Genomic DNA, 56,152 nt, shown 5'->3' on the forward strand with positions numbered 1-56,152 from the left:
CCGCTCCCCATTGGTGGTGACGCCCATAACGACGTAGAACGGGGTGTTGCGCACCTGCCCGTCACGGACCTTGACCACGACCGCATCAACGAACAGCACCGGATAGATCGGATCCAAAGGCCGGGCCGACCATTCGGCCAGTTCTCCGGCGACTTTCTCCGTGATGCGGCTGATGGTGTCTTTAGAGACTCTGGCCCCGTAGACCTCCTCGAAGTGGGCGGCGATTTCCCCGGTCGTCAGCCCCCGGGCAGAGAGGGAGAGCACGATCTGGTCGATCCCGTCCAGACGCCGTTTCCGCTTGGGCACGATCACCGGTTCGAACGACCCGTCTCGATCCCGGGGCACCTCAATCTCGACCGGACCGATCTCGGTCAACACGGTCTTTGACCTGGTGCCGTTGCGCATGTTGGCTGCGATCGGTGTCTGGCCGTGCTCGTGGCCGAGGTGCTCTGTCAGCTCGGCTTCCAGAGCGGTCTCCAGCACATTTCTCGTGAGTTGGTTCAGCAGCCCGCCCGGGCCTACCAGGCTCACGCCCTGTTCCTTGGCCTGCGCGAGCAACCGCTCCGCAAGCTCCTTCTGATCGATGATCTCTCCCGTCACAGGATCGATCATCACCCCTGCCATCTCGGACGTGGACTCTGACACGGCCGTCTCCTTTCGGATCAGGCCGGACTCCACACACCGTTATTCAGACAGTCCCTCCTTCGGCTGGCCGCATCGATCAAGACCGGCACCGTGACGGCCTCCTTGATGATGCGCAAGCTCGGTGCCTACCCGCGCCAAAACGGGCTCGCCACCGCGCTGCGGGAACTGGGCAGACTGGAACGGACCCTTTTCCTGCTGGATTGGCTCCAAGATCCCGGCTTGCGTCCCAAGGTGACTGCCGGGCTGAACAAGGGCGAGGCCCGGAACACCCTGGCCCGGGCAGTGTTCTTCAACCGCCTCGGAGAGATCCGCGACCGGTCCTTCGAGCAGCAGCGCTACCGGGCTTCAGGGCTGAATCTTCTCACCGCAGCCATCGTTCTCTGGAACACCGTCTACCTCGACCGGTCCATCACTACCCTGAACAGCGACGGCAAGGCCACTGACCCGGAGCTGCTGCGGTTCCTCTCGCCCCTGGGGTGGGAACACATCAACCTGACCGGCGACTACACCTGGCCCCGCGCCAACCACATCAAACCCGGCAAATACAGGCCGCTACGACGCTCGGCAAAACCTTAGCGTCGGATATTTCACTTTTTCACAAGCCGCCCCTAGTCCCGGGGAGGTCGGTGACCGCCACGGCGGTGCCTGACCCCAAGCGCGCTGCGAGGTGGTCGAACATCGCCTTCCCCGGCGATACGCAAGTTTCTGGTCGCTCTGGATTTGGGTGCAGGAGTCATTACCCACGGGGATGCGTGGGGCCGCCGTTTAGTTTTTGGCGTCATCCGCGGTCAGGAGTTGCGCGATGCGGTAGGTGACGAGTTCACGCATGACAAGTCCGGTATTTGTGCGTTTGACGCCGTCAGTGCCGAGGATTCGCCCGGCGATGCGGTACAGATCGTCCGCGTCGCGGGCGACCACGTGGACCAGCAGATCGCTGACTCCGCTCAATCCCTGTACTTCCAGGACCTCTGGTATCTCGCCAAGGGCCTTGCCTACAGAGGCCAGTTTGCGTTGCGTGACCTTGGTAACGACGTAAGCACTCAGTGGGTAACCGAGGAATGCGGGGTCGATTCTGCGCTCGAAGGAGCGCAGCGCTGCTTCTTCCGCATATCGGGCGAGCCGGGAACGGACGGTATTGCGGGCGAGTCCCGTGGACTCGGCAACGGCGATGTTTGTGGCGTCAGGGTCGGCGATGAGCGCTTTTAGCAAAGCCGCATCGATGGGGTCAGCCTTCCGGTGTGTGGTCATTTTGCTTAGTCTCCTGAAACGGTTCGGGTGATCAAATGCGCATTTTGCTCATTTTACACAACACAGCTTGCGCAGAGTGTTTATGCATGGTGGACTTATGAGCAATCCCCGCCGCGGTATGAGCGATCACTGGCTATCTGCCACCGGTCAGCTGGGGGCAGCTTCACGAGAGCTGCCCCTCCCCGTCCACCCCCTGACGGGTCTTTTAAACCCCTCCTCGATTTCCCCCGAAAATTATTAGTTGAAGGCACTCTTATGAACCTGAGCCCTGTCAGTGAGGATGTGGCGGCGGATGCTGCTTCGTTCTACGGCGATCCGCGTTTGGATGCCTTGGCCGCGATCGAGCGTCGTGTGTTGTGGCTTTCGACCTCGATCATTCACCACGCGAATCGGGTGCGCCCGAACGTGTCCGGGATCAAGGTCGGCGGGCATCAGGCTTCGAGTGCCTCGATCGCCACGATCATGACCTCGCTCTGGTTCGGCCAGCTCCGTCCGGAGGACCGGGTGTCTGTGAAGCCGCATGCCTCCCCGGTGCTGCATGGGATCAATTATCTGCTGGGCAGCCTGGAGGAGAAGTACCTCACGACGCTGCGGGAGTTCGGCGGGCTTCAGAGTTACCCGAGCCGGTCCAAGGACCCGGACCCGGTGGACTACTCCACCGGTTCGGTCGGTATCGGTGCGACGGCGCCGATCTGGGGGGCGATCTCGCGGCGTTACACCGAGACGGTGAGCGGGGTCCCGAGCCGGGGGCGCCAGTATTCGCTCGTCGGTGACGCCGAGCTGGACGAGGGGGCTGTCTGGGAGACTGTCCTGGATTCCAATGTTGCCGATCTTGGTGAGATCGTGTGGATTGTTGATCTGAACCGGCAGTCCCTGGACCGGGTCGTGCCCAACATCGCCGCGGGCAAGTTCGAGCGTCTGTTCGCGGCTGCCGGCTGGCAGGTCATTACCGTGCGCTTCGGGCACCTCCTGGAAAGCCTCATGGCCCGCACCGGAGGCGATGCCCTGCGGGAACGCATTGTTGAGATGTCCAACCCGGAGTACCAGCGGCTCCTGCGTTGCTCCGCCGAAGAGCTGCGCCGCCGCCTCCCGGGTGAGGGCGCAGGGAGTGAGGCCATCGCCGGCCTCATCGCGGGCGTCGAAGATGAGGTGTTGATCCGGGCGATCAGGAACCTGGGCGGCCACGACCTGGCCGCGCTGCGCGAGGCCTACTCGCAGATCGATGACACCAAACCGACCGTCATCATCGCCTACACCGTCAAGGGCAACGGCCTGCCCACCGAGGGCCACCCGCAGAACCACTCCTCGCTGCTCACGGTCGAGCAATACCGGCAGCTCGCAGACCGGATGGGTGAGAACCCTGATGCCCCCTGGACGCGTTTTGACCCCTCAAGCCCCGAGGGGCAGCTGGTCCGGACAACGGCTGAAACCCTCCATCGCGACACCCAACCGGTCGTGGCGCCGCCGACAGTTCCGACTGATTTCGGCCGGACCCCCTCGGGCACGGCAACCACGCAGGCCGCACTCGGGCGGGCGCTGCTTGACCTCAAGCGGGCCGCGCCCGAGGTCGCCCGGCGCGTCGTGACCGTCAGTCCCGACGTGAGCTCCAGTACCAACCTCGCCGGCTGGGTGAACAAGGTCGGCGTGTGGTCCGTTGAAGAGCGCCAGAACTGGTTCAGTGACGACGCCGAGACCGTGATGCACTGGCGGGAAAATCCCACCGGACAACACATCGAACTCGGCATCGCCGAAGTCAACCTGGTAAGCCTCCTGGGCGAGCTCGGCGCGACCTGGAGCCGCTGGGGCCAGCCGCTTTTCCCGATCGGTGTGCTCTATGACCCGTTCGTCGAACGCGCCCTCGAACCCTGGTCCTACGGTATCTACGCCGGCGGGCAATCCATCCTCGTCGGGACACCGTCCGGTGTCACGCTAGCCCCCGAAGGCGGGGCACACCAGTCCATCAAGACCCCCTCCATCGGGTTGGAACAGCCCGGGTGCACCAGCTACGAACCGGCATTCGCCATCGACGCCGAATGGACGCTGCTCGCCTCCATGTCCCAACTCGGCCGACCCGAGGGCAAATCCGCATATCTGCGGCTCTCCACCAAACCGGTCGACCAGCAGCTGGCCGCCGTGCCCGAGGACCCGGCCGCCCGTGAGCGTCGCCGCCGCCAGGTGGTTGCCGGCGGTTACGTGCTGCGCGCGGCCACCGACCCGTCCGCGACGATCGTCACCATGGGAGCCCTGGTCCCCGAAGCACTGGCAGCCTCCGAACGCCTCGCGGCCCACGGCACCCCGGTCGACGTCGTATGTATCACCAGCCCGGGCCTGCTCTACGAAGCACTCCAGGGCCGCAACGGACAGAACCAGGACGCACCCTCCTGGATCCTGGACCAGATCCTGCCACCAGAACGTGCCGTTCCCATGGTCACCGTACTCGACGGACACCCCCACACACTCGCGTTCCTCGCCGGCGTGCACCAGGTCAAAAGCCGCAACCTCGGCGTAGACAGCTTCGGCCAGGCCGGTGACATCGACGACGTCTACCGCTACCACGGCATCGACGTCGACAGCATCGTCCGCGCCACCCTGGACCTCACCCAATGACAGACACGACGACAACGACGTTCACTCTGCCAGCGATGGGAGCGGGCGGAACGGTCGCGCCCCTTTCGCGCTGGCTGAAAAAACCAGGAGATCCGGTCACCGACGGCGAGCCGTTACTCGAGGTGGCGACGGACAAGGTCGATACCGAGATATCTGTTCCCTTCTCAGGCACGCTGGTCCGTATCCTCGTCCACGAGGAGGACGCCGTCGAAGAGGGAACCGAACTAGCCGTCATCGAACACCTGACGATCGCGCAGCCGGCTTCTGTTCCCCAGCCGCCGCCCGTGGCCGGCCCCTCCCAGGACAACCCGTCGGCCACCGCCAGGGCGTTTTCCCCGGAAGCCGGCCCCGGAGCTGGTGGTTCTGTCACCGGCCCCTCCCAGGGCATACCGGTTCCGTCCTCACTCGCGCCTGCGGTATCTTCCGTTTCTGTCGCCGTCCGGGCCGGGGAGCGCCGGGAGAAGCTCACGCCGATCCGGCGCGTGATCGCGGACAGGATGATGGAGTCAACAGCGCAGCTGACCACTGTCGTGGAGGTCGACGCGTCACCGCGGTTTCCAGGATGAGAAAGAGCTACAAGGCCGAGGGTCGCAAGATCTCCTACCTTCCGTTCTTTATCAGGCCGCCGTCGAGGCTCAGCAGGTCTATCCGGTGTTCAACACCACGACCGCGAACAGTGGCACGGAGCTCGTTTACTATGACTCGGTCAACCTGGGCATCGCAGTTGATTCGCGCAAAGGACTGATGGTTCCTGTGGTGCGCAATGCCCAGACGAAGGGCGTTGACGAGATCGCCGCGGCTGTGGACGATCTCGCCGGCCGGTGCGTACCGGCAGCATAACTCCCGGTGACATGGAGGGCAGAACTTTCACGATCACCAACACCGGCAGTAGGGGCTCGCTGTTCGATACCCCCAACCTTAACTACCCGCAGACAGCAATCCTCGGCACCGGGGCCGTTGTGGAACGCGTCGTGCCTCTCCCCTCAGAGGATGTCTGTATCGGGCATCAGATCCTTTGTCTACCTGGTCCTGACCCACGACCACCGGATCGTCGACGGAGCAGACGCCGCCCGCTTCCTCTCACAAATCAAGACACACATCGAAACAGGCGCGGCCGACGGAATCTCTAAGCCGTGGATCCGGTGTGGGCCAACGAGAGGCTATGGATTAAGCCAGCCGCCAGAGCGAAAGGAGCACCGGCATGAGCCTGCACCAACAGTCCAGGGACAGCGTCCTCCTCAACGGGCGGGGCTACAACCGCGTCGGCGAGGCCGCGAAGGAAACGTTGTTAGCCCTGACCATCCAGAATCCTACGGCTACCGGGGCCAGCCAAACGCTCCTCATGAAGCAGTGGAAGCGCCTCTGGCCGCAGGAATTTGTCGAGCTTCGCCGCGGTCTCCAGGTAGTTGGCACCGGATGGGTTGATGAAGTCACCCGGGACGGCAGTATCATCTGGATCCATCTGAGCGGCGGATGGGGTCGGGTGATGATCCACGAGGGCGGCGACGGGATCGACATGCCAAGATTTGAGATGGTAAATGTTCCTGCTGAAATGTCGGCCATGCCCAGCTTCCTGACACGGGCCTTCTCGACAGCTTCCTGCAGGAGCAGTCCGGCACCTAGCGTGGTCGGCACCGGAACCCCTAAACTCTGGGGACTGCATTGATGAATCCGGGCCCAACCGGGCGATGTTCGTGCGGGGTTGGAGGCCTTATCTCGGCAGCACAATTCCGAGCCGGGCCATCCGTCTGTAGATGGTGGCCCGGCTCAATCCAAGCTCGTCGGCCGCCATCCCGACGGTGATTCCCGGTCGGGAAAGGCACCGGACAATTTCGTCGCGTTCAAAGGACTCGATTCGCGTGAGATGAGGGCCGGGTGGCCCGGCTAGCGCGGGTGGCAGGTGCTGGACATCGATTGTCTCGGTGCGCAAGGACGCGGCATGAATCACACGGAAAAGCTCGTCGATGTTCCCCGGCCAGTCGTAGCCGGTCAGTACCCGTTCCGCTGCGGAGCTAACGTCCACCTCACGCAGACGGGTCTGGCGGGCGGCGTATCGGGCCAGTGGCATAATGTCGCCGCTGCGCTCCCGCAGTGACGGGACCGATACGACCGTGTCGACCATGGCGCCGAGTGGTTGCGGGATCGCGGCCAGGTCATCGGAAGTGACTGCCCAAACCAAGGCAGGAGGGCTGCCGTCGGAAGCCGGCCGCAGTGACCGCAGCGCAGCGGTGGCACGCTCGTGCAGAGCCTGGGCGCCCCACGCGGGGAGAGCATCGACGTTCTCTACGATGACAGCGGTTTCGGGTTTGGCCAGTTCGGGGGTCCAGAGGGACAGCCACGCTTCGACGTCCTCGGGAGCGGGCGCCGCGGCGCACAGGATGCGGCTGCGCGGGTGCGCTTGGCGCAGTGCCTGGCCCAGGAGGGTGGCACGTCCTGTGCCTGGCTCACCGACCGCTGCCACCACTCGGCCCGCTGCCAGGGCCCGTGTCGCCTGATCGAGTGCGTCGGTCCACACTGATGACATTGCTCGCAAAGTTCCCGAGCCGGGTTCGAACCGGCCCCGCTGAACCCGGAAGACCCCGCCGCGCGGTGCGGGTTTTCTTGATCGTCCCTGGGACCTGGCAAGCATAAGCGTGGACGTGTTGCTTGCCGCGGACTGTGCCAGGGCAAGCAGGAGTTCCGGTGAAGACTTGGACCAGGTGGTGATGTTGACGCTGCCTTCCAGGCGGCCGGTGACGGGATCCAGCACGGGAACTGCGGCGCACGTGTAGGTTCGTAGGCTGGCGCTGTAGTGTTCCTCGGCCCGCACGAGTGTGGGCGTGCGGTCGGCTAGGGCAAGCCCCAACCCGTTCGTTCCGGCGTCCCGTTCCGAGAACGCGAAGCCTGGTGCCAGGTACACCTTGTCCAGTGCCCGCAAAAGCGAGGTGTCGCCGCTGAACCGGTTGAGGACGAGCCCGTCTGCGTCGGTGAGCATGAGGCTGAGAGGTTCGTTAGCCAACGTGCTGTGCAGCCCGGTGAGGACTTCGCGCCCGCACTGGAAGAACAGCGAATCGCTCTCGATGTTACCGGCCCACGCCGGTTCTGCGGTTTCGGCCGAGACCCCATATTCTTCACTGCGCTGCCATGACGCGAGGAGTCGCTTGGCGGCAGTCATGATCTGGCCAGGTTGGGCCTCGCGGGCCAGCCTGGCGAGTCGTTCATCTTGGTTCGGCGCCATTGCCGCCTCCTTGGTTCTGTCACTCGAGAATACTGCGAGCCGGGAGTCCCGGCCGCATGGCGTGTCTCAAATTGAGACACCAGTCACACGCCTGGAGCCGTTGACCGGGCCTAACGTCATGGGGGACGCGACTATGGCAGTCGCGGAAGGAGAGACCAGACATGTACAGCAAAGACGGCGAAAACTACTTCATTGTGGACGCCCACATCGCCTTATGGGACGCCCGGCCGGAGAACCAGCGCAACATTCACGGCAAGCAGTTCATCGACTGCTTCTACGACTATCACCGCAATCTCTCCCCGGAGGCGGAGCAGTGGTCCTACGAGGAGTACCTCTACCAAGGCGGCGAACGCCTCATGAAAGACCTGTTCGACGACGGTTACGTGGATCACGCGATCTTCCAGCCGGCCTACCTCGGAGAGTTCTACAAGAACGGTTTCGCGCAGGTCCAGGAGGCCTACGGCCTCGCGGCCGCCAACCCGGACAAGCTCACCTACAACCACTGCTACGATCCCCGGCACGGGGAGGCCGGCCTCGACCGGCTGCGGGCCGACCACGAAAAAATGAACTTCACCGGCGTCAAGCTCTACACCGCCGAATGGCATGGGGAATCGCGGGGCTACAAGCTCTCGGACCCATGGTCGTACCGGTACTTCGAGGAGTGCCGCAAGCTCGGCATCAAGAACATCCACATCCACAAGGGGCCCACCATCCGCCCGCTGGACCGGGACGCCTTCGACGTCGCGGACGTCGACCACGCCGCCTCGGATTTCACTGACCTCAACTTCATCGTCGAACACGTTGGCCTGCCCCGGCTCGAAGACTTCTGCTGGATCGCCACCCAGGAGCCCAACGTCCACGGCGGGTTGGCCGTCGCGATGCCGTTCATGCACACCCGACCCCGATACTTCGCCCAGATCATCGGCGAGCTCATCTACTGGATCGGGGAGGACCGGATCCAGTTCTCCAGTGACTACGCACTCTGGACGCCACGCTGGCTGATCGAGCGGTTCGTCGATTTCCAGATCCCGGAGGACATGACGGAGTACGCGCCGCTCACGACAGTTCAGAAGAAGAAGATCCTCGGGCTCAACGCAGCCAAGATGTACAACATCCCCGTCCCCGCAGAGCTCCAACTACCGAACGCAGAAGAGACCGCAACCGGACCCCGCCAGCCGGAACGGGCCGACCTGGCCGGCGTCCGATGACTGCCGTCCACGCGGAACCTTGCGCGGCCCGGGCGACCAGCAGGGTCACCAAAGAAGACGTTCGCGTTGCGCTGGGCGCCGTTCTCGATCCAGAACTCGACGAGCCGATCACGGACCTTGGATTCGTCCGCTCGTTGGAGGTCGCGGCCGGCAGTGACGGTGCCGTTGTGAGGCTTCATCTGCGCCTGCCCACCTCGTTCTGCTCACCGAATTTTGCCTACCTCATGGCCTCCGACAGCAAGGACGTCATCACGGCACTCAAAGGAGTGGCGAGCGTTACCGTCGAACTCGACGACCACCACGACTCCGACCTCATCAATGCCGGCTTAGCCGCCGACGCCGGCTACCGCGGCACGTTCAAGCACGAGGCGGAAGACAGCCTGGAGGAACTGCGATGGACATTCCGCCGGAAGGCACACACGGCCGCCATGGAACGATGCCTCACCGAACTCCTGCGGTCCGACCCCGACCTTTTGGAAACGGACATGGGGAACGTGCGTCTCTGGGACCTTCCGGAGGGGAGGAACAAAGAGGCACTGCTGCGCAGACGCACCGCCCTCGGCCTGCCGGGAGGAACGAACTCGATTGTCCTGGTCAACCACGAAGGCCACCCCTACCCCGCCGAGGCGGTGCCCATGGCATTGCGCCGTGCCCGCTCGACACGCATTTCCATTGACGGAAACGCCCACTTTTGCCGCGGCCTGCTCCGCACCCGCTATGACGGATCCGGCGCAGACCAGACCGCCCGGCCCGAAGGCGCCGAAGCCACCCCCAACCACGAACAACTTCCCTTTACAGTCAAGGAGACCCACCAATGAACACCATGCGAGCCGTCCAAGTGGTCGGCTACCACCAGGAACTCAAGATGGCCGAAGTGCCGGTCCCCAGCGTCACCGGCCCCCTGGACGTCGTGGTCAAAATCGGCGGGGCCGGAGTGTGCCGAACGGATCTGCACATCCTGGAGGGCCAGTGGGCTGACAAGTCCCACGTCCACCTGCCGTACACGATCGGCCACGAAAACGCCGGCTGGGTCCATGCAGTCGGGAGCGCCGTCACCAACGTGAAGGAAGGGGACAAAGTCATCCTTCACCCGCTCATCACCTGCGGCCTGTGCCGAGCCTGCCGCTCGGGCGACGATGTGCACTGCGAGGAGAGCAAATTCCCCGGCATCGACACCGGCGGAGGGTACGCCGAGTACGTCCTGACGTCCGCGCGCTCCGTCGTCAAAATCGACGATGCCCTGGAACCGGCCGACGTCGCCGCCCTGGCCGACGCCGGCCTGACGGCCTATCACGCGGCCGCTAAAGCAGCCAAGCGGCTGACAGCCCGGGACACCTGCGTGGTCATCGGAGCCGGGGGCCTGGGACACATCGGAATCCAGGTCCTCAAAGCACTCACCCCCGCCCGAATCGTGGTCGTCGACCGCAGCGCCGCCGCCCTGGACCTGGCAAGAGAGATCGGCGCGGACGCCGGCGTCCTCGCCGACGGGTCGCAGATCGACCAAGTCCTCGCACTCACCGGCGGAAAGGGCGCCCAGGCGCTGATCGACTTCGTCGGAGAAGGCGGCGCAACCGCTCAAGGGCTTGCAATGCTGCGCCAGGCAGGGGACTACTACGTCGTGGGCTACGGCGAGAACATCAACGTCCCCACCATCGACATCGTCTCAGCCGAGATTAACATCATCGGCAACCTCGTCGGCTCCTACAACGATCTGCAGGACCTCATGGCCCTCGCCGCACGCGGGGCCGTCACCCTCCATACCCAGAAATACACCCTGGACGACTTCCAGGACGCGATCAGCGACCTCGAAGCAGGCCTGGTGCGCGGCCGGGCCATTCTCGTGCCCTGAAAAGCTCACCCGGACTTCAACACATCACAAGGAGCATGAAATGAAACCGTACATAGGCGTGGGGTTATCTGTCGGCATACTGGCCGGCATCTGGACACAAGTAAGCATCGAACTGGGCCTCATCACCTGGGTGGCCTTCATAGCCTGGGCATGCTTCTTCGCCGCAGGCGGAGGAGCCCACGGATTCAGAAACGGCCTGGCGGCCAATCTGTCAGGAGTCGTCTACGGCTGGCTTGTCGCGCTGCTGACCACCGTGGCGGACTTCCCGGGCGTCCTGGCCGTCGGCGTGGGCGTTGCAGCCCTGGCCATGTGTCTGCAGGCAGGATGGGCCCCGCTGTCATTCATTCCAGGAGCTTTCGCCGGCACTGCTGCGTTTTTCGGCACAGCGCTCTCATTCTGGCCCACCGTAGCGGCGCTCGTGATCGGCGCAGGCCTGGGTTGGGCCTCGGCACTCATCGGCGACCGGCTGCAGCGACTCCTCATCAAACCAGAGGCTGCCGCAGGAGCCCGCGATCCTAACCATCCAGTGCAGACAGCCTGACCGTCATCTCGGCCGACCGGGCCGTCTCGATCCGGGCGGCCCACGAAGGACCCGAAATTGATCTTCATCACCGCAAAATCCCAGGTCAAACCGGAGCACGCGGAGGCCTGGCCCGAAATCGCCAAGGACTTCACCGATGCAACCAACGCAGAATGCCCGTTCGGGTGACGGCCTGGCGGTCCCGGTAAGATCTCTCAACAAAAACAGCCATTGAAATGGTGCCGGTTCCTGTGAAAACCATGCGCCACCCCAACGGCCGACAGCTGCTATGTCAGTCGTTTCACCCCGGCCGCGGGGCTGAACGTAGTTCTGTTGCGAAGGAGAGCCACCCTCACTGGTGATCCGCGACGTGCAGCGGGTCTTAGGGCTGCTCTCCCACGGGCCCTCGCCCCTGGGGTAGCAGAACGATGCCTCCGGTGAATAGAAGCCCCATGTCACCTGAAGTGGGTCCGCAGGACGCAGCGCATAGACGGGATGGGTGGTGGGGTCAAGGAACTCGAAGCTGGTCACCCCCCAGCCTTCGGCCAGCGGAGCCTGGAAGGGATATATGCCGGTGGTCAATGTTTCTTCGACGCTGGCCAGGTAGCGGAGCTGGCCACGGCGGACGGCGGAGATGCCACCGCCCACAGCAACGGTCGTCCGAATGATCGGGGCACCGTTGGCTTCCTTTGTGGCAGTGAATGGTCTCGATCACCGATCCGTGCAGTCCGTCGAGAACGTCCTGGAAACTCTCGCCGGGTACGACGTGCACCCTCTTGACTCCGTGGGCGAGCAGGCTGTCGACAATGACATGTGCAGCAGTTTTGGACCAGGATGCTGATCGAAGTGGCCTGGTACTGCGTTCGACCGTCGTTTGGGTCATCGTCTGGTGGTGCTTTCTGTCGTTGGTGTCAGGGGCATCGCAGCGGACGTCGTTCTCTTGTCTTGCCAAGCGGAGTTCGGACGCCTCGCCCCATGCATTGTTCCGTGGTGGAGAGGCTGACGGAAAGGCTCCGGGCTTCACAGTGATTGAAGCCCGGAGCCTTAGATATCCGGTTGCTACTTTTCGTTCAGTGGGAGGGGATCGTTCTCAGAATCCACGTGCTCTTGCGTCATCGGTGACCGCAATCGCTACATTCAGTGTTGTCGGTGCAGCAGAGTGGGCATAGGTGTGACGAACCATAATTGTGGGCACTCCTATGTGTGGCTGCACAGGTTAATGTCCGAGTGCTTCAGAGTCCTGCCGCCGTGGGGGCTCTCTTGCCGGGCTGGTTCCTCGTAGAGAAGACCTGGCCCGGGCTCGCTCGCAGGAACGGAATCCAGGCATGCTGTTCTCTACGCTAAGTGGGGAATAGAGCGTCGGTGACATGTTAGCGGGATGCAATGCCTTAGCGGGATGCATTGCCGGTGGTTTTCAGGTGCCAGATCCTGAGGGTCAGATGGTTGTCGAGTTGACGTGTGGCGTCGAGCCAGTCTTCGCCGAGCAGGAGAGCGATGCGTTCGAGGCGCTGTTTGACGGTGTTGCGGTGGATGAAGAGGCTTTCAGCAGTTCGTGCCAGGTTGTGGTGTGCTTCCAGGAACGTCCAGGCTGTCCGGGTCAGTTTGGTGTTGTGTTCACTGTCGTGGTCGATGAGCGGCTGGATCTGTGAGTAGAGGCTCTCTTGGGCTCCGGTGGAGTGGACGGCGGCGAGCAGCAGTCCCAAATGCCCGAGCTGGTCTCCGTCCAGGAGCTCGCCGCGTCGTTCCAGGACCAGCAGGCTGGACAAGGCTAGTTCAGCCTGATGGTTCGCCCTTTTTACACCGGCCAGTCCGTCGGTAGTGCTGGCGTGTCCGGCGGTGGCGGGAATTCCACTTTCCTTCAGTTTGGCCATCACCGCTTCGGTGAGGGTTTTGCTGCCGGAGACCAGGACACATATGCGGGATCCTCGGCGGGCGATAAGTGCCTTTGCCGGGCCAAGGCCCTCACGGATGGTTTTCTCGACGCGGGCGTAGTCTGCGCCGGCGGAATCGAAGACGGCGACCGTCATTTCTCCGTTGGGCCGTACTCCAAAGCGTGCAGTCCTTTGCTGGATGAGGTCCAGTGGGACGTCTCGGTCAGAGAGGAGGTCATCGAGGACTTCGAACTGAAGCCGTTGCGCCGAATCGTGTGTGGCCTGGTCAAAGAGCCGTAGGACTGTGAGGAAGACTGCCAGTCTTTCGGCGATGGAGCGTTGGCTTCCGTTCAGCGGGCCGCGGGCGACGAGGGTGGCCAAATGCTTCGGGCCTGCTTGGGCTGGGACCAGGACCAGTTCTTCATTATTGGTGACGAAGATGTGTGGGCGCCCGGTGGCCACCGCTTGGGCAACAGTCGATTCGAACGTCGCTTGCTCACCCGCGCCTCTGAGCAGTGCACCAAGCGGGGCGGTACCCGGATGCAGCGATTCCAGGGGCTCTTCCTGCAGGATGCCGTTAGCAGGATCGAGTACCAGTATGTCTGTGCCCAGGATCTGCCGGGAGAGGGCGGCAAATCCTTCAAGGCCGCTCCCGCGGACCACGACCTCAATGAATCGTTCGTCGAGGTCGATGAGTCTCTGAAGGCCGCCCATCTCTTCGAGCCGGGTGCGGTTTTCGTTTCCCAGCCGTTGCAGGGCGGAGGTGGCTTCCGCGAAGCGCTGCGCATTGTCGATCGCGACGGCGGCATGCTTGCCGATCGCATCCACCAGGTCAACGAGCTCCGGCCCGTATACCCGGGGCATCCTGTCCGCGATAAGAAGTGCGCCGATGACCTTGCCGTAAAGGTGCAACGGAACCCCGAGTATCGCGCGCACTCCCTCTTTGCCGACGATGTTGTCGATATGCGGCAGATGCGAGATGGCGAGGTCGGTGAGGTAGTCCTCGGTCTGATACGGCGAGAGCCCGGCTGCGGCTTTCCCCAACACGCCGGTTCCAATCGGCATCCGGATGGTTCGGTAATCCTCTGTGGCAACGCCATCGGATTTCCTGATGTACGTCTCGTGTCGTTCGTAGTCGTTAAGACTGATGTACGCCATGTCGCTTCCGGCGAGGATGCGGGTGCGCTTCACGATCGCCAGCAAAACCGCCTCAACGTCCCTGATTCCCGTCAGATCCGTCGCGGTGTCATGGAGCGCCCGGAGCAGGTCCTCGCGTTGTCGCCGCTCACGGAGCCGGGCATTGATGCTCAGGGCAGCCCGTGCTGCGCTGTCGGTTACTTCATGCCTGTCGAGCGCCTCTTGCAACGCCTTCGCCAGGCTTTCATCAGTAATCCCTGCTTCGATGCGCTCCAGCCATATACCCATGGTCTTCATACTTGTGGGCCTCGTCCCTATCTTCCGATCACGGTACAAGATGCATGTGCACCAAGCACAACTTTCTCTTCGAACAATAGTCATAAGCGATATAGGTAGCGTGTGGCGCAGCCCATAGTCTCGATGAAACGGATTCCCTACAGAAAGGATCGTCATGGGCGACGATATGAAACTGCATGTACTCTCCAGCGGGGTGATGGAGACCGATCACACCTGGCTGTTGCTCAAAGGCGGGACAACAATCATGGACCGCAACCACAAGAGCGCACCTCCGGCCTGGGGTGATTGCCCCACCCACGCGGTGCTCATCGAGCATCCCGAAGGTCGGGTGCTCTGGGACACGGGAGTGCCCCGCGATTGGGAGACGCGCTGGGCGCCAACAGGGTTCCAGGACTTCTTTCCTGTCAAGGAAGACCCCTCCGGTCCGGGCTACCTTGATTCGGCACTGGCCGAGCTGGAACTGGAACCGAGCGACATCGATATCCTGGTCCTTTCGCATCTTCATTTCGACCACGCGGCGAACGCGAAAATGTTCGACAACGGCAAGACCCGGATTATCGCCAGCATCGATGAAATCGAGGGCGTCAAGGGCATCTCCGGCGCCTTCCAGGGCGCTCACCTGGTTTCGGACTTCGATGGTCTTAACCTGGAACCGGTTGCCGGCGACGCAGAGATCCTTCCGGGTGTGAGTGTGATCGCCACCCCTGGCCACACCTGGGGCACCATGTCGCTGCAGGTCGATCTTCCCAACGATGGCACCAAGATCTTCACCTCCGACGCCGTCTATCTCGGAGCCAGCTGGGGTCCGCCCGCTGTCGGCGCCGCGATCGTATGGGACAACCTTAAGTGGCTCGAATCCGTGGAAAAGCTGCGCGGCATTGCCGAACGCACCAACGCGGATGTCATTTTCGGCCATGATCCGGAGCAGCGAAAAACGCTCAAGTTCGCGCCCGACGGTTATTACTCCTAAGCGGCGGGCCATGATCCTTTACGACGTGAAATGCGCCGACGGCCACCGCTTCGAAGCCGCCCTGCAGTCGATGTTCGACGACACACCGCCCTGTCGTGAATGCGGCGCTGCGACAGGCAGGGTTCCGGCGGCCGTGAGGCTGTCCGGCACCGCAGACCCTGGTCCCTCCCGCGAACAGATGCCCAACACGTGGCACGGAATCCGGCGGGGAGACCCGGAGACGGTTCGCGGATGGCATGGGTTGATGTCCAAACGGGAAAAGCTCGAAGAAAAATACCCGGAACTGGCCGGGGACCGCAGACCCGTCCTCGCCCACGAAGGAGTATTCGCGAACGCCCCCTTGAGAGCTGGAGACCCTCTGGCAAGTCAAGTTGCGGAAGCAACCTTCAAACCCGCGGCGCCTCCGCGGAATGGGGCTGGACAAAGTAAACAGACAGACCGAAAAGAAGCGGACAAATGAAGATCACCGGCGCAGTTCTTGAAGAAATCGGCCGTCCCCGCCCCTTCAGCGAATCCCGGCCTATCACCATCTCCGAGCTGGAGCTCGGAGACCCCGGGCCCACCGAAATCCTCGTGCGGCTCGAAGCCGCAGGGATCTGTCACTCGGATTTGAGCGTTGTCGACGGTAACCGGGTTCGCCCAGTCCCCATGCTGCTCGGACACGAAGCGGCAGGACGTGTTGTGGAGGTCGGCTCGGAAGTCGACGACTTGCGGCCGGGCCAACGTGTGGTCATGTCTTTCCTCCCCAGGTGCGAGCAGTGCGCCAACTGTGCCGAAGATGGCCGGTTGCCCTGCAGCGAAGGCTCCAAAGCCAACGGTGAAGGTGTCTTGCTGCATGGATCCATGCACCTCACCCGGGACGGCGAGAGAATCTTCCATCACCTCGGCGTTTCAGGCTTCGCCACCCATGCCGTCGTGGACAGGGCCTCCGCCGTACCCGTCGCGGATGACGTTCCCCCGGATATTGCCGCCGTTCTTGGGTGCGCCGTCCTTACCGGCGGCGGCGCCGTGCTGAACGCAGCGCGCCCCAAACCTGAAGACAGCATCATGATCGTCGGCCTTGGTGGCGTCGGCATGGCCGCGCTGATCACGGCTGTCTCCCAAAGCGTCTCGCGCATCGTCGCCGTGGACACGCTCGAAGAGAAACTAGAGCACGCCCGCCGCCTCGGCGCCCACGAAACCTACACCCCACAGCAGGTGCTCGAGCAGGGAATAAAGGCCAAATACGTCATCGAATGCGCGGGTAATCCGAAGGCCTTCGAAACTGCATTTGCCGCAACCGCGGTAGGCGGAACGACCATCACTGCTGGACTGCCCTCACCGGACGCCCGCGCGCAGATCCCGCCCATGACCATCACCGCCGAAGCCCGGACGATCATCGGCAGCTATCTCGGATCCGCCGTACCGTCGCGAGACATCCCGAAATATGCCCAGCTCTGGCGGGAGGGAAAGCTACCCGTCGAAGAACTCATCACCACCCGCATCGCCCTGGCCGATATCAACCAGGCCATGGACCAGTTGGCTGACGGGAAAGCAGTCCGACAGGTCATCATGTTCAACACCGATCACGACCACGCCAGCTAGAGGGCTCAGTCCCGGCAAAAACGACACCGGTCACCGGCAGGTCCCCCCTCCTGCCGGTGGCCGGTATTGGGATGCCACCAGTCCTCTGCGGCCATCAACGACAGGAAACCGACCGTGACATTCGAGCTCCGGACCTACAACGCCGCGGCGGGAAAGATGGGAGCGCTTCTGGAGCGCTTCCGCACCCACACGACCAGGCTTTTCCCCGACCACGGCATCCAAGCTATCGGCTACTGGATATCCGACGAAGACCCGGACACCCTGATTTATCTGGTGCGACATGAGGGCGACCCCGAATCAAACTGGGAAGGGTTTAAAACCGATCCCAGGTGGGTGGCTGCGCGCGCAGCATCCGTCGCGAATGGCGAACTCACCGACAACATCTCATCCCTGTACCTGACCGCCACGGATTTTTCGCCGCTTGGCCCCGCACAGTAGAACAGGGCTCACCGCCGACGACCCACTCCGGTGTCAAGATCTTAGGAGACAACAATGACAACAACTCCCCAGCGTGAGGCCGAGCTGCTGGCCTCGGTGCCGACGGGTCTGCTGATTGATGGCCGGTGGCGTCCGGCCGTGTCCGGGAAGACCTTCGAGGTGGAGGACCCCTCGACGGGGAAGGTGCTGCTGAGCATCGCCGACGCCGGGCCCGAGGACGGGGCGGCCGCCCTGGACGCGGCGGCCGCCGCGCAGGAGTCCTGGGCGAAGGTCCCGGCCCGTGAGCGCGGGGAGATCCTGCGCCGGGCCTTCGAGATGGTCACGGCCCGCGCGGAGGACTTCGCGCTGCTGATGACCCTGGAGATGGGCAAGCCCCTGGCAGAGGCCCGCGGCGAGGTCACCTACGGCGCGGAGTTCCTGCGCTGGTTCTCCGAGGAAGCAGTGCGTGCGTTCGGCCGCTACTCGGTGTCCCCGGACGGGAAGTCCCGCCTGCTGGTGACGAAGAAGCCGGTGGGCCCGTGCCTGCTGATCACGCCGTGGAACTTCCCGCTGGCCATGGCAACCCGCAAGATCGCCCCGGCCGTCGCCGCAGGCTGCACCATGGTCCTGAAGTCCGCGAATCTTACCCCGCTGACCTCGCAGCTGTTCGCCGCCGTCATGATGGAGGCCGGCCTGCCCGCCGGTGTCCTGAACGTCATCCCCACCTCTACCGCTGGTGCCACCACCGGCCCGCTGATCAAGGATTCCCGGCTCCGGAAGCTTTCCTTCACCGGGTCCACCGAGGTGGGCCGCCGCCTGCTCTCCGATGCCTCCGAAAACGTGCTGCGCACCTCCATGGAACTGGGCGGCAACGCCCCGTTCCTGGTCTTCGAGGACGCCGACATCGATGCCGCCGTCGCCGGTGCCATGCTCGCGAAGCTCCGCAACATGGGCGAGGCCTGCACGGCAGCGAACCGGTTCATCGTGCACGAATCCGTCGCGGCCGAGTTCGCGGAGAAGTTCGCCGCGAAGATGAAGGACATGACCACCGCCCGCGGCACCGAGCCGGAGTCCAAGGTGGGCCCGCTGATCGACGCGAAGAGCCGGGACAAGGTCCACGAACTCGTCTCCGACGCCGTGGCCTCCGGCGCCACAGCCGTCCTGGGCGGCGGGCCGGTGGAAGGCCCGGGCTACTTCTACCAGCCCACCATCCTCTCCGGCGTCACCGAAGGCACCCGCATCCTGTCCGAGGAAATCTTCGGACCGGTCGCGCCCATCATCACCTTCAGCTCAGAGGATGACGCGGTGCGCCTGGCCAACAACACCGAGTACGGACTGGTGGCCTACGTCTTCACCAAGGACCTGAACCGGGGCATCCGGATGGGCGAACGCCTCGAGACCGGCATGCTGGGCCTGAACGCAGGCGTGGTCTCCAACGCCGCGGCACCCTTCGGCGGCGTCAAGCAGTCCGGCCTGGGCCGCGAAGGAGGCCTCGAGGGCATCGAGGAATACCTCTACACCCAGTACATCGGCATCGCCGACCCCTACGCCGGCTAGTCGTCAGCAGCCAATGGGAAAATGACCGCCCCTGCCACCCCGAGGATTCTGGCACAGGCGCTCCGTCGTCATCCTGCCGGAGTCACGGGTTGCCCCGGCGCCCCGCAAAGTGGACTTGTCTGTAAGCCGCTTCTGAGCCGGACCAAGGGGGTTAGATGAGGAGCGGCACTATTCCCCCTGCGATGGTCAGTGCAGCAAAACCGGAAGAGAGCAAATGCCCGCATTGCCAAGTCGACCGTGTTGTCGCGAGGTCTCATTACGGCCCAATGGAGCGGGACTGGGGAAGTTGGGTCGTACGTGAGTACGAAGAAACCCTGCGGCGGAAACTTTCGTGCAACCTTGAACGTGCACTCTGTGAGAGCGGAACGCTTCGGAAAGGATGCGACTCATGACCATGAATGAAGAGACTGTTGATACCTGCCATGACCTCGCTGCCGGGGATCTCATCGCCGCCCGGTACAAGGGCTCCCTCGTCCACCGCGGGCGCGTGACCGAAAGGGTCCCGGATCACGGCCTGTTCTGGATCATGGACGAACTGACCGGCGGGCGGCGCTTGCTGGACATGGCTGATCTTAAGATCGGCCGGGTTAGCAGCGCCGGCATCGGATCGACCCCTGCCTGATCTACGCCACGTCGTGGAGCACAAGTTGGCGGCGGGGTCCTGCCCTGCACTTTGTCAGGTGAGAGGCGTCAGTTGAGTTCTGCTTGGCAAACCCGAACCCAGCCAACCAGCCCGTCCGTGCTCCTACTGGCATCCCTGCGGATTCAAAGTGAGCGTATTCATCCTGCGGTAGGGCCGCTTGGTCAGTGGAAATAGCAGCCGCAGAGCCAATCTCCCTACCGAACTTTGAGCACGCGATCGGGTTGTTTGGAGGGAAGGCGCAACGACCGGCCACTTCGGGCAATTTTTTTTCCCGAGTCTTGCAGGCGCCATGTTGACTCCTTGGCCTGTCCACCCTGTAGCCAATCAAGCCGTTCCACGGGGCGTTTAAGCTGACGTTCCAGCCAGTTGGCTGCGAAGTGGCCGTAGGTATCCGGCGCTTCCTCCAAGCCGATAATTGTGAGGCCATCTCCGTCGTAGACATGGTTGTCCAAGACGTGGCTATCTCCCCATTCACCTTCCAAAGTGCGGCCGCTGGGTCCGTCGTGCCAGTACGCAACCTGAAGTGTGCACGCGTCCGGCGTCTCGATACCAGGGACGTCCAGAATCACGACTAGCGGTTTGATGCGTGCGAACACTTTAAAGGAATCAAGCTTGGGGTTCGTCGGGGGCCAGCCGGCGATGCCGCGAGCGAGCTCCTTCAGGAACTTCTCCTCTTCGGGCGTGCGGGCGCGATCTCCTTGGAACTGGCCATGCACCGTCATGGTGTGAGCCTAGCGCAGGCTGACAGTCGTGGCGGAGGAAAGTGCGTGTAGTCGTGGCCCGAGCTGCGGCGGGAAGGTCATGGTTTGGTTCGGAGGTTGACGTAGCGGGACCAGGCGTCGCCTGCTGCGTCGGCGTGGAGGAACGCGATTTGATGGCTGTAGCCGAGGGCGTCGGCGACCAGTGGCGGCGGTGAGACTAACAGGTGTTCGTCCAGGGCAGTGTTTCGTGCGCCGCGCAGGTCGATGCCCAGGCTGCGGAGCCTATCCATGATGCCGTTTGGGTGAAGTGGTTGTCCGGCCCGGGTCCCCGGGAAGAGCCAAGGGCTTTGTGCGTCTGATCCTGTTCTGAGATTCGGACGGCCTTTAAGGTGCTCTCGAAGCAAGTCGGCGAAAGGTTCGGGAATGGGCACTGGATGCGGGCCGAAGGTGATCCACATGTTGCCGGTGCTTTCATTGGTTTCGATAGCGTCGGTCCGGAGTTTGGCGACCCGAACGAGCGGCTGGGCGTAGAGAAGCAGCAGGATGCCGGCGACTCGGTAGGTCAGGGACTCGCTGGTGCCTGTAAGCAGTTCCCGGAGCCAGGCCACGCGCTGGTCCTGGGTGATCGCGGGGCGGGTCTTGGCTGTGTAGTGGCCCATGTCCACTCGGTGGTTTGTGCCGGTGTTCTTGATGAAGACGATGAAGGTGCGGACAGCTTTTCTGGTCGTGGGACCGGTTGCGAGCCAGGTTTCGATGTCTTGTTGGGTGCAGTTCGCCGCTGTCCGCTGGTGGGTTTCCCAGAGCCAGTCCAGAAACTTGATGGTCTCCGTGATCTTCTGTTTGGCGGAGTGCACCGGGGCCTGGGCACTCTTCTCCGGTGTTGTCATGGATCGGATGCGCCGGAGGTGATGCCAGGTGGCGAACTGCGCGACGGGTTTGGCGACCTCCTCGGACAAGTCGCGGAGCTTGTCGTCAACCCAGGTCTCGAACCGGGCCAAATACGGGTCCTGGTAGGGGAGGAGTCCGTGATGAATGAACAAGGCGCGCAGGTGATTGGCTTCGCGGTTCGCTGACTCAGCCGCGGCATCGAGTCCTTCGTGCGTCAGCGGAGTCTCCCCGCTCGATAGAGAGCGGAGGAGGGCTTGGACTTTGGGGGAGCGCTTCCACGTGATGATGCTTTCAGGCCGGTCTGCTTTGCAGAGGACATCGACAATTCTGCTGGCTGTTTCGGGGTCGGAAGATTCTGTCAGCAGTTGCTCATTGAGGTCCTCCCGGAGGGCGCAGCGGGCGCAGATACCGCGTCGGTAAAGCTCACCTTCAACATTGCAGCGGGTGCAGTGAAAGTCATGGAGGATGCCGGCGCAGGGCGCGCAGCGGGGCCCTCCGCTGCTGTCCTGTGGTCCGGGTAGAAGTCTGTGCTGGCCGCAATCCGGACAGGTCCCGTGGGTGCGGGTGGCGGTGGTGAAGCAGGGCCCGCAGATTCGGCCTTCGGGCCAGGTGGCGCGTGTTCGGCCGGCGGCCCGGCCGCAACGTGCGCACGTCGCGGTCCCGGTGGTGCGGGGCCGGCCGCGGCTGGTGCTGCGGGGGCTGAGGCCTTCGGGTTTGTCAGTGGTCATCGTCGATGATGCGTGCCCGTCGTGGTCTGACGGTGCGGTTCAGGTCAACGACGTTGGGGGCGCTGGTTCCTGTCTTGCGGGCGCGGACGTCGGCGGCTGTGACGGTGATGAGGTCCTCGGGTCCGCAGGAGAAGATGTCGCAGATCGCCGCGATGACCTGCAGCGCAACGCGTTCGGGTTTCTGGTTGACGAGCCGGTAGACCTGTGGCCGGGACAAGGTGATGCCGCGCTCGGCCAGCAGGGGGATGAGGTCCGTGGTGTTGTGCAGTCCCCGCGCTGCCATGAGCTCAGAGAGCCGCCATTTGTATTCGACTTCGCGTCTCACCATTGACCCCTCATCTGCACGCCCAGGACTTCATCCATGGTGCGGTCCAGCGCCGCCCGGAGGGTCGCGTTGCGGAAGTCGTCGCTGACGAACTGGTAGATCCCGGTGGTTGAGGCGTGTTCGTGGCCCATCTGATGTTGCACGAATCTAGGATCCCATCCGTCCTCCAACAGGTGCGTTGCATAGGAGCGCCGGAGCGAGTGCAGGTCCAGGCCATCCAGCGGCAGGCCCAGCTCGGCCAGGTAACGTCGGAGCCGGCGCAGCAGGGTGGATTCACAGATCAGGCCGCCGCGTTCGCTGGGGAACAGGTCCAGGGTGTCGAGCGTGCCGCGTCCGTTGGCGAGCCAGTCCTCGATAACGCCGGCGGTCCAGTCGAAGACCGTCAGGACGCTGCGGGGCTTGTGCGGGGAGCCCTTGCGTGATTTGCCGAACCGGACCTTGCAGACCCCTGCCTTGCCGAACCTTCGTGCCTGGGGGTTGGCCGCAAAATCGATGGTTTGCAGGTGCCGGAGCTCGTTGAATCTGAGCCCGCATGAGTAGGCGACTTTCAGCATGACGGCGTCCCGGTAGGCTGCCTGCCAGCCTTTCTTGCCTGACGCGGCGATGAGTTCGACCTGGTCGTCGGCGTGATCGAACAGCATCTGCAGTTCCGTCTTTGTGAACGGCCGCTTGGAGGCGCGTCCTTCGTACTCCTGCGTGTGGGAGGCGGTGTTCCAGTCAAAGAAGACCTGAGACGGGTGTGTGCCGAAGCGCTGTTCGCAGACCTGGTCCCAGCCGTAGTCGGGGTTCGACACGTATGACGTGAACCGGCGGAGCGTCGACTGGTAGCCGCGGACGGTGGAGTGCTTCAGCTGGTGGATCGAGCGGAGGTCACCGAAATACTCCTCGACATGCTCCGGTGCCCAGTTCCAGGGGAACTCGTTCACATGGTTGACGAACCTGCGGACACTTGCGATTCCCTTGTTGATCGTGTCGAACTGGAGGTTCCTGGAGAGCTGCTGGTTGCGCCACCCGGTCAGCATGTCCTCAAGCGTCTGTTCCTCGGGATGCAGCAGCTGAACAGTGCTCAGCTGCAGCACACGCCCGGACGCGTCGACCGCCATTTTCGCCCCACAGTTCCATCGAAGTTTGTGCTCAAATCCTGAATCAATGATTCATCAAATGCATCATCAGCACAAAACCGCAGGTCAAACGCTTGTATTGGCCTCTTCGAGATTCGGCGTTGCAGCCCTCAGGAGCGCTTGGGCCGCGGCACATCAAAGCCGTCAGGCCGCAAATTCCGCGGAATCTCAAGGAAGTTAGAGAACTCCTTGCTGGTCCCGGGGGATCGCACAATTGATTCATCTGATGCAATACGCAGAGTACAGCTTGACATAACGTCGGTTATGGGCTGTCAAATCTTTCGCCCTTTCGGCCCCTGCCGCTAACCCCTCGGAGCACTTCCCAGAATGCGAAGCAGCTCACTGATCATCATCCGCAGCTCTTCGTACCCGTGTTGATAGAACAGTGGGGTCATCTGATGCAGGGGAGTGTCATCCAGTTCACGCAGCCGCCGCACGGCCTCTTCGATGACTTCCTGGTCGGTTTCGTAGACCGAACCGGGGGAGGGATGAGGCTCTTCATAACTTTCGTCGGAATCTCTCCCTCTTCGACGGCAGACTACCATTCAGCTCTTACGGGTGTGTATCGACGTAGATTCTAAATCGATCCACACCACGAGCACTCAGCAACAGCGACGCCCACGTCACCCAATAGGCGCCGGCCCCAGCTCATCGAGCAGCTTCTGCATGGCGACATACGCCTTGTTGCGGTAGGCGATCAGCTCGGGGGTACGCTCCGCGGGCACGTTGAGGAAACCGGCGCCGGTCTTGGTGCCCAGCTTCCCGGCCTCCACCAGATCGCTCAGGGTTTTAGGCGTGGCGAACCGTTCCGGGAACTCCTTCTGCAGGGACTTGTAGCAGAAGTTGTACACGTCCAGCCCGGCCATGTCGGCAATGGCGAACGGCCCGAAGAACGGCAGCCGGAAACCGAAGGTGGTGCGGACCAGGGTGTCCACGTCGTCCGCCGTCGCAATGCCCTGCTCCACCAGCTGCGCCGCCTCGTGGAACAGCGCATACTGCAGCCGGTTCAGCACAAAACCGGTGGTGTCCTTGACCACGGCGGTCTGCTTGCCGGCGGCATGGACCAGCTCGCGGACCGCGCCCACGGTGGCGGTGGACGTGCCGGCGTGCGGGATGATCTCCACACCGGGAATGAAGGGCGACGGGTTCGAGAAATGCACGCCCAAGAACCGTTCCGGGTTGCTGACGGGCGCGGACAGTTCGGCGATGGAAATGGTGGAGGTGTTGGAGCCGATGATGGCGTCCGGGCGGGCCGCGGCGCTGATGCGGGCCAGCGTCTGGTGCTTGACGGCCAGGATTTCGGGGACGGCCTCCTCGATGAAGTCCGCGTCCGCCACGGCCTCCTCGATGTCCTTCGCGGCCCACAGGTTCTGTTTCAGGATCTCGGTGGAACCGGCAGGGAACAGCCCATCGGACACGAACTGGTCGGACTCAACCAGGAGCCGGTCGTAGTTTCCCTGGGCCACCTCGGCGGACACATCGGAAAGAGCCACGCGGGCACCTCCCAAGGCCAGGACCTGCGCGATCCCGCCGCCCATGTAGCCGGAGCCCACGATGGCGATCTTCCGGGCCCCGGGAGCGCCAGAGCTGGAACCGATAGTTGGGTGGGATGAATTTTCGGTCATGATCAGACTGCTTTCGTGGGTTCGGGTTCGTAGGAGCAGATGGCGTCCACCTTCGCGGCGGAGGCCGAGGCCTCGTCAAACCGGTAGCCGAGCCACTCGCCCACCAGTTTCTTGGCCAGTTCCAGGCCGATGACGCGCTGGCCCATGGTGAGGACCTGTGCGTTGTTGCTCAGCACCGAGCGCTCCACCGAGTACCCGTCGTGGGCCGTGACCGCCCGGATTCCAGGGACCTTGTTGGCCGCGATGGCCACGCCCAGCCCGGTGCCGCAGATCAGCAGGGCGCGGTCCGCCTCGCCCTGGGCCACCTTGCGGGCGGCGCCGACGGCGACGTGCGGGTACGCGGTGGTGTCGCCGGCACCAACGCCCACGTCCAGGACGGACGCAACGCGGCTGTCAGCCTCGAGCATCGCCTTCAGCGCGTCCTTGTACTCGACGCCGGCCTCGTCGTTTCCGATGACGATCCGCCATCCCGCCGCAGCGCCGGCGCTCATGCCTGGGCCCCTTGTCCGGCAGCCACAGCGGCCGCCCTGGGAGAGGACACGGGTGGCGAAGACTCGAAGTAATCAGAGACCCGGGTGGCGATCAGCGCAAAGGACACCGCTCCCGGATCCGGGTGGCCCAGGCTCTTTTCGGCCAGCGGCCGCGCCCTCCCCTTCAGTGGGCGCAGGGATGCGGTGGCGTCAGCCGCCTGCCGGGCAGCGGTCACCGCCGAGGCCAACGCCCCGGTCACTGGCGTGCCGCCGTCGAACGCCGCAACGAAGGCGTTCCGGAAGGGAAGCAGTGCATCCACCATGGTCTTGTCGCCCACATCAGCCTTGCCCAGGGTGGTGACGGCGTCCGCGAAGGCGGTCACGGCGGCCGCCGCGTCCCCGCCGCTGTACGAGTCCTGGTTGCCGAGGGCCCGCCCGGCCGCCGCCAGGGCCGATCCCCAGAGCGCCCCCGACGTGCCGCCGGCGCGCTCACTCCACGCTTCGCCTGCCGCGGTGAGGACGCGGTGAACCGAAAGTCCCGCGCCAACAGCTTCGCCGGCCGCCGCCACCGCGGCGTCCACGCCCCGGCGCATGCCGACGCCATGGTCGCCGTCGCCGGCAATGGCATCCAGCCTGCCCAGTTCACGTTCATGGTCGACGACGGCGTCCCTCGCCTGGGCGAGCACGGCGGCTGCCAGCCGGCCCAGCCCGGCTGCTGCCGCCGTCGTATCTTCCCCCTCAGCGGCCAGGGCACCCTCCGGTGCGGCCACTTCCCGGCGTGCCCGCGGCGCCATACTGCCCTTGCGGTACCCGGGGGTGTCGGCCGGGGCTGTCCAGTAGCGCTCCAGTTCGTCGTCCAGCCACAGCAGCGTGAGGGACAGGCCGGACATGTCCAGGCTGGTGACCAGCTCGCCGCATTCCGGCTCCACGATGGTCAGGCCGGCGGCGGTGAGGAGCTTGTCGATCTTGCCGAACAGCAGGAACAGTTCCTCGTACTTCACCCGGCCTAGTCCGTTGAGGATGGCCACCACACGGTTCCCCGCATCATCGGGCTTGTCCCGGAGCAGGCCGGAAACCAGCAGTTCGGCCAGTTCGGACGCCGTGGGCATGGGGTGGTCCGAGATTCCGGGTTCGCCATGGATGCCCAGCCCGAGCGACATCCCGCCGGCCGGCACGTGGAACAGCGGTTCGGCAGCGCCCGGCAGGGTGCAGCCGTCGAACGCCACGCCGAGGGACCGCGTGCGGTGGTTGGCCAGCACGGCAAGCCGTTCGACGCCGTCCAGGTCCAGTCCCGCTTCGGCTGCGGCGCCGGCGATCTTGAAGACCGTCAGGTCCCCGGCGATTCCGCGGCGTTTCTCGATCTGGTCCAGCGGGGCGCTGGCGATGTCATCCGTGACCAAAACGGTGCGGGTCTCGATGCCTTCGGCGTTGAGGCGCTGCTGCGCCTCGCCGAAGTGGATCACGTCCCCGGCGTAATTGCCGTAGCTGAACAGCACTCCCCCGCCGGCGTTGGCCGCCTTGGCCACCCGGTACGCCTGCCCGGCGGACGGCGACGTGAAGATGTTGCCGCACACGGCGCCTGCGGCGAGGCCGGGACCCACCAGGCCGGCGAAGGCCGGGTAATGGCCGGAGCCGCCGCCCACCACCACGGCCACCTGGCCGGCGGGCACCTCGGTGGAGCGGACAACGCCGCCGTCCACCCTGGCCACGTAGCCGCGGTTGGCTGCCACCAGGCCGTCCAGTGCCTCCTCCGCAAAGTCTGCGGGGTTGTCAAAGATCTGGGTCATGGTTTCCTCATCGAATCCTTGGGTTGGGACAGGCGGTGGTGCAGCGGTTACACGCGGGCGGGCTGCGCCGGCTGCTGCCGGCCCTGGGCCACCTGGCTGCTGCCCAGGGCGTATCCATCGGTCTTGGGGAGGACATGCCGGCGGAGGTAGTCCTGGTTGCTGGCGGAGACACTCAGGCCGTCCCCGCCGTAGTGCTCGGTGCACAGGATGCCCTGGAATCCGGCTGCCAGGGCCACATTGAAGGCCTCCCGGTAGTTGATGAGGCCGCTCTCCATGGGAGACGGCATCGCCACATACATGTCCCGGGACGCGTCCTCGTCGCGGAGGTAGTTCTTCATGTGCCAGAAGTTGGCGTACGGGAGCGTTTTGGCCACCAGTTCCCGCCAGTCCTCCACCGGCCGGTGCAGCCGGATCAGGTTCCCAAGGTCCGGGTTGAGGCCCACATTCGGGAGTCCAATGTCCTGGACAAGGCGCACGGACGAATCTGCGGTGCCCAGGTACGTGTCCTCGTACATCTCGAGTGAGAGCAGGAGGCCCACCCCGGCGGCGTGGCGGCCGAGTTCCCGGAGGCGGGTGACGGCGTTGCCCCAGGTTTCCCGGTCTCCCTCGGGGTCCTTGTGCCCTTCAACCGTCCAGAACCACAGCTGTTTCTGCTGCTCCGGCGTGATGGCCTGGTGGAGTCCAAAGGAGACAACCTCGCAGCCCAGCTCCGCCGCTGCGTCAATGGTCCGGTGGCTGTACGCCAGGTTGGCTTCCCAGTTCCGCCCGTCAATGACGCTGCGGCGGATGGCGGAGACGGCAGGGGTGCCGATGCCCACGTCCTGTGCCGTCTGTTTGAACTCAGCCAGCCGGTCAGGGCTCAGGTCGCCCGGGCGGACCCAACTGTCCGTCAGGTCCGCGTTGGCGAACCCGGCCTCCTTGACCTCGGTCAGCACCGCCGCCCAGGCGGACGGATCGGCGTCGTTGATGTGGGTTCCCTGCGCGCTGGTGCCCGGGAAGGGCAGCATGGCCGCGGTAATGGGCCAGTTCTCGGCGGTGTAGGCCATGCCTAGACCGCTTCCTGGGTCTGGAGCCTGTCCAGTTCCTCCGCCAGAACGGCCAGTTCGACGCCCGCCGGCCGCTCAACGGTGCTGCGGATGGCTACCGCTGCGCCGCTGTGGGCTGATTCGAGGACCGATTCCATGACCTCGAGGGCGTGGTAGGCCATGGCCCCGCCTGCCCGGGGCTCGGTCCCCGCAGGAGTGGACGCCAGGTCCGCTATGCCGAAGCCGCGCCCGGAGTCAACGTACCCGGCGGACACCGGAAGGGTTTCCCAGTCCTCGGCCCCGAGGGAAAACAGCTGGACGTCGCCGTCGAAGTGGTTGGGGTCCGGGACCACCAGGGAGCCGCGCTCGCCGTGGATCTCGATGTTGGGCGACTTGGACTTCACGGCGTCGAAGCTCATGAACAGGGTGGAGAGCGCACCGGAGGCGTGCACCAGGACACCGGTGACATGGGAATCGATGTTGACGGGGACCTTCTCGCCCTGCCGGGGTCCGGAGCCGATGGTGCGTTCGTTGCGGGTGTGGCTTGCCGCGCCGATGACCGAGACCACCGGGCCCAGCAGGGTGACCAGGGCGGTCACGTAGTACGGGCCCATGTCCAGGAGGGGTCCGCCGCCGGGCTGGTAGTAGAAGTCCGGGTTGGGGTGCCACCGTTCGTGGCCCGGGGTCACCATCGTGGCGCTCGCCGAGACGGGTGCGCCGATCAGTCCGTCGTCGATCGCCTTGCGCGCTGTCTGGATGCCGGTGCCGAGCACCGTGTCAGGAGCGCAGCCGACGGCGACGCCCGCCTCGCGGGCCGCGTCCAGCACCTGGCGTGCCTCGGCAGTGGTGGCGGCAAGCGGCTTCTCGCCGTACACGCTCTTCCCGGCGGCGATGGCCTTCAGCGCCACGTCGGCGTGGGCGGCGGGAATGGTCAGGTTCAGGACCAGTTCGACGTCGTCCGCGGCGAGGAGTTCCTCGACGGAGATGGCGCGGACGCCATCGTAGTCATCCGCCACCGCCTGGGCGCGTGCGGGGTCCAGGTCCGCCACGGCCACCAGGTCGATCTGTCCGAGTTTGCGGAAGTTCGCCAGGTACTGCGCGATGATGGCTCCGCAGCCAATGATTCCGACTTTCAACGGCTTGCCCACAGCAGGCCCCTTTCGATGATGGTGCGGACGTTGGTGTCCTGAAGGATGTCGACCCGGTGGCCGGGGGTGGCAACGAAGATGCGGCCCTTGCCCCACTGGCGGGTCCAGATGGCCGGTGAGGTGACTTCGCGGTTCCAGGGGTCCCATTCGCGGACCTTCTGGGTGGTGGTGGCCAGGACGTCGATGTAGTCGTCGGAGAGCACCCAGTACTGCTCGGTGACCAGGTCGAAGTCGGAGATGCCCTTAGTGATGGGGTGCTCCGCGGCGGCCGGGAGCATGTTGACCGTGTACGGAACGTAGTTGTCCGACTGCTCGCCGACGCACTCGTCCGGGTGCTTGCCGGGGTGGCAGGCGAACTGGCCGCCGATCAGGTGCAGGTAGTCGGAGTTGTTGCGGTAGGAATCGGCGATGCCGCCGTGCCAGCCGGCCAGGCCCGTGCCGTTTTCGACGGCGGTCCGCAGCCCGGCGAACTCGTCCTTTTCGATGGTGGTCATGGTCATGCACTGCATAATCAGGTCCACTCCTGCCATGTATTCGGCGTCGGCGTAGACCTTGGGGGATTCCTCGACGCGGACGTCGTAGCCGTTGTCCTTGAGGTAGGGGATGAAGAGGTCCGTGGCCTCGTACGGCTGGTGGCCGTCCCAGCCGCCGCGGACCACCAGGGCGTTCTTGCGTTCTGTCATGTCGGGGGTTTCCTTTTTGTTTGGCTGCCGGCCGGGGCCGGAAAGTCTGGGCCGGAAAAGTGCGGGCCGGAAGGTCTGGGTCAGCGGCTGGAGAAGGCGGCGTCGAAAGCGGCCGCCGGCGGGGCGATGCGGGCGAGTTCCTTGACCATGGCCAGCGCCTGCGGTGCGCCGATGAGCCGGTCCATGCCGGCGTCCTCCCACTCGATGCTGGTGGGCCCGGTGTAGCCGATGGCGTTCAGGGTACGGAAGATCCGGTTCCACTGGACGTCCCCGTGCCCGGCGGTGACGAAGTCCCAGCCGCGCCGCGGGTCCGCCCAGGCCAGGTGGGAGCCCAGGCGCCCGTTGCGGCCATCGAGCTGGCGGACTGATTCCTTGACGTGCACGTGCAGGATGTGGTCCGCGAAGTCCTGGAGGAACATCACCGGATCCAGGTCCTGCCAGATGAAGTGGGACGGGTCGAAGTTCAGGCCGAAGCCCTTGCGGTGCCCGATCGCCTCCAGGGTGCGCTTGGCGGTCCAGTAGTCGTAGGCGATCTCGGAGGGGTGGACCTCCAGGGCGAAACGGACGCCCACCTCGTCGAAGACATCCAGGATGGGGTTCCAGCGGTCCGCGAAGTCCTGGTAGCCGGCGTCGATCATTGTCTCGGAGGCGGGCGGGAACATGGCCACCGCCTTCCAGATGGACGAGCCGGTAAAGCCTGTTACGGTCTTGACGCCCAGGCGCGCGGCGGCCCGTGCTGTGTCCTTCATGGACTCCGCGGCCCGGCGGCGCACACCTTCGGGGTCCCCGTCGCCCCAGATCTCCGCGGACAGGATGCCCTGGTGGCGTTCGTCGATGGGGTCATCGCACACGGCTTGGCCGGTGAGGTGGTTGGCGATGGCGAAGACCTTCAGGTGGTTCTTCTCCAGGATGTCCAGCCTGCCCTGGAGGTAGTTGTCGTCCTCCGCGGCCCGGCGGGGGTCCAGGTGGTCGCCCCAGCAGGCGATCTCGAGCCCGTCGAAGCCCCACTCGCCGGCGAGCCGGGCCACCTCCTCGAACGGCAGGTCGGCCCACTGGCCGGTAAAGAGTGTGATGGGTCGTGTCATGGCTGCTTCTTCTCCTGTTCCCGTGTTCACGGTCCTAGACCTTCTGCCACTGGCTGGAATTGGCGGCGCTGGCCTCCACGGCGGCCAGGACCCGCTGGACCTGCAGGGCGTCCGCGAAGGACGGCTCCGGCTGGCGGCCCTCACCGATTGCGGTGACCAGGTCCACCACCTGGTGGGTGAAACCGTGCTCGTAGCCCAGGCCGTGGCCGGTGGGCCACCAGTTGCCGACGTACGGGTGCTCGGGTTCGGTAACGAAGATTTTCCGGAAGCCGGCGTCCGGGGATTCCGCCGCATCGTAGAAGGACAGGACGTTCATGTCCTCGAAATCGAAGGCGAGGGAGCCCTTGGTGCCGTTCAGTTCCAAACGCATGGCGTTCTTCCGGCCCAGCGCGTACCGCGTGGCCTCAAAGACGCCGATCGCGCCTGCGGAGGCACCGCCGTCGAACTTTGCGCTGAAGATGGCGGCGTCATCCACGGTGACCTTCCCGCGGGGCGCATCCCCGCTGAGGTCGCCGTGGCCGCCCAGGCCCACGAGGTCCCCGGCCAGCGGGCGTTCCGGGACAAACGTTTCGAGCAGTGCCGAAACGCCGGTGATGCTCTGCCCGGCCACCCACTGGGCGGCGTCGATGCTGTGCGCACCGATGTCGCCGAGGGACCCGGACCCTGACTTGCTCTTGTCCAGCCGCCAGGTCATGGGGGCGTTGGCGTCGGAGAGCCAGTCCTGCAGGTACTGCGCCCGGATGTGGCGGATCTCGCCCAGCCGGCCCTGCTCCACGAACCGCTTGGCCAGCGCCAGTGCCGGGGTGCGGCGGTAGCTGAAGCCGCACATGGACATGACTCCCTGCTTGGCGGCGGTCTCGGCAGCGAGGGTCATCCGCTCGGCTTCCTCCACCGAGTTCGCCAGCGGCTTCTCGCACAGCACGTGCTTGCCTGCCTCGAGGGCTGCGATGGCGATCTCGGCGTGGGTGTCGCCGGGTGTGCAGATATCGATCAGGTCGATGTCGTCCCGGTCGACCAGGCGGCGCCAGTCCGTCTCCACCGAGTCCCACCCCAGCTTGTCCGCGGCTGCCCTGGCGGCATCGGCATTCCGGCCCGCGACGGCGGTCAGCTGCGGCTGCAACGGCAGGTCGAAAAACCGTGGTGCGGTGCGCCAGGCGTGGGAGTGTGCTGCGCCCATGAAGGCGTAACCCACCATGCCGACGCGAAGGGGCTGTGCGGAGGTCATGTGTCTGTCCTTTCGTGAAGTTCCAGGGTGTTACTTGCTGAAGCCGGCGGTGAGGCCGCTGAGCAGCTGCCGGCGGCCCACGACGTAAAGGACCAGGATGGGCAGGGTGCTGAGCACCACCGAGGCAAGCACGGCCGGGATGTTGACGCTGTATTCGCCCTGGAAGGTCCACAACGCCAGGGGCAGGACGCGCAGGCCCGGGCTCTGGGTGAGGACCAGCGGGAGCAGGAAGCCGTTCCAGACATGCAGGCCGTTGTAGATGGCGACCGTCACGATGGCGGGGCGGGTCAGCGGCAGGGCAAGCCGCCACATGGTCTGCCACTCGCTGCAGCCGTCCAGCCGCATCGATTCGAACAGTTCATTGGGTACGTCGCGGATGAAGTTGGACAGGATGAGTACGGTCAGCGGGATGGCAAAGGCGATGGAGGGAAGCATGAGTGCCAGCAGGCTGTCGTAGAGGTTCAGCCGGATGATCATCAGGTAGATCGGGATGATCGTGGCCTGCAGTGGAATGGCCAGTCCCATCAGGAACATGCCGTTGACCAGCTTCAGGAACCTGCCCTTGCCCCGGACGATCGCGAAGGCGGCCATGAAGGAGATCAGGACCGTGGGGATGACGGCACCGAGGGTGACGATGGTGCTGTTCATGAAGTACTGCGCGAAATCCGCCTCGAGGACCATCTGGTAGTTTTCCAGCGTCGGGGAGGTGGGAAGCGCCAGCGGATTCTGGCCGAAGTACCCTTCCTGGGTCTTCAGGCTGGTGATCACCACGTAGTACACCGGGATGATGATGATGGCCAGCCAGATCCAGCCGCCGAGGCCAGCCGGGACGTTCAGCTTCCGCATCCGGGATCCCAGTCCCCGCTTTGGGGCGGCGGCGTCGGCCCGGGGGCCGGCGGGAACTTCCTCGGTGCTGCTTTTCAGGACTGTGCTCACCCTACATACCTTCCAATTGGCTGCCCTGCTTGTCCTTGCCTCCAAGGCGCTGGAGGAACAGGGCGAGTGCAAGGCCGATGAGTACGAGAATGACGGCGATGACGCTGGCAGGGCCCATGAGGTTGGCCCGGAAGCCCCGCAGGTACATGTCCAGGGCCAGGATCCGGGTGGAGTTGCCCGGGCCGCCGCCGGTGAGGACGAAGATCAGGTCGAAGTACGTCAGGGACCCCACCACCATCAGGGTGGAGGAGGTGATGATGGTGTACTTCAGCTGGGGGAGGGTGATGTGGAAGAACTGCTTGATGGTTCCCGCCCCGTCGATTTCCGCCGCTTCATAGAGCGACCTGGGAATCTGCCGCACACCGCCCTGGTAGATGAGCGTGTGGAACGGCACGAACTGCCAGGCGATCACAAAGATGACCAGCCCAAGGGCCAGGTGGGGGACACCCAGCCAGTCCTGCGCCAGGAAGGGGAGTCCCAGCCCGGTGGCCAGGCCGAAGTTCGGGTCCAGCAGGGCTTTGAAGGCGATGGCGACCGCTGCCGATGAAAGCAGCAGCGGCAGGAAGTACAGCACGGCCAGGGCAGCCCGGTAGCGCTGGCTTCCCGCGGTGAAGACACCCAAGAGGAGGCTGATGGGCGTCTGGACCAGCCAGGAGGCGATCATGATCAGGAAGGTCAGCCCCAGGGCGTTGTACAGCCCGGGGTCCGCGAGCACGGAGAACCAGTTGCCCAGCCCTGCCGACCCGATGGCACCGATGCCGTCCCAGCTGGCGAAGCTCAGGACGAGGACACCGGCCAGCGGCACCACGGCGAACGCCAGGAAGAAGAACAGTGCGGGCACTGTCAGCCAGGCGAGGGCAGTGTTGCGTTGTCCGCTGTGGCCCGGGTCGCCCTTGGGACGGGCGGCCCGGGCGGCCGGCTTACGGGTGGTGGAGGCGGCGTTACTCATTTGCCCAGGGTTGCATTCATGTTCTCGGCGAACTGCTGCGGGGTGATCGACTTCAGGAACAGCTGGTCGATGTTGTTCAGCAGGGCTTCTGCTGCGGTGGGGCTGAGGGCCTGGTCCCACGACTGCTGGAAGTTGGGGGCGTTCTTGGCCAGGTCGTAGACAAAGTTCAGGAAGTCCTTGTCTTCGGAGGTGTTGAGCTTGTCCTCGATGCCGTTGACGATCGGGACGGAGCCGGAATTGATGTAGGTATCGATGACCGTCTCGGTCAGGATGCCTTCCTTGAAGAACTTCTTCGCCGTCTCCTTTTCCGCGTCGGTGGCCTTGGAGGAGATCGACATGTACTGGGCGGGGTTTCCCACGCCGTTCTTCGGATCGCCCTTGCCGCCGGCAACGGTTGGGAACTGGACAAACCCCAGCTTCCCGTCCTGGACGAAGTTCTGGCCGCCCTTTTTCATGGCGCCGTAGGTCCAGGAGCCGTGCAGCATCATGGCTGCCTTGCCCGTGAACAGCAGGGCCTGGTCCGCATTGGAGTCTGCGGCGATGGAGGAGAAGCCCTTGATGAACCCATCCGCAGAGACGAGTTCCTGGATCTTTGTTCCGGTCTCGATGACGGCGGGATCCATCCAGGAGTTGGGCTTGCCTTCGAAGATGGCGGTGAAGACCTCGGCGCCGCCGATGCGGTCCAGGAGGTATTCCAGCCACATCATGGAGGTCCAGCGGGACTGTCCGCCGAGGGAGAAGGGCGCAACGCCCATGTCGTTGAAGGTCTTGACCAGGGACATGACGTCATCCCAGGTCTTGGGCGGCTGGGCGCCGGCCTTTTCGAACAGTTCCTTGTTGTAGAAGAGGACGATCGGGGCAACGTACTGGTTGGGCAGTGCGTAGATCTTTCCGTCGACCGTGGCTGCACCGAACGAGGCCGGGAAGAACTTGTCCTTCAGGTCCGGGTTCTCGTCGAACCAGCCGGTCAGGTCATCCACCTGGTTGGCCTCGGCGTAGGTCTTCAGGGTGCCGCCGCCCCAGCCGTAGATGATGGTGGGTGCCTGGCCGGCGCCGATCGCTGTCTTGATCTTGGTCTTGTAGGCGTCGTTCTGGAAGTAGGTGACGGCGAGCTTGTCGTCAGGGTTTGCCGCGGTGAAGGCGTCCACGGCCTTCTGCATGGTGGTCTGGTTGGGCTCGCCGGAGAGGTACCACATGCTGGCGCCCCCGCCGCTGCTGGAGGAACCCGGTCCCGATGTCCCGCAGGCAGTGGCCGTCATGGCGGCGAAGGGGGTGAGGGCAGCAAGGGCGAGGAATGAGCGGCGGGAGGTCTGGGATTGCTTCATTGCTTCTCCATCTGAAATTGCTTCGTTGCAAATGTTTGGGGCGTGAGCTCCACCAGCAGTTTCGAAATATTTCGAATGAGTGATTTAGGTCACGGTCTAAACTAAAGGTCCGGAGTGGCAAAGGTCAAGGCCTAATTTATTGGCCTCATGACGGAGGTATCTTCCGGCCCCTTGACCGCGCCAGCACAAATCTGAACAATGAGTCAACGAAACTTTTCGAAAGGTCTCACCAGATGGCAACGAAGATCCCGGAACGGGCCAAGCCGACGCTTGCCTCCGTTGCCCAGCAGGCCGGAGTTTCCGCGCCCACCGTTTCGAAGGTGGTGAACGGCCGCGAGGATGTGTCTCCGGAAACCAGGGCCCGCGTGCTGGCCGTGCTGGAGCAGGCCGGGTACCAGTCCCCGCTGCAGCGCCGTTCCGCAGGGGAGACCGGCACGGTGGTGGAGGTGGTCATCGATGTCCTCGATTCCGCGTACACCATCCAGGTGCTTAACGGCGTGCTGCAGTCCGCGGCAGATGCCGACGTGGAGATCATGGTCAGCGTCACCGGGCCGGCGGGCCAGGGCAGGCGCAGCCCCGAGGGCCGCGCGCAGCGCATGGTGGACGAGGGCAGGGCCGGAATGATTGTGGTGACCTCAGCCTTCAGCGAGACGCAACTGCACCCTTTCCGGCGCCGCCAGATTCCCGTCGTCGTGATTGACCCGCTGAACCCGCCCTCCGCTGACGTGGTCAGCATCGGGGCCACCAACTGGGCGGGCGGCAAGGCGGCCACGGAGCACCTGCTGGAGCTGGGTCACCGCCGCATCGCGTACATCGGCGGTATAGAAAAGGCCGAGTGCAACCAGGCGCGGCTGCACGGCTACATGGCGGCACTCATGGCGTACGGCGTTCCGGTGGACCCGCAGTACATCTATTCCGGCGGCAGGTTCCGGCGGGAGGGCGGCGTTAGGGGCTTGCAGGCGCTGCTCCAGCTGGACAAGCTTCCGACGGCGATCTTCGCCGCCAGCGACACCATCGCCCTGGGCATCCTGGGGGAAGCGGGCCGGCACGGTATCCGGGTTCCCGAGGACCTGAGCCTTATCGGTTTTGACGGAACGAACCAGGGCGAGGAGTCGGTGCCGTCGTTGAGTTCCGTAGCCCAGCCGCTGGAGGAGATGGGGCGGGCAGCGCTCCGGTCTTTGCTCCGCCAGGCGCGTGGGGAAGTCCTGGATTCGCACCGCGTTGAGCTCGCCACCCATCTGATCGTCCGCGATTCCACAGCACCGCCTGCGGCCTGAGGCCGGGAGGCGCCCACGGCAGCCCAGGCTCCGGCCTCGACCAGCAACACCCCGGACCGCGCCTTAGCCCCGGCGCGTGTAGCTGATGTCGGTCGTGCCCAGGGGTGCCGAATGCAGGGTCACGTAGCTGCCCTGTGCCGTGTTCCCGGTGCGCGTGCCGCTGCCGGGCGAGGAAATGTAGCCTGCCTCGGTGGGGCGGAAGTCGGCCAGGTGGCCGGCCAGGGTGACATAGCTGCCGCCCCGGGGTGTCCCGATGACGGCGGACGGGGCTGCTTCGATGGTCACTGGGCGTTCGAGGATCTGGGTCATAGTGTTCTCCTGATGCGTGAGGATTGGGCGGCTGCCATCCGGGTCCCTGCCGTTCCCATGTGCGTCAGTCCTGCAGGTGTCCGCAGGGGGCAATGGGGGTGGGGTTCGATGCAGCGCGGGGAGCCGGCGCGTTGGCGCTCGGGGAACTGTTCACCCGCATACAGCCCGGACAGGGCTTCGATGGCCTGCCATCAACGTTACGGCTTATTTTGAGTGCATCAAAATAAGGTGGCGGAACTCACGGGACAGTCTGCAGGCAACGGCAGGCTGCCCGCAGACCTGGACTCCCTACTTCTTGGTGAGCCGGTACCGCTCGATCTGCCGCAGCCGCCGCATCAGGCTGTCGCGCCGCGGATGCGGGACGGCGTCGGACGCTTCCGCGGTGAGGTCGATGTGTTTGGTGCCGTACTGCCACAGCAGCAGGTCGTCGAGCAGCCGGTCGGGGCCGGGGGAGTAGCGGTGGTCCAGGGCCTTCCGGACTTCGGTAATGCGGTTGGCGCTGAGCAGCCCGGCCAGCTGCATGGTCTGGTTGAGGCCGTGCGCGGCCAGGAGTTCGGCGGCCCAGCCCCAGTCGTCATCCACCTTGCGGTCCACGTGGGGCAGCAGCGTCCGCCAGACGTCCCGGATGCGGTTGGGCGTCAGCGGCGCGGCTCCCTCGCCGTCGGCGTCCCAAAAACTGCGGACTTCCTCATAGCGCTCATGCAGGTCTGCGAAGGCTGTCTCCACCGTCTCCAGCATGGCGGCGGTGGCGGTGAACTGCCGGTCGAAGTGCGGGGTCCAGGCGCGCGGGTCCTCGGCCTTGAACCGGATGTCGTGCTCGATCTCGCTCCACGCGTGGGCAAAAATCGTCCGGATCTGGCACTCAAAGAAGTAGCTGCCGTTGGGCACGGCGTCCGGGTTGAAAACCTGCTGGTACTCCTTCACGGCCTCGTTCTGGATGGTCCGCAGGATCAGGTGCCGGCTGGAATATCCGTAGGTGCCGGATTCGATGGAGCCGATGTCCTTTTCCCGGTCCCCGCGGCAGTCGAAGAGCTGGCGCTGGTGCTTGATGATGTTGGCCACCACCGCATTCTCGGCCGGGAGCTTGGTGATCACCCGGATCCCCACCATGTCATTGAGCGTCCGGAACGGGTCCGGGAACTTCAGGACCGGCGGCCCGCCCGGTTCCAGCGGTTCCTCGATTCGTGAAATCTTCTCCTTGAATGACTCCACCGTTTTGGTGCGCCCGGTGACGAACAGCGGGGTGACCTCGGAGTCCTTCAGCATGTCCCGCAGGGTCAGCAGGACATCCCGGGTGACCAGTTTCAGGGCAGGGCGGACGCGCTCGTAGATCTCCACGTTCTGCTCCACGGATTCGCGCAGGCTCGCGTCCAGGCTGTCCCAATGACTCGGCATGGTTCCAGCTTACGGCCGGGCACTGACAGAACGGTGGCGCCGGGCGCCCTCAGCGTTCCGCTGCGGCGGTGGATCCGCGCACCACCAGTGAACTCTCCAGCGTGACCCCGGACTGTTCGAGCACCCCGCCTTCCATGAGGCGGCGCAGCTGCTCTCCGGCCTTCAGTCCCAGGGGGGTGGCGGGCAGGTGGACGCTGGTGAGCCCGGGATTGCTCGTGGCCGAATAGGGGAGGTCGTCGAAGCCGGCCACCGCCAGCTCCTCCGGAATCCGCACGCCGGCCACGCGGGCCTCCTGCAGCACACCGTAGGCGTGCGTGTCCGTGCCGCAGACGACGGCGGTCACCCCCCTCCGCTGCCACCCCGGCCAGGCGGCGGCGAAGGCTGAAGCCGCCGTGCCGACGTCGATGGTGGTGCTGATTATGCGGTCCGCCCCAACGGTGATGCCGCGGGCGGCCGCCTCCTCCAGGAAGGCTTTCCGGCGGAGCGCGAAGGTTTCCGTGCCCGTGACGCTGTCCACGTACGCCGCCTCGCGGTGCCCCGCGTCTGCCAGGTGCGCCGCCAATTCCCGCGCGCCGCTTGCCACGTCCAGGTTCACCGACGGCGCGTAGGCCTCCAGCCCGGGCGCGTCCAGCAGCACAACGGGCGACGGCGACGCGAGGTCCTCGAGGAAGCCTGCGCTGGGTGCGTCCACCAGGAGCCCTGCCGGGCGCAGGGACATGAGCCGCCGGACGTCGTCGGCCCGGGGGGACTCGCCGGCCTCCGTCACGGACAGCAGCAGCTGGTACCGCGGGCCCAGGGACTCCCGCACCCCGGCGATCACCTTGGCGAAGAAGGGGTTGGAGATGTCCGGCGCCACCAGGATCACGATCGAGCTCACCCCCTTGGCCAGCGAACTGCCGATGCCGTCCACCACGTAGCCAAGCTCGGCGATTGCCTCCCGGACCCTGGAAATGTTGTCCTCGGAGACCCGGCCGGCGGTCTTGCCGTTGGCCACCAGCGAGACGGTGGCCGTGGAGACCCCTGCCTTGGCGGCCACCATCGCCGCCGTGATCCGCCGCGAACGCGCGGGCTGCTGCAGCTGTTCCGCGGATTCCATACCTCGATCGTAGTAGGCAGCAGGCGGGCTGCGGGTTACTGTGCCTGCCGGTCGATGCGGGTCAGGGCGATCTTGGCGCCGGAGGGGTCGGCGACAATGGCAACCCAGTGGCCGGGTGCGCTCTCGACGGGATGGAGGAGCACCTTTCCGCCCAAGCGGACGGCGCTTTCGAGCGCCGCGCCCAGGTCTGCAGGCTCGAAGTAGGGCAGGATGTCGCCGGGCTCAAGAACTTCAATGACGGGCGGGAAGCCGCGCAACAGGTCAGGAAATCCGCCGTCAATGTTGCCGGCGCGGAACCTGCTGTGGACTCCGGTGGTGGTCTCGAAGCCAAGGACACCCTCATAGAACGCTGCGGAGCGGGACGGGTCGAGCGACGCAATGTCCAGGAAGCCAAGTGGAAGCATGGCAGTGAGCCTACAAAGCCACGCATGGCGTGGCAATCACGCCCCGCGGAGGGGGCCGCCGGACAGCAAAATGGGCGCTCTCCGGCACCCCGAAAAATGGGGGTCATACAGGCCTTCCGGACCGGGGGCTCTGGTGGGACGATGCCCGTATGAGCGATACCAGCCATGCAACCGCGCGGGACCTTGGCCCCCGCCAGCACGCCCACGTTGCGCCGACCACCCAGGAGATCCGGACCATTGGGCAGCGCCGGCGGGAGGCAGAGGAGAAGCTTGAACAGCACCTCCAGGAGGCCCGCCAGAGGTACGAACAGCACGAAGCCCAGGCACACCCGGCCGCCGGGCAGCCCGGCAAGGAGAAGCGCCACTAACCCGGCCCCGTCCACGAGCAACACCATCCAGCTCCCCTCCGCGCAGGCGCTGGCATCAAGCGCTTGACCTGCGTTTACGTCAAGCGTTTGACGTGTGCCCCACAACACTGCCATGATCTCTCCTGAACGCTTCAGCTCCCCGCGCAACAAGTGATACACCTGGCGCGGGCCCCAACGACGTGGAGATCATCGTGGAACCCACTGCCCCTTCCCTTGACCGGCAATCTTCCGGCCGCAAAAAGATCATTCTTGACTGCGACCCCGGGCATGACGACGCTGTGGCGTTGCTGCTCGCCCACGGCAACCCGGACATCGACCTGCTGGCCGTCACAACGGTGGTGGGAAACCAGACCCTGGAAAAGGTCACCCGCAACGCCCTGGCCGTCGGCACCATCGCCGGCATCACCGGTGTCCCCTTCGCCGCCGGCTGCGGACGCCCCCTGGTGAGGAGCATCGAAACCGCCCCGGACATCCATGGGGACAGCGGCATGGACGGCCCGGAACTTCCGCCGTCGGACATCGACCTGGACCCCCGCCACGCGGTGGACCTCATTATCGATACCGTCATGGCGCACGAGCCCGGCACCGTCACCCTGGTGCCCACCGCCGGCCTGACCAACATCGCCCTCGCCGCCCGGAAGGAACCGCGCATCGTGGAGCGCGTGAAGGAAGTTGTCCTCATGGGCGGCGGCTACCACGTGGGCAACTGGAGCGCCGTGGCCGAGTTCAACATCATCATCGACCCCGAGGCCGCGCACATCGTCTTCAACGAAAAGTGGCCGGTGGTGATGGTGGGCCTGGACCTGACCCACCAGGCGCTCGCCACCCCGGACGTCGTGCAAAAGATTGCCGCGATCGGCACCAGGCCCGCAAAGTTCGTCACCGAACTCATGGATTTCTTCGCCCACACCTACAAGGACGCCCAGGGCTTCGACCACCCGCCGGTGCACGACCCCTGCGCCGTGGCCTACGTGATCGACCCCAGCATCGTCACCACCCGCAAGGTGCCGGTGGACATTGAGCTGCAGGGCACGCTGACGCTCGGCATGACGGTGGCGGACTTCCGCGCCCCCGCGCCGGCGGACTGCCACACCAGCGTCGCCGTGGACCTGGACCACGAAAAGTTCTGGAACCTGGTCACCGACGCGCTGGAACGCATCGGTGATCCGCTCACCGGTGACGCCCGCACCACACAGAACGCGGCCGACGTCGTCCGCGACGCAAGTGACTCCCTCACCGCCGGAGGGGTCAAGTAAATGACCGCCACCGTCCTCGAAACCCGGACCGCCAAGGGCAACGTCACCGCCCTGATGGTCGCCCTGCTGGCAGCCTGCGTCGCCTTCCAGCTCAACGCCTCCATGCTCAGCCCCGCCCTGGTGACCATGGGCGAGGAGCTCAACACGGACCAGGCCGTCATCGGCCTCTCGCAGACATGGTTCTTCACCGCGGCCGCCCTGTTCTCCCTGTTCCTGCCCCGCCTGAGCGACATCGTGGGCCGCAAGAAGATCCTCGTGGGCATGATGCTCCTGATGGCCGTGGGGTCCGTCATCGCAGCCCTCGCCCCGGACATCACCTGGCTCTTCGTGGGCCGCATCATCCAGGGCGTCAGCGGCCCCACCGTTCCGCTCTGCCTCATCATGCTGCGCTCCGCGGTCAGCAACCCGCGGAAATACGGCACCCTCATGGGCCTGATCACGGCCGTCAACGGCGGCGTGGCCGGTGTGGACTCCTTTGTGGGCGGCTACTTCGCCGAGCACTTCGGCTTCCGCAGCATCTTCTGGCTCATGGTGGTGCTGGCCCTGGCTGCCACCGCGCTGATCGCTTTCCTGGCCGGTGAAAGCAAGCCGGCCGCCGGCACCCGGATGGACTGGCTGGGCGTGTTCTTCATCGTGGTCGCCGTGGGCGCGCTGCTTACCGCCCTGAACGAAGGCGCCAAGCTGGTGGGCGCCTTCTCCTCCGGCACCCTGATGCTGAGCCTGGCGCTGGTGCTGGTATCCGCCGCCGCGTTCTACCTGTTCTGGCGGACCGAAAAGCGGGCCAGCCAGCCAATGGTGGAAATCGTGCACCTGCGCCAGCGCTCCACCTGGGCGCCGCTGCTCACCACCACGCTGACCATGACCGGCATCTTCGCCGTCATCAACGGCATCGTGCCCGCCTACGTCCAGGCCGCCGACCCCGGTTTCGGCATCGGACCCACAGAGATGTCACTCATCATCCTCACTCCCTATGCACTGCTCGGCTGGGCGGTGGGACCCCTCAGCGGCAGGCTCGCCCCCGTGCTCGGGTACACCAGGGTGCTGCGCATCGGCCTCCTGGGCAGCATCGCGGCGCTGGCCATCATCGCGTTCTTCGGCCTGGACAGCCTGCCGCTGATGATCGCCGGCACGGTGTTGCTGGGCATCATGTACGCCGGTACGGTCAACATCATGCTCAACGGACTCGGTGTTGTCCTTTCACCCGCCGGCAACCCGGGCTTCCTGCCGGGCATGAACGCGGGCGCCTTCAACCTGGGCGCAGGCCTCAGCTTCCTGGTGCTGCCCGCCGTCCTGGTGGCGACGGCGGCCCTCGGCGATGCGAAGGCGTCCTACCTGACCGTCGTGGTGGTCGGCCTCGCACTCACCATCGCAGCGTTCGCCGCCTCGCTCCTGATCCCCAAGCCGGTTGAAGCCGAGGTGGCCGAGTGAACGCCGCCGTCGACCAGGCAGGCCGGGTCGTCGTCGTCGGCTCCTTGAATGCCGACCTCACCATCTACTGCGAACGCCTTCCACTCCCCGGCGAGACGGTGCACGGCAACGGATTCGCGGTGAACCCGGGCGGGAAGAGCGCCAACCAGGCTGTTGCCGCGAGCCGGCTGGGCGGGATCGTCAGCCTGGTGGGCGCGGTGGGGGAGGACCCCAACGGCGCCATGCTGCGGTCCTCCGCCGCCCGTGCAGGGGTGGACGTCGGGTGTGTCCGCACTGTGTCCGAGCCCACGGGCGTGGCGGTCATCGCGGTGGATGCCGGCGGCGAGAACAACATCATCATCTCGGCCGGCGCCAACGGCACCCTGTCCCCGGCGGACGTGGCGGAGGCCTCGGACGTCCTGGAGCAGGCCGCCGTCGTCTGCCTTTGCCTGGAGGTGGGCATGGAGACGGTGCTCGCCGCGGCAAAGGCAGGGCACGACGCCGGCGCAACAGTTTTGCTCAATCTCTCGCCGTACGGCGAGGTACCGGAGGAGCTGACAGCCCTCACCGAGGTCCTGCTGGTCAACGCGCATGAGGCCGCGCTGTTCCTGGGCGACGGTGCCGTGGCCCCGGGGCACGGTGCTGCTGATTCCGAGTGGGACAGGGTGCGCCTGCGGTTTGCGGAGCGGGGGATACGGCAGGTGCTGGTGACCCTCGGTTCGCAGGGCTCGGTGGTGCTGGACTCGGTTGCTCCCGAGGGTTCCCGGGTGGTCCGGATTGCGCCCACGACGGTCAAGGCCGTGGATACCACCGGGGCGGGTGACGCCTTCACCGGTGCCGTTGCCGTAAGGCTGGCCGCCGGGGACGCGCTCGCCGGAGCGGCTGCCTACGCGTCCGTGGCAGCCGCCCTGGCCACCACCCGGAAGGGAACGCAGGCTGCGTACCCGGAGGCGGCGGATGTCGCCCGTCTGCTGAGGGTTTAGGGACATACGCCAGGCGCCGCCGTCGTGCGCGACGCCAGGAAACACGAAGAGGGTGGGGGAGGTCGCTGCGGCCTCCCCCACCCTCTCCCGCTGTGCAGCCAATCTTCTACTGAGACGGCCGGTGCGACACTGGGACGGGCATCAGTGCGGAATTAGGCCGATGGGGTGCTTGTCGGCAGGTATGGGCGGTAAGCGGGAAGGTTTCCGCCGAGTACTGGTGTGTCCAGCTTTGTGCTCTCGGATCCTACAGAGATGGTGACCGGCACTCTCGACCCGGGGATCTCGCTGACGGAGGAAAAGAAGTGTGGGTTGGTGTCGAGTCCGAAATCGGATTGGCCCTCCACTCGGATAGTGACGCTGTCATCCTCGTCAGAAAAGGTGACTTCTACCGGTCCATCAGAGCTGTTGAACAGTGTCCCCAGGAGCCGGCCGGTTTCGTTTTTCTCGAAGGCAACAAGCAGCAGGCTCCGTACCTCGATGTCCCCCAGATCAGTGTCGGCCCCGTTTGCGATGGCATACCAGTCCTCCTCCGGCGCCGCAGTACATCCGGGCAGGCTCAGGAGGGCCAGGGCTGCGAGAAACGCCGTGAGGACGTGTCTCTGAGATCGAGGGCCTGTTCTCATGTCTTGTCCTGACTGGTCTTTCAAGCGCGGCTGGGTCTGTTGAGGTACTGCCTGCTGCTTTACAGGTCCTTCAGATTTGCACCATATCCGGTTGCGGGCAAGGCGAATTCGTCAGCCTGCTTGCGTCCCTCGGTACACGGGGGCAAAGGCCGGGTTTTCGTTTGCGCGACCGCATACAGTAGCCGTCCTTGCCGCTGGAGTCGACAAAAAAGCCACAATGGATATTCCAACGAGTCGTGCTCGTACGGGTGGCGCCACAACACGAGGAGCTGATCCGCGTGTTTGAAGGGATCCGTGCAGTGGAGGGTAACAATAGGGTCAAAACAGTCGCGCCGCCGGTTGCGTATCGGCTACAGGCGTTGTTTTGGGTTGTGCGTCCCGCCTGCCATCAGCGCAGCCGTCCCATCAGCGTGAGCGCACCCTTGACCAACCTGGTGTACCGCTGGTTGGCCATGCCGGGCGGAGGCCCCACGGGAACCAGCCGCTGCTGGGCCACTGTTTGGGCTTCCGTGTACTTGAGGATGCCTTCCTTCCCGTGGCGCCGCCCCACGCCGGAATCCTTCATGCCGCCCATGGGGGCGTCGTGGGACGCCCACGCAGCGGAGTAGCCGTCGTTAATGTTGACCGCCCCGGCAAGCAGGCGTCGCCCCGCGTCCCGGCCGTGCCGCGCGGACCAGACGCTGGCGTTGAGTCCATAGTGGGAGTCGTTGGCCAGGGCCACAGCTTCGTCGTTGTCCTCCACCTGGTAGACCGCCACCACGGGCCCGAACGCCTCCTCCCGCGCAACCACCATCTCCCCGGTGACGCCGGTGAGGATGGTGGGCTCGTAGAAGTACGGGCCGAGGTCCGGCCGGGGCCGCCCGCCGGTGATCACGCGGGCGCCCTTCGCCCGGGCGTCCTCCACATGCGTGCTGACCCGGTCCAGCTGCCGTTGGCCCGTGAGCGAGCCCATGTCGATGTCCCAGCCCGGCCCGGACCCCAAACGGATCGCTTCCACATGCGCAGTGAAAGTTGCCAGGAAGTCCTCGAAGACGGCGCGGTGGACGTAGATGCGTTCCATGCTGATGCACAGCTGGCCGGAGTTGGAGAAGCAGCCCTGCGCGGCACCCCTGGCCGCCTTGTCGAGGTCCGCGTCGGCGAGGACCAGCGTGGCGTTCTTTCCGCCCAGCTCACCCGAGAAGCCGATCAGCCGTTCGGCGCACAGCTGTGCCACGATCCTCCCGGTCTCGGAGGAGCCCGTGAACATGAGGAAGTCCACGCCGCTGATCAGCCCAGCGTCGGCCCGTCCCCGGTCACGATCTGGAACACGTCCCGGGGAAGCCCGGCCTCCCGCAGAAGCTCCAGGGCAAGCAGTGCCGTGAAAGGGGTCTGGGAATCCGGCTTGAGGACGCAGGCGTTGCCGGCCAGCAGGGCGGGGATCGCATCCGAGACGGCAAGGGTCAGCGGGTAGTTCCACGGGCTGATGATGCCCACCACGCCTTTGGGGAGCCGGTACTCCGCCGTCCGGGTCAGGCCCGGAGCCGCCCCGGTGCGGCAGGCCGGGCGGAGGAAGCGTCCGGCCGTGCGCCGGTAATAGGCGGCGGTCAGGGCGGCGTCCGCGAGCTCCTCGAAGGCATTGAGCCGCGACTTGCCGCTCTCCGCCTGGACCAGGTCCAGGATCTCCGCCTCCCGCTGGAGCAGCAGCGCATGGAACCGCCCGACGACGGCGCGGCGCTCGCGGAGGGGAACGGCGGCCCACTCCCGCTGGGCTGCCCGGGCACTTTCGACGGCAGCCGCCACGTCATCCGGCGTGCAGACGGGGACTGCGCCCACCAGGCTGCCGTCCAGCGGGGAATGTGAAACCTGCGCGGGCCGGCCCGGTCCGCAGGTCACCAGGTCCGGCAGGTGGAAAAGGTCGCCAGGCGCTCCAAGCTTGTGGCCGGTTCCTGCCGGCGTGGTCCCCGGCTCGGTGGTGCTGGTCATTGTGGTCCCCTTTGGCGGCAATATAATTTCCGAGCCTAGCCGCAGAAGGGCCTGTGGATCCGGCGGCACCCGTGAATTCAGGCGCCGGGAGGCCGGTACTTGATCTCACCTGCTTTCTGCAGGGCTTCCATGGTGTCCTCCACGCTCATCAGCACCGTGGTTTCAAACGTGCTCAGCGCACCGCCTCCGCTGATGGCGAGGGCCACCGCCGCCATGGAGACGTTGTCCGGGGCTTCCCACAGGTTGTAGCCATCATGGCTGCCGAAGGCATACCAGAATCCGTGCAGCTTTCCGCCTACCGATTCGATGTACGCCTGCGCGGCTTTCCGCCGGTCCTCGGGGTTGTTGATCAGCCGGCCCCAGGTCTCCGGTGTGTAGCTGAACCTTGACAAATACAGAGGCATTTTTCCTGTCCTTCCGTGTCCTGCCCGGGTGATCCACCCAGAATGGCAGCGCGCGGACCGAACGGCAACGGCCATGGAATTTGCTGCACGGTACGCTCGGCACATGGTGCAGCGGCATAGGCATTACTACGGTGAAGACCCCAGCCAGTGGGGCGAGCTGTTCCTCCCTGACCTGCCCGACGGCGGTACCCACCGCGGTGTGGCGGTGGTGATCCACGGGGGCTACTGGCGGTCAAAGTACGGGGCGGAGCTGGGGGAGCCGCTGGCTGGGGACCTCGCCGCGCACGGAATGGCGGCCTGGAACCTGGAGTACCGCCGGGCAGGGAATGGCGGCGGCTGGCCGCATACGTTCCGGGACATCCTGGCGGGCATCGACAAACTGCAGGAGCTGGCCGGTCCCCATGCCCTGGACCTGGCCCAGGTGGTGGCGTTGGGCCACTCCGCCGGCGGGCACCTCGCCGTGTGGGCGGCAGGCCGCGGCCGGCTGCCCCGCTTGGGACTGGACGCTCAGCAACGCGAGGTTGGGTTAAAGGACGACGGCGTCCGCCTCACCGGGGTGGTGAGCCAGTCCGGCGTCCTGGACCTGGCGGAAGCGGAAAAGCTGAACCTCAGCGATGGTGCCGTGGCCAACTTCGTTGGCGGGCCGTCGTCGGAATTCCCCGGCCGGTACCGGTACGCAGACCCCATGGCCGCGCTCCCGCTGGATGTTCCCGTCATCGCCGTCCACGCCACGGAGGACGAGGACGTGCCGTTGGCCATGTCAACCTCCTACGTGGAGGCGGGCAAATCCGGACCAGTGCCTGCGCGGCTGGTCACGGTGCCCGGGGACCACTTTGCGCTGATCGATCCAGGGTCCCAGGCCTACAGAAAGTGCCGTGGACTTGTGCAGGAGCTGCTGCGGTGAGGCGCTCAGCGTGCCGAGCCCGCAGTTGTCCTGAAGTACAGTGACGGCCATGGACATTCCCTGGTCGCAAGGTGCCTGGACCCACCCGCCCGTTTCCGCCGTCGAGCACGGCACGGATCTGCTGGTCACCGCCAAGGAAGGCAGCGACGCCTGGCGAACCACCTCGTACGGTTTTATCCACGACAGTGAGCACGCCCTCCTGGCACCTTTTCCGCCGGATTCCGCGGTGGAAGTGGAATTTACCGCTGACTTTTCCGAGCAGTTCGACCAGGCGGGGATCTTCGTGCGCATTTCTGCCGGGCAGTGGGTCAAGGCCGGCGTCGAGTTTGCCGACGGCTCCTGCCAGCTCGGGGCGGTGGTCACCGACGGCGTGTCCGACTGGTCCCTGGCTCCCGTTCCGGCCTGGCGTGGAAGCCGGGTGCTCGTCCGGATCAGCCGTACCGGTGACGCGCTCACCATCCGGGCACAGGCAGCCGGCGGACCCCTGCAGCTGGTCCGGCTGGTCCCGCTCGATCCCGCCGCGGATGCCCACGCCGGGCCTTTCGTGTGTGCCCCCACCAGGGCGGGGCTGACCGTGCCTTTCCATGCCTGGAGGACCACGGAACCCGACGGCGCCCTGCACTGACCGCGCCTGCCGGCCCGGACGTCGTCACGGACCGGCGTTGGCTGCCGTCTTTCTGGCAGAGTATGACCATGCTCACTGTTATTGGCGAAGGCCTTGTTGACGTTGTCCAGCGCGCCTCGGGAATTGAAGCCCACGTGGGCGGCAGCCCGCTGAACGTGGCGGTGGGCCTGGCCCGCCTTGACCACCCGGTGCAGTTCATCGGCCGGTACGGCCGCGACGCCTACGGCGATTCCGTCGCGGCGCACCTGCGCGCCAGCTCCGTCATGGTTCCAATGGGCCCCGATGACCTGCCCACCAGCGTGGCCACGGCCCTGATTGACGACGACGGCGCCGCCACCTACACGTTCGACCTCACCTGGGAGCTTCCGGGCATCGCCGACCGGCTTGCCTTCATGCTGCAGGGCACCACCCTGCTGCACACCGGCTCCATCGCCACCATGCTGGCGCCCGGCGCAACCGATGTGCTGGCCGCCGTCGAATACGCCCACCCGCACGCCACCATCAGCTTCGACCCCAACTGCCGGCCAAGCATCATCACCGACGTGGACTACGCGCGCCGGCACACGGAAAAGTTCGTGACCCTGGCGGACGTGGTCAAGGCCTCCGATGAGGACCTCGCCTGGCTGTACCCGGACATGGACGTGCTGGATGCCGCACGGCGCTGGTTGTCGCTGGGCGGATCCGAGGGCCCCGCGATGGTGGTGGTCACGCGCGGCGCGGAAGGGCCCTGGGGAGTGGGCCATGCCGGTGAAGCCAAAGTGCCGGCACCCCGGGTTGAGGTGGCGGACACCGTGGGGGCAGGGGACTCATTCATGGCGGCACTGCTCTCCGGCCTGGTGGACCGCGGCCTGGACGGCGCGCAGAACCGGAAGGACCTGCGGGAACTGCCGGCCGAGGGCCTGGCCGAGCTCCTGGCGCATGCTGCCCGGGCCGCAGCGGTGACGGTTTCCCGGCCCGGCGCCAACCCGCCCACGCGGGCTGAACTGGATGCGGTTCTCTAGGGAGTGATCAGTCCGGTCGCCGCCCGTGACCCGGAAGTTGCACGGACGTACACTCGTGATGACAGCGAGCCGTGCAGCGACTCAAACAACCCCAGGAGGACTGTTATGGGCAATGTAACAACGAGTCCCGAGGCGGCGGCCGCCGCGCAGACCCTGTTCCGGGTCGCTCTGGGAGGAGTGCTTGTCGCTCACGGAACCCAGAAACTATTCGGCTGGTTTGGCGGGGGAGGCGTTGAAGGCACCAGCAAGGGCATGCACGCCATGGGATTCCGACCCGCGAAACCCAGCGCCGTCCTGGCTGGTGTAGGTGAAGCCGGAGCTGGGTTTGCCCTGGCGCTGGGGCTGGGCACCCCAGCTGCCGGCGCAGCTGCGGCAACCACGATGGGCGTCGCGGCCAGTGTCCACGCACCGAACGGTTTTTTCGCCACCGAGGGCGGTCTGGAGTACCCAGCCGTGCTGGGCCTGGCAGCAGCAGCGTTCACGATCGGCGGCTCCGGGCCCTATTCCCTGGATGCCCTCACCGGTCATGTCCTGGACCGGCCGTGGATGCGGATCACTGCCTTGGCTGTGATCCCCACAGCCATCGCCATCCAGATTTCCCGCCGGCGCAAGGCCTTGGCTGGCGACGCTGCGGCTCCGGCGGCGGGTGCCGCCCCGGAGGAAGGCTGAACCTGGCCGCCGCCGGAAGTGGTTCCCGCGGCGGGCGGGTTTTCCTAAACGTTTATTGGGCTCCTGCTACTCCTTCCCCAGCCCGGCAGCCGGGGTCTTCCCGCCCGTTACCTCATTGAGGGCGGTGAGGTTGAAGATGCCGTTGATGTCGGACTGCTTGGTGGTGCCGGCAGCGACGCCGTCGGCCAGGAGCTTTTCGTAGGTTCCGGCCAGCGGGTCCACGGTGAACACGATGTTCTTGAGGGAGCGGTCGATGACGTCGGCTTTCAGCTCCGCGCCCGCGGCTTCCTTGAGGGCGGCGTTGATGACGCCGGCCTTGTCGTCGGTAGAGGCGTTGTTCAGCCATTCGACTGACTTCACGTGGCCCTTGAGCAGCGACTTCACGGTCTCCGGGTGGTCGGCGGCGAACTTCTGGTTGACGATCAGGATGGTGGTGGGGAACTCGCCCGGCTTGCCGGACAGCGAGCCGTCCCACAGGTCCTTTTCGTCCACCAGGACCTTGGCTCCGGCAGTGAGCACCAGGCGTGAGGCCCACGGCTCAGGCAGCCACGCGCCGTCGAGCTTTCCGTCCTGAAAGAGCTTCAGGGTCTGGGCGTTCTCGGTGGGGTTGATGGCCACGTCACCGCTGCCGTCAACGTTGGTCTTGTAGCCCTGGGACGCGAGCCAGGCGCGGAGGGCCACGTCCTGCGTGCCGCCGAGCTGCGGGGAGGCAAGGGTTTTGCCCCTCAGGTCCGCGGCGGAGCTGATCTCCGGCCGAACCACCAGCTGGGCGCCGCCGGCTGCAGCGCCGGCGATGATGTTTACCGATTCGCCGCCGCTCTTCACGAACGAGTTGATGGCGGGATTCGGGCCGATGTACGTGGCATCGATGGCACCGGCGTTCAGCGCCTCGATCGCGGCCGGGCCGGCGTTGAACACCTGGGTGCTGAGCCTGGTATCGCCGAGCTCCTCCGCGATGTAGCCCTGGCTTACCCCCACCAGGGCGGGGGCGTGGGTGACGTTGCCGAAGTATCCAAGCTTGAGTTCCCCGGCGGGGTTGCCGGCGGGGGCGGTCTCCCGCACTGCCGCGGGGGTCCCGCCGTTCACGGCGGAGGCGACGGCGGCGCCCCCGCCAATGAGGGCAAGGATGCCGACGGCGATGCCGACCTTCAGCCCGAGCGGCCGCTTGGGCGCGGCGGACTGGCCGGCAACGATGCGGGTGGAGCCTGGCTGGTCCTGCGGATTCTTGGGGCTTTGGCGCGAGGGATCTGACACTGGAATTCCTTTGCTGGGGCGGATGCTGAGTTGAGATTACGGAGCGACCGGCAGCGCCACAATCGTTCCCGTAGCGGGCGTTCACGGGAGGTCGCGGGGGCTCAACAAGGCGTAGCACAGCGACAAGAAACGTCGCGGGACGTCTTTTTCCGGGGCACCGGAAGGAGTGTTCCCGCGGCAATGAATCCCATAGGTTGCCGGTCATTGGGGCCTGTTTCCGGGTCCTGATGCCGACGTACGATCAGGCATGGAAAAGTTGAAATTTGAGGTGGATATCAACGCTCCCGCCGGGACCGTCTGGGCCACGATGCTCGACGATGCCACCTACCGGGAATGGACGAGTGCCTTCAGCGAGACAGGTTCCTTCTATGAGGGCGACTGGAACACGGGCAGCGAGATTCGATTCCTCGGCCCGGACGGTGAGGGGTCCGTGGGAGGGATGATCGCAACAGTTGAGGAATGCAGGCCGAACGAGTTCGTGTCCCTGCGGTATCTCGGCCAGATCGTCCGCGGTGTGGATGACACGACCAGTGATGCTGCGCAGGAATTCATCGGAGCCCACGAAAACTATTCGTTCACCGAAGCCGACGGCGTAACGAAAGTCGAGGTCGAGGTTGAGAGCGTGGAGGACTGGGCGGCCATGCTGAACGAAACGTGGCCCGTGGCCCTCGCCAAACTCAAGGACCTCGCCGAAGCGCGGGCCTGACCTAGTTGCCCTCGGCGGCCCTGGACCTCCGTGCGGCTCAGTCAAACGGCCGTTTAGGCAGCTTTCACCAGCGGAAGCTCGTCCCAGTGGGTGGTGTACCTGGGGGACCGCATGTTCCGTTTCATGGTCCAGTCCAGGCCCGACTTGATGCCGGCGTGCCCCAGGCCGATGGAGCCGCGTCCGAAGCGGCTGCCCACGTCCTCCAGCAGGGTGCCGATGTGGCGTTCCTCGTGCCGGTTCTCGAACAGCTCCAGCGGGGACTGGTTGCCGGTAGGCCGCAGGTCCGTCAGCATGAGCCCCACTTTGACGTACTTCAGGCCATCGCGGATGTTGGGCAGCAGGGCGTGCGCCGCCCGGGTGAGCAGGAGCGGGTCGGCGGTTGGCATCGGCAACGGGACGCACACGGACGGATAGGCCTGCTCCTGCCCGCTGAAGGGCGAGGTGCCGGCGAATGCGGTGAGGACTTTCGCCTGCAGCCCGTGCTTGGCCAGCCGCGCGCTCGCATTCTGGCCGTAGACGCTGAGGACCTGCCGCAGCCCCGCCGCCGTGGTGACCGGGGTGGAGAAGGAACGGGAGAAGATCAGCTGGTCCCGGCCCAGGCGCTCCTCTTCCATGGGGATGCAGGGCGTGCCGTTGAGTTCCAGGACAGTGCGCATCATGACCACGGAGAACTTGTCCCGGATGGCCACGGGGTCGGCGCGGGTGAGGTCCAGGATGGTGTAGATGCCGATGGCGTTCAGGCGCCTGGTCAGGCGGCCGGCGATGCCCCAGATTTCCTCCACGGACAGGCGCCCCAGCAGCTGCTCCCGCACGGCGGCGGGAACGCTGTCCCAGTGGCATACCCCGCCGAATGCCGGGTTGTTCTTGGCCCATTTGTTGCACAGTTTGGCCAGCGTCTTGGTGGGCGCGATCCCGACGCATACGGGCACGCCCACATTGCGGCGGACGGCATTCTTCATGGTCCTTCCCAGCGCCAGCAGCTGCTCCGGCTTCCCCTTCACTCCGAGGAAGGCCTCGTCGATGCTGTAAATTCTCACACCCCTTCCTGCGTGTTGTACCGGCGCCGTCGCGCACGACCTCTAGCTTCGGATAGATGAGTGAGTCAGTAACCAGAACATGGCACCTGCATTTTGTTCAGGCATTGCCTCAGAAAGCGGCTGACGCACTGCTGGTTCGCGCGCTCGGGCCATTGTCCGATGGACATGGCAACGCAGCAAGGGTCGGGCGACCGTTTCTCCTCGACGGGCGGGGCTCTCCACATGCCGCTGTCAACGCATTTTTTTCAAGCCGCAGAATGCGCAACAGGGCCGCCTCAACCAATCGCAAATATGCATTCGCCCTCCGCGTCTGGATGAACTTCCTTGAGCTTCGCCAAACCGCGTGGGATGCCGCCGCGGACGACGACCTCTTCGACTACAAGTTCTGGCGACGGACAGATGAGAACAATCCACGACGCGTGGCAGGTTCAACCTGGCGCGACGATCTGTCAGCTATTTCCGCCTTTTATGGTTGGGCCGAAGGCTTTCAAGAGACTGCCCTCGCATCTCTCGGCACACCTGATTCCCTTGTCAGGGGCCCACGGGACAGAAGGACCTGGGGCACGCGCCCGGAGTATTCCGCAAAGCGCGGTCGGGCGGGCGCGTCCACGGTCAGGTCTGCCGACGTGAAATGGTTCTCCCCGGGAGCGTTCAGAAGGTGGCGCGATGTGGGGATTCTGGGCATGGCGCCGGACGGGACGGAGAGAATCCGTTGGCGGCCGCGGTCCCTGACACGGGACGCTGCTTTTGTCGACGGACTTCATGGGACTGGGCTGCGCCTTCAGGAATGGGCGAGCGTCCTGGTCAACGAATTGAGGCATCCGTCGGACGAAAACAACTACGTCACTCTCCGTCTGGCGGATGCCTGCGCAAAAGGCGGGCATGGTCGCCCGTACTGGGCCAAGCGTGAGGTGCTCAACAGTGTTTGGAACTACATCGAGACAGAGCGGGCCTCGTCCATTCGCCGTGCCCGCGCTTCGGGAGTATATGAGCGACTTTCCGGCATGCGCATTATTTGCGAGGTCCGTGAGGACGCACTCCTGACTCTCAGTGAACCGGGCCGCCCGTCGAGTTTGTTGGTGCTGAATGACCTGTCGCCCGAAGAAAGACAGTCGCTCTTTGTGCGGACGGCCGAGGGTCTGGAGCCTTTGGCTCTCTGGTTGAACGAGGATGGCCTCCCGCGTGGCAAGCGGAGTTGGTATAAGTGCTTCAACGGGGCCAATCGACGAGTGGCGAGGGCGGGTATCGACCGGTTGCAGTGTCATCCCCATGTGTTGCGCCACAGCTTCGCCCTGCGCTGGTACGCAGTTGGACGGCTGGTGTGGGAACGACGGGCACCAAGCCTCAGCCCTGGCCAAGCTCTCGATTTCCGAGAGCAGTTCGGTGACACCTGGTCTCTGGTCCAAATGATGCTCGGGCACTCCGACGTGAATACAACCAGGGACATCTATCTGGACCCGTTTCGTGGTCTTGATGTGAAGCTACTGCTCGAGCATGGCGTCAACGAGCTGCAGGCCGAGACGCTGTTGCACGTGCTCCGGCCAGACCCGAGAGTCCGTCTTGACGAAGTCAGGCCCGTTGAGGAAAGCCGATGAGGGAGGCTGCACTTCCCAAGGCGGGGTACGCATCCCCTGACAATCATTTCTTGTCGGACGGCCGGACCATCGTGCGCGTTTATCCCGAGGCCGGCCGTGGGTTCAAAGACTTCTCGTTCCACGCCTTGAATGTGGCGCCAGAGCTTCAAACGCTGTTCGCAGAGGGATTCGCGTTGGCGACTGGTCCCGCCGGCACCCGACGCACGATCCCCTCTGCCGCGAACCTCTTCGCGGGAATCAGTATGTTTGTGAAGCTAATGGCCTCCGGCCCGAGGCCGCCCGCCCGGACTGCGGACCTTCGCCCCGTGCACCTGGCGGAGCTGCGCATGCGACACACGGCTTCCGCGGTCAGCGCGCTGCATGCCATTCGGGTCGTACTTCGCTCGAATCCCGACGTGCCGATGCCGTTCAGAAACGCCCTCTTCGCGCCCCTTCCCAACGCGAGACGCTCGACATTGTCCGTTTCTTACACGAAGGCGGAGTTTCGGAGCATCCAATGGGCAGCACGGTCCGACGTCCGCACGGCGTTGCAGCGTATTCGCGCCGGCGAGATCGAGCTCAGTTCATGGCGACAGGAACGCGGTCAGGTCTCAGACGCTTCGGACCGTCCGGGAGGCCCGGAACGCAGCCGGGACCGAGGTGGCGTTCTGAATCATCTGGCATTGTTCGGCGACGTTCCGCGGTACACGTCCGGTGCATCGCGCGGTCACAGCTCCATACGTGGAGCAACGAAAGCCTTCAGTTCACTCTTCCCCACCGCCTCAGAAGTGGCGGCCATGGCCGTGCTGTTCCAGTGCCTGACCGGGCAGAACCTATCCACCATTTGTAACTTGACGACGCGGTACAGCCGCGCGGACGGCGACTGGCAGGGCGAGACCAAGGTGCTGATCACCCGCGGTTCCAAACCCCGGCGCGGGCCAATGAAAGCCGAAATGGACTTTCCCCTCACATCAATTCCGGCCTGGATCGAGCCACACCAATTTGAGGATGAGAAGGACGACTACGGGTCCCCGTTCGGCCTCTACATGATTGCCGAGGAGCTGTGCCGCCGCGCCCGCCAGCTCGCATCCACAGACGCACTGCTGG

The 56,152-nt window shown here is 65.1% G+C and carries 52 protein-coding genes and 5 pseudogenes (1 of these 57 cut by a window edge); 27 read left to right on the forward strand and 30 right to left on the reverse strand.

Going from position 1 to position 56,152, the window contains the following annotated elements; translation table 11 throughout:
- Nucleotides 1–612 (reverse strand): transposase (locus NFU08_RS02975; RefSeq protein ID WP_251420954.1); only part of this gene is annotated, 612 nt, incomplete at its 3' end.
- An 87-nt stretch (nt 613–699) separates the two neighbouring features.
- On the opposite strand from NFU08_RS02975, the pseudogene NFU08_RS02980 reads away from it, so the two are divergent.
- A pseudogene (locus NFU08_RS02980) lies at nt 700–1,221 on the forward strand (Tn3 family transposase); the annotation flags it as partial.
- A gap of 189 nt (nt 1,222–1,410) precedes the next feature.
- Here NFU08_RS02980 and NFU08_RS02985 read toward each other — a convergent pair.
- Nucleotides 1,411–1,893: an Lrp/AsnC family transcriptional regulator gene (locus tag NFU08_RS02985; RefSeq protein WP_174182094.1), complete on the reverse strand. Its 483-nt coding sequence runs from the start codon at nt 1,891–1,893 to the stop codon at nt 1,411–1,413.
- Between the two features lie 255 nt (nt 1,894–2,148).
- Here NFU08_RS02985 and NFU08_RS02990 point away from each other — a divergent pair, with 255 nt between their 5' ends.
- The 5 genes and pseudogenes from NFU08_RS02990 (at nt 2,149) to NFU08_RS03005 (ending at nt 6,166) form a co-directional block, all read left to right on the forward strand.
- A complete protein-coding gene (locus NFU08_RS02990) occupies nt 2,149–4,500 on the forward strand; it encodes a transketolase-like TK C-terminal-containing protein (RefSeq protein ID WP_174182092.1) in 2,352 nt (783 codons plus the stop codon).
- On the forward strand, nt 4,497–5,066 hold the full coding sequence (locus tag NFU08_RS02995; protein WP_217432812.1) for a biotin/lipoyl-containing protein: 570 nt from the start codon (nt 4,497–4,499) through the stop codon (nt 5,064–5,066). Before NFU08_RS02990 ends, NFU08_RS02995 begins: the two co-directional genes overlap by 4 nt.
- Nucleotides 5,067–5,151: 85 nt before the next feature.
- Nucleotides 5,152–5,438: pseudogene (locus NFU08_RS03000) on the forward strand (2-oxo acid dehydrogenase subunit E2); the annotation flags it as partial.
- A 52-nt stretch (nt 5,439–5,490) separates the two neighbouring features.
- A pseudogene (locus NFU08_RS20950) lies at nt 5,491–5,595 on the forward strand (2-oxo acid dehydrogenase subunit E2); the annotation flags it as partial.
- A 106-nt stretch (nt 5,596–5,701) separates the two neighbouring features.
- Nucleotides 5,702–6,166, forward strand: a complete 465-nt coding sequence (locus NFU08_RS03005) for a hypothetical protein (RefSeq protein ID WP_217432814.1) — start codon at nt 5,702–5,704, stop codon at nt 6,164–6,166.
- A 45-nt stretch (nt 6,167–6,211) separates the two neighbouring features.
- Here the strand turns inward: NFU08_RS03005 and NFU08_RS03010 are convergent, their stop codons facing one another.
- Nucleotides 6,212–7,717 carry a GAF domain-containing protein gene (locus NFU08_RS03010; RefSeq protein WP_188572930.1) on the reverse strand — a complete coding sequence of 502 codons (1,506 nt, stop codon included), beginning with the start codon at nt 7,715–7,717 and terminating at the stop codon, nt 6,212–6,214.
- Between the two features lie 161 nt (nt 7,718–7,878).
- On the opposite strand from NFU08_RS03010, the gene NFU08_RS03015 reads away from it, so the two are divergent.
- Genes NFU08_RS03015 through NFU08_RS03030 form a run of 4 tightly spaced genes read left to right on the forward strand, consistent with a single transcriptional unit; the run spans nt 7,879 to nt 11,315 of the window.
- Complete coding sequence (locus NFU08_RS03015) at nt 7,879–8,925, forward strand: amidohydrolase family protein (protein WP_174182088.1); 1,047 nt, start codon at nt 7,879–7,881, stop codon at nt 8,923–8,925.
- Nucleotides 8,922–9,743, forward strand: coding sequence for an iron-sulfur cluster assembly protein (locus NFU08_RS03020; RefSeq protein WP_174182086.1), 822 nt, complete (start codon nt 8,922–8,924; stop codon nt 9,741–9,743). The genes NFU08_RS03015 and NFU08_RS03020 overlap by 4 nt, the downstream gene beginning before the upstream one ends.
- Nucleotides 9,740–10,774, forward strand: a complete 1,035-nt coding sequence (locus NFU08_RS03025; RefSeq protein ID WP_251420655.1) for an NAD(P)-dependent alcohol dehydrogenase — start codon at nt 9,740–9,742, stop codon at nt 10,772–10,774. Before NFU08_RS03020 ends, NFU08_RS03025 begins: the two co-directional genes overlap by 4 nt.
- A 40-nt stretch (nt 10,775–10,814) precedes the next feature.
- Nucleotides 10,815–11,315 (forward strand): DUF1097 domain-containing protein, encoded by a 501-nt coding sequence (locus NFU08_RS03030; RefSeq protein WP_174182084.1) that lies wholly within the window; start codon nt 10,815–10,817, stop codon nt 11,313–11,315.
- 664 nt (nt 11,316–11,979) lie between these two features.
- Here the strand turns inward: NFU08_RS03030 and NFU08_RS03035 are convergent.
- Together NFU08_RS03035 and NFU08_RS03040 are read right to left on the reverse strand one after the other, a co-directional pair.
- Nucleotides 11,980–12,177, reverse strand: a pseudogene (locus tag NFU08_RS03035) (acetolactate synthase); the annotation flags it as partial.
- 505 nt (nt 12,178–12,682) lie between these two features.
- Nucleotides 12,683–14,599, reverse strand: coding sequence for a helix-turn-helix domain-containing protein (locus tag NFU08_RS03040; protein ID WP_251420657.1), 1,917 nt, complete (start codon nt 14,597–14,599; stop codon nt 12,683–12,685).
- A 154-nt stretch (nt 14,600–14,753) separates the two neighbouring features.
- Between NFU08_RS03040 and NFU08_RS03045 the strand changes: the two genes are divergently transcribed.
- The 5 genes from NFU08_RS03045 to NFU08_RS03065 all read left to right on the forward strand — a co-directional run bounded on the left by NFU08_RS03045 (nt 14,754) and on the right by NFU08_RS03065 (nt 19,749).
- Nucleotides 14,754–15,569 (forward strand): N-acyl homoserine lactonase family protein, encoded by an 816-nt coding sequence (locus NFU08_RS03045; RefSeq protein ID WP_229748556.1) that lies wholly within the window; start codon nt 14,754–14,756, stop codon nt 15,567–15,569.
- A gap of 456 nt (nt 15,570–16,025) precedes the next feature.
- Nucleotides 16,026–17,153, forward strand: a complete 1,128-nt coding sequence (locus NFU08_RS03050) for an alcohol dehydrogenase catalytic domain-containing protein (protein ID WP_174179817.1) — start codon at nt 16,026–16,028, stop codon at nt 17,151–17,153.
- Between the two features lie 114 nt (nt 17,154–17,267).
- Complete coding sequence (locus NFU08_RS03055; RefSeq protein ID WP_174179815.1) at nt 17,268–17,591, forward strand: NIPSNAP family protein; 324 nt, start codon at nt 17,268–17,270, stop codon at nt 17,589–17,591.
- A gap of 54 nt (nt 17,592–17,645) precedes the next feature.
- Nucleotides 17,646–19,127: an NAD-dependent succinate-semialdehyde dehydrogenase gene (locus tag NFU08_RS03060; protein WP_251420659.1), complete on the forward strand. Its 1,482-nt coding sequence runs from the start codon at nt 17,646–17,648 to the stop codon at nt 19,125–19,127.
- Between the two features lie 388 nt (nt 19,128–19,515).
- Complete coding sequence (locus NFU08_RS03065) at nt 19,516–19,749, forward strand: hypothetical protein (RefSeq protein WP_229748557.1); 234 nt, start codon at nt 19,516–19,518, stop codon at nt 19,747–19,749.
- A gap of 215 nt (nt 19,750–19,964) precedes the next feature.
- Here the strand turns inward: NFU08_RS03065 and NFU08_RS03070 are convergent, their stop codons facing one another.
- The 15 genes from NFU08_RS03070 to NFU08_RS03140 all read right to left on the reverse strand — a co-directional run bounded on the left by NFU08_RS03070 (nt 19,965) and on the right by NFU08_RS03140 (nt 35,791).
- A complete protein-coding gene (locus tag NFU08_RS03070) occupies nt 19,965–20,492 on the reverse strand; it encodes a hypothetical protein (RefSeq protein ID WP_251420661.1) in 528 nt (175 codons plus the stop codon).
- Nucleotides 20,493–20,569: 77 nt separating this feature from the next.
- The gene (locus tag NFU08_RS03075) at nt 20,570–21,511 is read right to left on the reverse strand and encodes a recombinase XerD (protein ID WP_251420663.1); all 942 of its coding nucleotides are present in this window, start codon (nt 21,509–21,511) and stop codon (nt 20,570–20,572) included.
- Nucleotides 21,512–22,076: 565 nt separating this feature from the next.
- The gene (locus NFU08_RS03080) at nt 22,077–22,415 is read right to left on the reverse strand and encodes a helix-turn-helix transcriptional regulator (protein WP_217432637.1); all 339 of its coding nucleotides are present in this window, start codon (nt 22,413–22,415) and stop codon (nt 22,077–22,079) included.
- Complete coding sequence (locus tag NFU08_RS03085; RefSeq protein WP_174179807.1) at nt 22,409–23,515, reverse strand: tyrosine-type recombinase/integrase; 1,107 nt, start codon at nt 23,513–23,515, stop codon at nt 22,409–22,411. The genes NFU08_RS03080 and NFU08_RS03085 overlap by 7 nt, the downstream gene beginning before the upstream one ends.
- 641 nt (nt 23,516–24,156) lie before the next feature.
- Nucleotides 24,157–25,158, reverse strand: coding sequence for a 3-hydroxyacyl-CoA dehydrogenase family protein (locus NFU08_RS03090; RefSeq protein WP_251420665.1), 1,002 nt, complete (start codon nt 25,156–25,158; stop codon nt 24,157–24,159).
- A 2-nt stretch (nt 25,159–25,160) separates the two neighbouring features.
- On the reverse strand, nt 25,161–25,649 hold the full coding sequence (locus tag NFU08_RS03095; protein WP_251420667.1) for a ribose-5-phosphate isomerase: 489 nt from the start codon (nt 25,647–25,649) through the stop codon (nt 25,161–25,163).
- The gene (locus NFU08_RS03100) at nt 25,646–27,415 is read right to left on the reverse strand and encodes a dihydroxyacetone kinase family protein (RefSeq protein ID WP_251420669.1); all 1,770 of its coding nucleotides are present in this window, start codon (nt 27,413–27,415) and stop codon (nt 25,646–25,648) included. Before NFU08_RS03100 ends, NFU08_RS03095 begins: the two co-directional genes overlap by 4 nt.
- Before the next feature lie 47 nt (nt 27,416–27,462).
- On the reverse strand, nt 27,463–28,461 hold the full coding sequence (locus NFU08_RS03105; RefSeq protein ID WP_251420671.1) for a sugar phosphate isomerase/epimerase: 999 nt from the start codon (nt 28,459–28,461) through the stop codon (nt 27,463–27,465).
- 2 nt (nt 28,462–28,463) lie between these two features.
- Nucleotides 28,464–29,588, reverse strand: a complete 1,125-nt coding sequence (locus NFU08_RS03110; protein WP_174179794.1) for a Gfo/Idh/MocA family protein — start codon at nt 29,586–29,588, stop codon at nt 28,464–28,466.
- A complete protein-coding gene (locus tag NFU08_RS03115; protein ID WP_174179792.1) occupies nt 29,573–30,271 on the reverse strand; it encodes a ThuA domain-containing protein in 699 nt (232 codons plus the stop codon). The genes NFU08_RS03110 and NFU08_RS03115 overlap by 16 nt, the downstream gene beginning before the upstream one ends.
- 80 nt (nt 30,272–30,351) lie before the next feature.
- Complete coding sequence (locus tag NFU08_RS03120; protein ID WP_251420673.1) at nt 30,352–31,356, reverse strand: sugar phosphate isomerase/epimerase; 1,005 nt, start codon at nt 31,354–31,356, stop codon at nt 30,352–30,354.
- 34 nt (nt 31,357–31,390) lie between these two features.
- Nucleotides 31,391–32,581: a Gfo/Idh/MocA family protein gene (locus NFU08_RS03125; protein WP_174179788.1), complete on the reverse strand. Its 1,191-nt coding sequence runs from the start codon at nt 32,579–32,581 to the stop codon at nt 31,391–31,393.
- Nucleotides 32,582–32,611: 30 nt separating this feature from the next.
- The gene (locus NFU08_RS03130) at nt 32,612–33,517 is read right to left on the reverse strand and encodes a carbohydrate ABC transporter permease (protein WP_251420675.1); all 906 of its coding nucleotides are present in this window, start codon (nt 33,515–33,517) and stop codon (nt 32,612–32,614) included.
- Between the two features lies 1 nt (nt 33,518).
- On the reverse strand, nt 33,519–34,466 hold the full coding sequence (locus NFU08_RS03135; protein ID WP_174179784.1) for a carbohydrate ABC transporter permease: 948 nt from the start codon (nt 34,464–34,466) through the stop codon (nt 33,519–33,521).
- Nucleotides 34,463–35,791 carry an extracellular solute-binding protein gene (locus NFU08_RS03140; protein WP_251420677.1) on the reverse strand — a complete coding sequence of 443 codons (1,329 nt, stop codon included), beginning with the start codon at nt 35,789–35,791 and terminating at the stop codon, nt 34,463–34,465. Before NFU08_RS03140 ends, NFU08_RS03135 begins: the two co-directional genes overlap by 4 nt.
- 233 nt (nt 35,792–36,024) lie before the next feature.
- On the opposite strand from NFU08_RS03140, the gene NFU08_RS03145 reads away from it, so the two are divergent.
- The gene (locus tag NFU08_RS03145) at nt 36,025–37,068 is read left to right on the forward strand and encodes a LacI family DNA-binding transcriptional regulator (RefSeq protein WP_251420679.1); all 1,044 of its coding nucleotides are present in this window, start codon (nt 36,025–36,027) and stop codon (nt 37,066–37,068) included.
- A 63-nt stretch (nt 37,069–37,131) separates the two neighbouring features.
- Here NFU08_RS03145 and NFU08_RS03150 read toward each other — a convergent pair whose 3' ends face one another.
- The 4 genes from NFU08_RS03150 to NFU08_RS03165 all read right to left on the reverse strand — a co-directional run bounded on the left by NFU08_RS03150 (nt 37,132) and on the right by NFU08_RS03165 (nt 40,272).
- Nucleotides 37,132–37,377: a hypothetical protein gene (locus NFU08_RS03150; RefSeq protein WP_251420681.1), complete on the reverse strand. Its 246-nt coding sequence runs from the start codon at nt 37,375–37,377 to the stop codon at nt 37,132–37,134.
- 288 nt (nt 37,378–37,665) lie between these two features.
- Entirely contained in the window at nt 37,666–38,772 is a 1,107-nt protein-coding gene (locus tag NFU08_RS03155) for a GTP pyrophosphokinase family protein (protein WP_174179769.1), read from the reverse strand.
- 49 nt (nt 38,773–38,821) lie between these two features.
- Nucleotides 38,822–39,868, reverse strand: coding sequence for a LacI family DNA-binding transcriptional regulator (locus tag NFU08_RS03160; protein WP_251420683.1), 1,047 nt, complete (start codon nt 39,866–39,868; stop codon nt 38,822–38,824).
- A 35-nt stretch (nt 39,869–39,903) separates the two neighbouring features.
- Nucleotides 39,904–40,272, reverse strand: coding sequence for a VOC family protein (locus NFU08_RS03165; RefSeq protein WP_174179765.1), 369 nt, complete (start codon nt 40,270–40,272; stop codon nt 39,904–39,906).
- Nucleotides 40,273–40,421: 149 nt separating this feature from the next.
- Here NFU08_RS03165 and NFU08_RS03170 point away from each other — a divergent pair, with 149 nt between their 5' ends.
- The 4 genes from NFU08_RS03170 (at nt 40,422) to NFU08_RS03185 (ending at nt 44,286) form a co-directional block, all read left to right on the forward strand.
- The gene (locus tag NFU08_RS03170; protein WP_251420685.1) at nt 40,422–40,640 is read left to right on the forward strand and encodes a hypothetical protein; all 219 of its coding nucleotides are present in this window, start codon (nt 40,422–40,424) and stop codon (nt 40,638–40,640) included.
- 191 nt (nt 40,641–40,831) lie between these two features.
- Nucleotides 40,832–41,896, forward strand: coding sequence for a nucleoside hydrolase (locus NFU08_RS03175; RefSeq protein WP_251420687.1), 1,065 nt, complete (start codon nt 40,832–40,834; stop codon nt 41,894–41,896).
- On the forward strand, nt 41,897–43,324 hold the full coding sequence (locus NFU08_RS03180; RefSeq protein ID WP_251420689.1) for an MFS transporter: 1,428 nt from the start codon (nt 41,897–41,899) through the stop codon (nt 43,322–43,324).
- Nucleotides 43,321–44,286, forward strand: coding sequence for a ribokinase (locus NFU08_RS03185; RefSeq protein ID WP_251420691.1), 966 nt, complete (start codon nt 43,321–43,323; stop codon nt 44,284–44,286). Before NFU08_RS03180 ends, NFU08_RS03185 begins: the two co-directional genes overlap by 4 nt.
- Nucleotides 44,287–44,438: 152 nt before the next feature.
- On the opposite strand, the gene NFU08_RS03190 is transcribed toward NFU08_RS03185, so the two are convergent.
- The 4 genes from NFU08_RS03190 to NFU08_RS03205 form a co-directional block, all read right to left on the reverse strand.
- Nucleotides 44,439–44,909, reverse strand: coding sequence for a hypothetical protein (locus NFU08_RS03190; RefSeq protein ID WP_251420693.1), 471 nt, complete (start codon nt 44,907–44,909; stop codon nt 44,439–44,441).
- 388 nt (nt 44,910–45,297) lie between these two features.
- Nucleotides 45,298–46,155, reverse strand: coding sequence for an aldehyde dehydrogenase family protein (locus NFU08_RS03195; protein WP_251420695.1), 858 nt, complete (start codon nt 46,153–46,155; stop codon nt 45,298–45,300).
- A gap of 20 nt (nt 46,156–46,175) precedes the next feature.
- Nucleotides 46,176–46,871, reverse strand: a complete 696-nt coding sequence (locus NFU08_RS03200) for an aldehyde dehydrogenase family protein (RefSeq protein ID WP_251420697.1) — start codon at nt 46,869–46,871, stop codon at nt 46,176–46,178.
- A gap of 77 nt (nt 46,872–46,948) precedes the next feature.
- A complete protein-coding gene (locus NFU08_RS03205) occupies nt 46,949–47,275 on the reverse strand; it encodes a GYD domain-containing protein (protein WP_174179750.1) in 327 nt (108 codons plus the stop codon).
- A gap of 103 nt (nt 47,276–47,378) precedes the next feature.
- On the opposite strand from NFU08_RS03205, the gene NFU08_RS03210 reads away from it, so the two are divergent.
- The 4 genes from NFU08_RS03210 (at nt 47,379) to NFU08_RS03225 (ending at nt 50,474) form a co-directional block, all read left to right on the forward strand.
- Nucleotides 47,379–48,179, forward strand: a complete 801-nt coding sequence (locus tag NFU08_RS03210) for an alpha/beta hydrolase (protein WP_251420699.1) — start codon at nt 47,379–47,381, stop codon at nt 48,177–48,179.
- Nucleotides 48,180–48,228: 49 nt separating this feature from the next.
- Nucleotides 48,229–48,804, forward strand: a complete 576-nt coding sequence (locus tag NFU08_RS03215; protein ID WP_251420701.1) for a DUF1349 domain-containing protein — start codon at nt 48,229–48,231, stop codon at nt 48,802–48,804.
- Between the two features lie 41 nt (nt 48,805–48,845).
- A complete protein-coding gene (locus NFU08_RS03220) occupies nt 48,846–49,805 on the forward strand; it encodes a carbohydrate kinase (RefSeq protein ID WP_281359070.1) in 960 nt (319 codons plus the stop codon).
- 105 nt (nt 49,806–49,910) lie between these two features.
- Nucleotides 49,911–50,474, forward strand: coding sequence for a DoxX family protein (locus NFU08_RS03225; protein ID WP_174179735.1), 564 nt, complete (start codon nt 49,911–49,913; stop codon nt 50,472–50,474).
- Nucleotides 50,475–50,540: 66 nt separating this feature from the next.
- Here the strand turns inward: NFU08_RS03225 and NFU08_RS03230 are convergent, their stop codons facing one another.
- Nucleotides 50,541–51,728 (reverse strand): ABC transporter substrate-binding protein, encoded by a 1,188-nt coding sequence (locus NFU08_RS03230; RefSeq protein ID WP_251420703.1) that lies wholly within the window; start codon nt 51,726–51,728, stop codon nt 50,541–50,543.
- 247 nt (nt 51,729–51,975) lie between these two features.
- Here NFU08_RS03230 and NFU08_RS03235 point away from each other — a divergent pair, with 247 nt between their 5' ends.
- Nucleotides 51,976–52,434: an SRPBCC domain-containing protein gene (locus tag NFU08_RS03235; RefSeq protein WP_251420705.1), complete on the forward strand. Its 459-nt coding sequence runs from the start codon at nt 51,976–51,978 to the stop codon at nt 52,432–52,434.
- 53 nt (nt 52,435–52,487) lie between these two features.
- Here NFU08_RS03235 and NFU08_RS03240 read toward each other — a convergent pair.
- Nucleotides 52,488–53,471, reverse strand: a pseudogene (locus NFU08_RS03240) (DUF4113 domain-containing protein); the annotation flags it as partial.
- A gap of 56 nt (nt 53,472–53,527) precedes the next feature.
- On the opposite strand from NFU08_RS03240, the gene NFU08_RS03245 reads away from it, so the two are divergent.
- Together NFU08_RS03245 and NFU08_RS03250 are read left to right on the forward strand one after the other, a co-directional pair.
- On the forward strand, nt 53,528–55,066 hold the full coding sequence (locus NFU08_RS03245; protein ID WP_251420707.1) for a site-specific integrase: 1,539 nt from the start codon (nt 53,528–53,530) through the stop codon (nt 55,064–55,066).
- A protein-coding gene (locus NFU08_RS03250; protein ID WP_251420709.1) for a hypothetical protein crosses the window boundary here: on the forward strand, nt 55,063–56,152 show its 5' portion. Its footprint extends 755 nt past the window's final position; only the first 1,090 of its 1,845 coding nucleotides appear in the window; its start codon is at nt 55,063–55,065; the stop codon falls past the right edge of the window. The genes NFU08_RS03245 and NFU08_RS03250 overlap by 4 nt, the downstream gene beginning before the upstream one ends.

Source organism: Pseudarthrobacter sp. NCCP-2145 (assembly GCF_023708005.1).
Taxonomy (GTDB): Bacteria; Actinomycetota; Actinomycetes; order Actinomycetales; family Micrococcaceae; genus Arthrobacter; species Arthrobacter oxydans.

Coding starts and splice junctions, on each gene's coding strand:
- NFU08_RS02985 (WP_174182094.1), bottom strand. CDS start 1,893: ATGACCACACACCGGAAGGCTGACCCCATCGATGCGGCTTTGCTAAAA.
- NFU08_RS02990 (WP_174182092.1), top strand. CDS start 2,149: ATGAACCTGAGCCCTGTCAGTGAGGATGTGGCGGCGGATGCTGCTTCG.
- NFU08_RS02995 (WP_217432812.1), top strand. CDS start 4,497: ATGACAGACACGACGACAACGACGTTCACTCTGCCAGCGATGGGAGCG.
- NFU08_RS03005 (WP_217432814.1), top strand. CDS start 5,702: ATGAGCCTGCACCAACAGTCCAGGGACAGCGTCCTCCTCAACGGGCGG.
- NFU08_RS03010 (WP_188572930.1), bottom strand. CDS start 7,717: ATGGCGCCGAACCAAGATGAACGACTCGCCAGGCTGGCCCGCGAGGCC.
- NFU08_RS03015 (WP_174182088.1), top strand. CDS start 7,879: ATGTACAGCAAAGACGGCGAAAACTACTTCATTGTGGACGCCCACATC.
- NFU08_RS03020 (WP_174182086.1), top strand. CDS start 8,922: ATGACTGCCGTCCACGCGGAACCTTGCGCGGCCCGGGCGACCAGCAGG.
- NFU08_RS03025 (WP_251420655.1), top strand. CDS start 9,740: ATGAACACCATGCGAGCCGTCCAAGTGGTCGGCTACCACCAGGAACTC.
- NFU08_RS03030 (WP_174182084.1), top strand. CDS start 10,815: ATGAAACCGTACATAGGCGTGGGGTTATCTGTCGGCATACTGGCCGGC.
- NFU08_RS03040 (WP_251420657.1), bottom strand. CDS start 14,599: ATGAAGACCATGGGTATATGGCTGGAGCGCATCGAAGCAGGGATTACT.
- NFU08_RS03045 (WP_229748556.1), top strand. CDS start 14,754: ATGGGCGACGATATGAAACTGCATGTACTCTCCAGCGGGGTGATGGAG.
- NFU08_RS03050 (WP_174179817.1), top strand. CDS start 16,026: ATGAAGATCACCGGCGCAGTTCTTGAAGAAATCGGCCGTCCCCGCCCC.
- NFU08_RS03060 (WP_251420659.1), top strand. CDS start 17,646: ATGACAACAACTCCCCAGCGTGAGGCCGAGCTGCTGGCCTCGGTGCCG.
- NFU08_RS03065 (WP_229748557.1), top strand. CDS start 19,516: ATGACCATGAATGAAGAGACTGTTGATACCTGCCATGACCTCGCTGCC.
- NFU08_RS03070 (WP_251420661.1), bottom strand. CDS start 20,492: ATGACGGTGCATGGCCAGTTCCAAGGAGATCGCGCCCGCACGCCCGAA.
- NFU08_RS03080 (WP_217432637.1), bottom strand. CDS start 22,415: ATGGTGAGACGCGAAGTCGAATACAAATGGCGGCTCTCTGAGCTCATG.
- NFU08_RS03085 (WP_174179807.1), bottom strand. CDS start 23,515: ATGGCGGTCGACGCGTCCGGGCGTGTGCTGCAGCTGAGCACTGTTCAG.
- NFU08_RS03090 (WP_251420665.1), bottom strand. CDS start 25,158: ATGACCGAAAATTCATCCCACCCAACTATCGGTTCCAGCTCTGGCGCT.
- NFU08_RS03095 (WP_251420667.1), bottom strand. CDS start 25,649: ATGAGCGCCGGCGCTGCGGCGGGATGGCGGATCGTCATCGGAAACGAC.
- NFU08_RS03100 (WP_251420669.1), bottom strand. CDS start 27,415: ATGACCCAGATCTTTGACAACCCCGCAGACTTTGCGGAGGAGGCACTG.
- NFU08_RS03105 (WP_251420671.1), bottom strand. CDS start 28,461: ATGGCCTACACCGCCGAGAACTGGCCCATTACCGCGGCCATGCTGCCC.
- NFU08_RS03115 (WP_174179792.1), bottom strand. CDS start 30,271: ATGACAGAACGCAAGAACGCCCTGGTGGTCCGCGGCGGCTGGGACGGC.
- NFU08_RS03120 (WP_251420673.1), bottom strand. CDS start 31,356: ATGACACGACCCATCACACTCTTTACCGGCCAGTGGGCCGACCTGCCG.
- NFU08_RS03125 (WP_174179788.1), bottom strand. CDS start 32,581: ATGACCTCCGCACAGCCCCTTCGCGTCGGCATGGTGGGTTACGCCTTC.
- NFU08_RS03135 (WP_174179784.1), bottom strand. CDS start 34,466: ATGAGTAACGCCGCCTCCACCACCCGTAAGCCGGCCGCCCGGGCCGCC.
- NFU08_RS03140 (WP_251420677.1), bottom strand. CDS start 35,791: ATGAAGCAATCCCAGACCTCCCGCCGCTCATTCCTCGCCCTTGCTGCC.
- NFU08_RS03145 (WP_251420679.1), top strand. CDS start 36,025: ATGGCAACGAAGATCCCGGAACGGGCCAAGCCGACGCTTGCCTCCGTT.
- NFU08_RS03150 (WP_251420681.1), bottom strand. CDS start 37,377: ATGACCCAGATCCTCGAACGCCCAGTGACCATCGAAGCAGCCCCGTCC.
- NFU08_RS03155 (WP_174179769.1), bottom strand. CDS start 38,772: ATGCCGAGTCATTGGGACAGCCTGGACGCGAGCCTGCGCGAATCCGTG.
- NFU08_RS03160 (WP_251420683.1), bottom strand. CDS start 39,868: ATGGAATCCGCGGAACAGCTGCAGCAGCCCGCGCGTTCGCGGCGGATC.
- NFU08_RS03165 (WP_174179765.1), bottom strand. CDS start 40,272: ATGCTTCCACTTGGCTTCCTGGACATTGCGTCGCTCGACCCGTCCCGC.
- NFU08_RS03170 (WP_251420685.1), top strand. CDS start 40,422: ATGAGCGATACCAGCCATGCAACCGCGCGGGACCTTGGCCCCCGCCAG.
- NFU08_RS03180 (WP_251420689.1), top strand. CDS start 41,897: ATGACCGCCACCGTCCTCGAAACCCGGACCGCCAAGGGCAACGTCACC.
- NFU08_RS03190 (WP_251420693.1), bottom strand. CDS start 44,909: ATGAGAACAGGCCCTCGATCTCAGAGACACGTCCTCACGGCGTTTCTC.
- NFU08_RS03195 (WP_251420695.1), bottom strand. CDS start 46,155: ATGTTCACGGGCTCCTCCGAGACCGGGAGGATCGTGGCACAGCTGTGC.
- NFU08_RS03200 (WP_251420697.1), bottom strand. CDS start 46,871: ATGACCAGCACCACCGAGCCGGGGACCACGCCGGCAGGAACCGGCCAC.
- NFU08_RS03205 (WP_174179750.1), bottom strand. CDS start 47,275: ATGCCTCTGTATTTGTCAAGGTTCAGCTACACACCGGAGACCTGGGGC.
- NFU08_RS03210 (WP_251420699.1), top strand. CDS start 47,379: ATGGTGCAGCGGCATAGGCATTACTACGGTGAAGACCCCAGCCAGTGG.
- NFU08_RS03215 (WP_251420701.1), top strand. CDS start 48,229: ATGGACATTCCCTGGTCGCAAGGTGCCTGGACCCACCCGCCCGTTTCC.
- NFU08_RS03225 (WP_174179735.1), top strand. CDS start 49,911: ATGGGCAATGTAACAACGAGTCCCGAGGCGGCGGCCGCCGCGCAGACC.
- NFU08_RS03235 (WP_251420705.1), top strand. CDS start 51,976: ATGGAAAAGTTGAAATTTGAGGTGGATATCAACGCTCCCGCCGGGACC.
- NFU08_RS03245 (WP_251420707.1), top strand. CDS start 53,528: ATGAGTGAGTCAGTAACCAGAACATGGCACCTGCATTTTGTTCAGGCA.